Here is a 57,671-nt window from a genome sequence, read left to right as displayed (position 1 = left end):
CCTTTTCCACTGGCGAGCTTGTATCCGCATTGCTGGGACTTTCCTTGCATATTCCCCTGCATAGCCCCTTGTCCTTTTTGCCTTCCATTTGTCTTATCAGAAGCTAGACCCCGACAAAACGCCACCCGCTCAGGAAAGGCAATAGCAATACATAGCGCCAACGCCTCTTCTTCTAATCCGTGCATGTCCAATTCGTTCGCATTTAAACCAACATATTTTGCATATCTAGATGCTTGCTGATGAAGCTGCTTGCGCGTTTGACCATCCAGGTTCAACAGCGCATCGATAACATAGGTTTGCTCGAACTGCCCACCAAGGTTTTCTGCTAATGCCACCACAAAAGGCGCAGCACATTTGAGTTCGCGCTGCATAGCAGGCTCTAGTCCTTCGACCCCTTGCGCGCATCGTATTAATAGATTCGCCAAATTCGGATGGCAGGGTATACCAGAAAGTGTACGCCCATAAGGGGTTATTATTTGGTTTTTGCTAAGGCCTTCGTCGTTAAGAGCATTAATGGCGGTTAAGTTATTATTAGCCACCTTTAACTGCGCGCCGCTTGGCTGGGTTAACATGCCCAATGATGCGGGCGTAGCGCCCCATTGCAATGCATCTAGCAATAAGGACGACACATCTTCTCGTAATACTTGCGGGGCATTATGCTGCGCCATACGCTCAAAACTGCTTTGACTGCATAGCCGGTAGCAATCGCCCGCGCTAACTCGTCCCGCTCGCCCAGCCCGTTGAATAGCCGATGCTCGGGATATACGCTGTTGCATTAACTGGGTAAAACCACTGGAAGGGTTATATTGGGCTTGGTTCTCCCACATACTGTCTACCACCACCTTAACCCCTTCTATGGTTAAGCTGGTTTCGGCAATATTGGTGGCAAGAATAATTTTGCGCCGCCCTTGAGGATCAGGGTTGATAGCGGCTTGTTGGGCGTCTTTGCCCATCGCCCCAAAGAGTGAGTGCAATGCCACATCATATTTATTTACCAGCGTGGAGAGTCGTTGTGCCACGCCTCGAATGGCTCCGCTTCCTGGCAAGAAGACCAGTACATCACCTTGATGCTGAGAAAACGCTCGGGTAGTCACCTCTGCGGTGGCGCTAACCACCTCATGGGCGAGCACATCCTTGCTGTAATGCATATTAACGGGGAAGGTTCGTCCTTCTGCATTGAGGTTAATTGCAGGTACAGCGCCGTAATTATCCATTAATGCAGTAAGTGGCTCTACATCAAGCGTGGCAGACATAACCACTAGGCGGAGATCTTCTCGCAAGCCCGCTTGTACGTCGAGGGCTAGCGCTAAACCGAAGTCGCTATGAATGCTGCGCTCATGAAATTCATCAAATATAATGGCCGATACCCCAGTAAGCTCAGGGTCAGACTGAATCATTCTGGCGAGTATACCTTCGGTTATCAGTTCAAGGCGGGTAGTTTTTCCTACCTTACTCTCACCTTTAATTCGGTAACCTACTGTGTCGCCCACTTTTTCATTGAGGATGCCTGCCAGGTAATTCGCCAAATTCCTTACGACTACGCGGCGAGGCTGCATCAACAACACTTTACCCTGTGGTATCGCGCTTAATAGAGAAAGTGGTAGCACCGTGGACTTACCTGCACCCGGCGGTGCACCTATGATAAGGTTGTTTTCGCCAATCGCGTTGTTAACGGGTTCAATAAGCTGGGCGGCGGGTAAATGTAATAACGGCTGTAACATAAAGGTTTGCAATACCTAGATAAACTTCTCACACTATTGTACTTGAATTTACCTGTAGCAGAAGTTCTGCATTACGTTAAAACAAGCACGGCTAGAGTAAGCACAGCGAAATAGAGACACCTGACGATATGTCCATTAGGGTTTAATTCATTTTCTATTAACTAGGACGTGTTGACTTAATTACACGTAGATAGAGGAGTGGGTATGCGTTGTTTCATTGGTTTAGATTTACATTCAACAGAAAAGTTAGCCCTTGATAGTTGGCGGCAACAAGCCCTCCCAGAGGTGACAGCCCGCAACATGTTCAATCTTTCTGAAGGCCGAGCTAAAAAGGAAGGCAGAGGGAACAAAGGTAAAAGGCGCGACTCAGGCGCATCCCAACCTTATGCGGTTAACGCAGCCAATTACCATATGACCTTAAGTTTTCTCGGCCATATTACTCACCGTCAGCATGAAGCGTTAGTCGCTGAACTAGACGTGTTAGTACATACGCCGTTTTCCCTAACGTTAGACACTACGGGTATTTGGAACGGCCCTAAAATTCTTTTCGCCGCACCTCAGTCGCCGCCAGCAGAGCTAATGGCATTAGCGAAATCTACCCGCAAAGCTGCCAGAGCTGCGGCTATAGAGGTTGATAATAAAGGGTTTTCGCCACATGTTACCGTCATTCGAAAAGCGACGGCGGCGCTTCCTGTGCCCTTGTATACACCGCATGTTGAAATGCACGCATCGGCGTTTCACTTATTTGAATCTGTCTCTACCCCCCAAGGAGTTACGTACCCCATTAGGCAAAGTTGGAGTTTAAGGCACAGTATGTCGGTGCGTGAAAAGCTACGCAGAGGAATTAATGATGAGTAGTTCGTAAACGATCATTCATCGGGTGATATTATTTATAGCAAAATAGCCTATTTCAGTTAGGCTTTTTCACCCTAAAAGCCTTTACTTCACTGGCGTAGCTGGGTAAAAAGGGGGTCTTATTTAGTGAGACCTCAATTCCATGCAACAAACGTTTCGATTAGTAATAGATTGCCCTGACCAAATTGGCTTAGTTGCCAGTGTTTCTCAGTTCTTAGCTAGCCATGGTGCCACCATCGTTGAAGCTAACCATCACACGGATTTACAAACCGGTAGATTCTTTATGCGCCATGAAATTGGTGCCGATTCTATTGGGTTAGATTACGACAGCTTTTTAGCAGAATTTGCGCCCTTGGCTAACGAATTCCAAATGAATTGGAAACTCTCTGATTCAAGTAAAAAGCAGCGCGTTGCCTTACTAGGTAGCGTGGAGTCTCACTGTATGGTTGATTTACTGCATCGCTGGCACACCGGTGAGCTTGATTGCGATATTCCATGCATTATTGGCAACCACCCGCAAATGAAGCAATTTGCCGATTGGTATAAAGTGCCGTTTCACTGGGTGGACTTTAAAGCGCTGGGCAAAGAAACGGCATTTGCGCAAATCTCAACCTTGTTGGAAGAATATAAAATCGACCTGACGGTACTTGCCCGCTTTATGCAGATTTTGCCTGATACGCTATGCCAACAGCTTCAAGGTAAAGCAATTAACATTCACCATAGCTTCTTACCGAGCTTTGCAGGGGCTAAACCCTACCAACAGGCTTACGATCGCGGCGTTAAGTTAATTGGGGCAACGTGCCATTATGTTACTAAAGACCTAGACGAAGGCCCTATTATTGAGCAGAGCGTTAAGCGTATTAGCCACAGCGACAGCGCGGTTGATATGGTCAGAAAAGGGAAAGACTGCGAAGTAACCGCCCTTGCCCACGGCGTGCGTTATCATTTGGAAGATCGCGTGATCATTCATCGCAATAAAACCGTGGTATTTGCATAAGACACTGTTTTACAAATTTTGCAGTTAGATAAACAAAAAAAGCCAGACGAGTGAAGTGACTCCTCTGGCTTTTTTAATTCTGGCAGGCATGAACAAATTTACTTTATGACGCTGCAACCTGCGTACAGGCTCAATTTCAACTTTACCACTACCCCTCTTTTGTGGCGCTAATTTGGCGCTATACTGTCAGTGCGGCAACTTGTCTGCGCAACTTAACGTAGTACCACGTATTTGAAATGGCAAACAAGATCTCAGTGATAGCCAGTCCCCATGTTTGAGTGGCCACACCGTAAACCGTAAAGTTTAGCGAGCCAACTATCATACAAATGCGTAGTCCAGCCTCTTTACAATGTAGTTCACCAAATCGGTACACCATAAAAGTCATTACTGGCATAAGTTCTAATAGCCCTGTTTTTCCCGTAAGGGTATTAATACTTGCCACTAGCACGGTCATCAACGTCAGAATAATATAAGTAGCGTACGCGGGTAAAAGCTTCTGAGTTACAATACGGTATGTTGTACTTAAGCCTGCCACAGTAATAACAACAGCCCCACCCCACGCTTGCTCGAAAGCAAGTAAGCTGGCTAGCGCCACACACAACCCTAAATTCAAAAATAAAAGCTTGCGCTCTGTATTAGACCAAAACGACCCAATAGCAAACAATACAGGGATTGTATGAAGCAATAATTCAAACACGCCGATGCTCCTTCATAGATAACAAGTGAGGCAGAAATTCCATTATGTATTGGCGCGAAGTGTAGTGATTAGTCTAAAACTTTCAATGGTTTTTTTAGCCTTTTCGACGAGTGTCATTTAGGCGCTACTACTCGCATTCTCGTTAGCCTAGCGGCTTAATACGTTAAGAGACATTTACGTTATTTTTACAATGGCATAGTATTGAATGTGTGAGATTTTAATTAACGCTTCAATCGGTGAAATTGATCTGCTTTACTAGTGCGTGTAGACCTAACGATAATAAACAATAAAAGAAATCATAACCATAATAAGACAGGAAATAATAATGGGAAAATTTAAAACTTCACTTACTGCCATGGCGGTAGTGGTTGCACTGGGTGCCTGCTCAGAACAAAAAGCACCTCAGGCAACCTCAGCAGACACTACTGAAGTTGCTGCAGCACAAGAAACTCATCAGTTCGACAATGTGCTACTGCAAGAGTTTAAAGGCCCGTATGGTGGCGTGCCCGCTTTCGATAAAATGAAATTGGAAGACTTAAAACCCGCTCTTGAAAAAGCAATGGAACTAAACCTTAAAGAGATTGATGAGATTGCGAATAACCCTGAGCCCCCCACATTTGAAAATGTGATTGTGGCTATGGAACGTTCGGGTAGCGAGCTTAGTCGTGTTTTTCGTTACTACGGCATTTGGAGTGCGAATAAATCTAGCCCCGAGTTTCGCGCCATCCAAGTAGAAATGTCGCCTAAGTTGTCTGCATTTTCTACCAAAATCACACAAAACGAAAAGTTGTTCGAACGTGTTAAAGCGGTTTATGAGTCAGAAGAACGCTCGACTCTTACCGAAGAAGAACAGCGCATTGCTTGGATGACTTACAACGAATTCGCACGCAATGGTGCCACCTTAGACAGCGAAGCGAAAAAACGCTATGCCGCAATCAATGAAGAATTAGCAACCCTCTATACGTCGTTCTCAAATAACGTACTGGCGGATGAAGAGAACTACGTAACCTATATTACTGAAGACCAATTAGGTGGCTTGCCTGAATCTTTCGTAAAAGGCGCTAAATCTGCCGCCCAGAGCCGTGGTGAGCCGGATAAATATGCAATAACAAACACCCGTTCTTCCATGGATCCGTTCCTAACCTATTCTACTAACCGTGAATTACGCGAAAAAGTATGGAACACCTATTACAGCCGTGGCGACAACGCAGATGAATTTGATAATAACGAAACTATCAAACGCATTCTGACATTGCGTGATGAGCGAGTGGAATTACTCGGGTATGAAAACTATGCCCAGTGGCGCTTAGAAGACCGTATGGCAAAGAATCCTGAAAACGCCATGGATCTTATGATGAAGGTTTGGCCCGCTGCCATTGCACGTGTTGAACAAGAAGTGGCCGATATGCAAGCCATTGCTGACGCTGAAGGCGCTGATATCACTATTGCCCCTTGGGACTATCGTTTTTATGCCGAGAAAGTTCGCCAAGCCAAGTACGACCTAGACTCAAACGAAGTGAAGCAATACCTGCAGCTAGATAAACTGCGCGATGCTATGTTCTACGTTGCTGGTCGTTTGTTTAATTTCAACTTTACCCCAGTGGAAGAAGGCAAAGTGCCTGTATTCCACGAAGACGTTAAAGTATGGGAAGTGACCGATAAAGATTCCGGTGAACACATTGGTTTATGGTACTTAGATCCGTTTTCTCGCAAAGGTAAACGCTCTGGTGCATGGGCCACAACTTATCGCTCGTCAACAACCTTCGACGGCAAAAAGACGGTGTTGTCTTCTAACAACTCTAACTTCGTAAAAGGGGCTGAAGGCGAGCCAACACTCATTTCATTTGATGATGCAGAAACCTACTTCCACGAATTTGGTCATGCACTGCATTTCTTATCTGCTGATGTGAAATACCCCTCTTCGCACTCAGGCGTACGTGATTACACTGAGTTCCAGTCGCAACTTTTAGAGCGCTGGTTAACCACCGACGAAGTCATTAATCAATTCTTAGTACACTATGAAACGGGTGAACCTATTCCTGCTGAACTTGTTGCTAAGATTAAGAAGGCATCAACCTTTAATGAAGGCTTCAAAACCACTGAGTATATGGCTTCTGCCATTATGGATTTGAAGTACCATACCACTGATCCGGCTACTATTGAGCCCGATACCTTTGAACGTGAAGAGCTTACAAAACTCGGTATGCCTGAAGAGATTGTTATGCGTCACCGCACACCTCACTTTGGTCACGTGTTCTCTGGTGAAGGTTATGCCGCAGCCTATTACGGTTATATGTGGGCAGAAGTGCTGACAGCTGATGCATCAGAAGCCTTTATGGAAGCACCGGGTGGATTTTACGACGAAGAAGTGGGCAATCGCTTAGTGAAGTACCTCTTTTCGGTTCGTAATGCGATGGATCCAGCTGAAGCCTATCGCAAATTCCGTGGCCGCGATGCCAAAGTTGACGCATTAATGCGCGACAGAGGTTTCCCAATTCCTGAAGATAAAAGCGAAGATTAATCGTTAAACCTCCCTAAAAAAGCCGCGAAGTTGAGAAATTCACCTCATTTCGCGGCTTTTTCTTGACCTTTCGGTCAATTTAACTTCAAAATCATCTTATCGGCTTTTGTACGTCGAAAGTATAATAATTCGCGATCCTCAGCCGATATAAACACAATAATAAAAAAACTAGTGCGCACTACCTCTCCTCGTGTTTCATGAAGTGATTAATAACCTGCAACTAAGCAGTAAAGTAGACGCTAACAGTAATAACACAACGCCCAAGACGTGACTGTGCCTGCAGTGCAGCGTCGTTATTTCAGCAGTCAAAATATGGTCGGAAGTTATGACTTTGAGTATTAAACAAAAACTGATTCTTTCACTGATGGTGGCTGTGTTGGCAGCCTCAATATTGGTAGGCTCAATTAGCCAATGGATAGCCCGAGACTTAGTAAAAGAAAACATGGAACAGCTTCAACTTCCTTCACTGTTGAAGCAAATTGGCAATCAGGTCGACAGAGAAGCCAGCGTGATGCTTTCTGTTGCCCATGGCATTGCGTCCAATCCAGACATTTTAGCCTGGTCGGCCGCTGGCGCTGATAGTTCAGGTGAAAAGCGACTTATCGCTTATCTAAACGACATCGTGACTTTCAACGACTTAACCGTGGCCTCTTTCGTCGATAGAAAAACCACTAAGTATTGGAACCAAGACGGTTTTTTACGGGTGCTAAAGAATGACGAATTTGACGGATGGTTTTTTACTTACCGTGATAGTGGTACGCCAATTTCACTTAGCTTGTATAACGAACCGGGTCAAGGTTATAGGTTGTTCGCAAACTTCCAACAAACCGCAGGCCGAGGCATGTCTGGCGTCGCGAAGTCTGTAGACGAGCTTTTAGATATTATTAACGCGGTAAAAATTGCCCAAACTGGCTATGTGTATTTGGTTGATGGCGAAGGCACTATTATTGCCCACCCTGATACTAGCCTATTGGGAAAATCCAAACTGAGTGCCATTAGTGGCGCAGATGCGTCGCGGTCTTTACTGCAACAACGTGATTTTGCGATGGCAACCAGCGAAGTAAACGCCGATGACGTCCTTTTTGCCAGCACGTACGTTGAAAAGTCAGGTTGGTACGTGGTTGCACAAGTACCAGAGCAAGAGCTTTATGCCTCGTTAAATGCAGGCAGTCGGCAGATTATTTTGTGGTCTATTGCCATCGCGGGCTTGTTCGCACTGCTTGGTATTTGGCTGGCATCTTCACTCACTAAGCCTATCGAATCACTGGCTGATATTTTCCAGCAACTTGGAAAAGGGCAAGGCGATTTGCGTTCAAGAATTGACGTACCAGAACAAAGAGAAACCGCGCGACTGGTTGAAGGCTTCAATAGTTTTATCGACCACCTTCACCGCACTATTGTATCGGTAGCCAAAACTAGCCAAGCCCTTAAAACTTCGGCTCAAGAAGTGGCAAGCCAATCTCAGCAAAATGAACGCTCTACTCGCAGTCAGCGAGACCAAACCATGCAGGCAGCAACAGCGTTAACTGAAATGGGCAGTACGGTAACTGAAGTAGCCCAGTCAGCTACCTATGCGGCACAAAATGCCAATCGTGCGACGGAAAGCTCGCAAGAAGGCCGCCTATTTACCCAAAAAGCCGTGCACGCAATATCGAATCTTTCTACGCAAGTAGAAAGTGTGTCCGAGGTTATTCACTCCCTTGATGAACACACAGCGGCTATCGGCGGCATACTTGATACTATTCGCAGCATTTCAGAACAAACTAACTTGCTTGCGCTGAATGCAGCTATAGAAGCCGCTCGGGCTGGCGATCATGGCAGAGGCTTCTCTGTGGTTGCCGATGAGGTTCGTACCCTTGCTCAACGTGCGGCTGCCGCTACCGATGAGATTCAAATTAAAATCGATAAGTTCCAGCTAGACTCAAAAACGGCCGTTTCTCAAATGCAAGATAGCAAAGCACAAACCAAAGACGTGGTTGGCGCTACCGATGATATCGATAAACTTCTGCAGAAAATTGCCGAGGAAATTGTGCTGATTAATGATGTGAATACCCAAGTGGCCACCGCTACAGAGCAACAAGCGACCGTCGTTGAAGATATTAGCCGGAGTATTAATGAGATAAGTTCATCGAGTGATGAAACCCTTAATGCCACACATGTGTTGGTAGGGGTTAGCGAGAAGCTCGACGAACTAGCAAACGAACTGGCCCAAGAAGTGAGTCAGTTTAAACTATAAGACGCTAGATGCAGTTGGCGTTAAAACGCGATGACGTATTGAAGTTTTACCTGGTTGTCGTGGGCTTCGTTCCACGGCAACTGGATTGTTGCACTATCTGACTTCCACGACTCTCTAGAAGCCGCAACTGTCAGCGTGTGTTTGTCCTCCATGAGTGGAACTTCAAAATACACACTAGCCGTAGTACTTGTTGGGAGTTGAATCACTTCCGCAACGGGAATGGAAATTTCATGTTCAGGACGAATTTTGTGGCTTAACCCAACCCGGTAACTTCCTTTATCCCACCAACTCACCACCTCAAATTCATGGCTTTTAACCCGCTGAGCGAGTACCCCATAATCGAGTAAGCCTTTGTTATAGTGAACAATGGCTTCTACATTGAAGCGTTTAGTAAATTGCTGGTTTACCACCAACTGATACTGCTTTTGCTTACAGCCTTTAAATCTAATCTTATTTTTAGATAGCGCAATGGAAAAGGTATCATCAAAACTTACATATTCGCTCAACCATTGCTCAGCATCTTCGACCGCTGAGGCAGATGCAGACATCGATAACCATACACATTGAAGTGCGGTAAGCATCACAAGAAGCTGAGAAGATCGAAGCATTATTCGGTACCTAATGTGCAAAAGCAAAGTAGACCCCAATATAACCATGAAGCGAAAAGCGTGGGAATTAGCCATTATGCTAACTCCCCTCAAGTGTTTAAATTATAGACAAATTTATTTTTGGCTAATGGTAACTTTGGTAAGTGATGCCTTGCGATGCCCCGTCGCTTCTTCTGAAAACCAGTAATTGCCGTTGTCGTCAACACATACACCTTCTACTTGTTTATAGGCAGGTAACGGCCAAATGTTGATAGGAACAAACTGACTATTAACCTGCGCAATGAAAGTATCAAAGTTACCAAAGGGGTCAGATTTATAGCCTACGATGACGTATAGATTACGGGCAGCATCATAATCGGCTCCAGTAATAACACCTGGCAAACCTTCGATATGCGCAAACGCGGTTAGTGTCTGGGGCTCTGTAGATTCGTTAACTTCGTATACCTTTGCCACGCCAGTACGCCAGCTTTTCGAAAACAGTATTAACTTTCCATTGGCATACACCATGGCCTCTGAATCAAAATCATGAGCGTAAGGCATATTGCTACTTGGATTGTTGCCTTCATAGGCTACTGTCATTGTTACAAAATCGTTAAGGTCGTTTTTATTAACCTTATAAATGGTGAGACTCTCACGGCGGCCTTTGTTGTTGCCCACATCCGCAACATACCAATGGGTTGAACTTGCTGTAACGGCTTCCCAATCGATGTTGTCTAACGCCATTCTATCGGTTTTGACCACCTTGCCTTCATAAGATAGATGAAACAATTCCGGTTTGTTTCCAGAGTCGTTCAAACTAACGAGCGTTGACGCATTACAAAACAGCCCTGATGTTTCTTCCAATGCATCAGGAAGCACCGTTAGCTCACCTACTGAAATTTTTGTCTGAGCTTCTGGGTATGAAGCAGCACAACCAGTAAGTAACGAGAGTGAAAAAAACGTAGCAACTGCTACAGGTAAAAATGAGTGATTAAGCAACGTAGATAGTCCGTTGATAAGGCGCTCTTTGGCGCGTAATTAATGAAGCCTTAAAATACTATGCTTCCCCTTCCGCTACAACGTTGAATATAAGCGAATTGATCCCTCATAGGCTAAACTCTGTTTTAATCATATTGTGCTTATACGAAAGTCTCTGTCGGCATGAACATAAGTTGCTATATGATGGGGCCGCAAAACAGTATAAGTATAACTATATCCTTATAATTATATAAAGAAGGGAACACGCATTGTCAGATCCACTCATGTCTTTGGTTGCCGTTGGCTTATTGTCGATTAGCTGCCAATATCTCGCGTACAAAGTTCGTTTACCTGCCATCTTACCGCTTTTAATTGTAGGTATTGTGGTTGGCCCTGTATTTGGTGTGCTTGACGCAGACGCGCTTTTTGGCGACCTTTTGTTCCCGGTTGTATCGCTTTCCGTTGCTATTATTCTGTTCGAAGGTTCCCTTACCCTTAAGTTTGGTGATATTGCTGGTCATGGCAATATGGTTCGCAACCTATGTAGTGTGGGTGTATTAGTCACCTGGGTCATAGCCGCTGTTGCAGCGCATTACAGTCTAGACTTGTCGTGGCAACTCTCCTTTTTATTCGGTGCTATTGTGACGGTAACTGGCCCCACCGTGATAGTGCCCATGCTGCGAACTGTGCGGCCTAAATCTAACTTGGCAAGCATCCTACGATGGGAAGGCATTGTCATCGACCCCATTGGTGCCCTGCTGGCCGTACTCGTGTTTGAGTTTATCGTCGCCTCTCAAGGCAATGCTATTTCCCACACTTTTATCACCTTTGGAAAAACCATCGGAATTGGTTTCCTGCTTGGTTTTAGTTCAGGTTATTTGCTAGGGCTTTCTATCCGCAAAGATTGGATCCCGCATTACTTATTAAACACCGCGGTTTTAACCATTATTCTCGGCGTGTTTGCAGCGTCAAACTATGTTGCACATGAATCTGGACTATTGGCCGTTACCATTACCGGCATGGTATTAGCCAACATGAAGAACGTGGAAGTAGAAGACATTTTAGAGTTCAAAGAAACCTTGAGTGTGCTGCTCATCTCAGGCTTATTCATATTACTTGCTACCCGTCTTAGCCTTCAATCTATTGCGGATGTAGGTTGGGGAGCGCTTATTGTGCTTGGCGCAATCATGTTCATTGCTCGCCCATTATCGGTAGCAGCGTCCTCTATTGGCACAGGTCTTAAACTTAATGAGTTGGCCTTGCTGAGCTGGATTGCACCCCGCGGCATTGTGGCCGCAGCCGTATCTGCGTTGTTTTCTTTAAAGCTTGAAGAAATTGGCTACGAGGGTGCTGGCATTATCGTGCCCATGGTCTTTCTTGTGATTATTGCTACCGTCGTTGTTCAAAGCCTGACTTCTCGAAGTGTCGCCCAATTGCTGAAAGTAAGAGCCCCTGCCCCTACCGCTTACCTAGTGTTCGGTGGCAGTAAGTTTAACCGACTGCTTGCTGATGAAATGATTAAGCAAGAGCTGAGCGTTACCGTTGCAGATACCAACTGGGATGCCATTCGAGAAGCCCGAATGATGGATATTCCAGTGTATTTTGGTAACCCCATGTCAGATCACGCAGCTCGTCATCTCGATATCGCTAGCTTTGGTACGGTGTTAATTATGTCACCTTACAAACAACTTAATCCCCCCATTGCGTATCATTTCGAAAATACCATGGGCAAAGATAAGGTGTGGGCACTGACAAGCAACGAACAGTCTACCCGCCCAAGTCACCAAGTAAGTGAGCAATATGCAAAACGCCTCACCTTATTTGATGAAGGTGTGACTTATGGGTATTTGGCGTCAGCGATTGCTCGTAACGCCAGTATTAAAACCACACGGCTGTCTGATGAGTTCACATTCGCGCAATATAATGAAAAATATGGTGATAGAGCCACACCATTAATAGCCATAGATGTTGAAGGAAAAAGCTTCACATTCGTGAATGGGAACAGCATTCACCCTAAGGCAGGATGGCGAGTAATTAGTTTGATTTTACCTGAAGGTGAAGCAGTGTAAGAAGATGCTAGCGGGTTAAGATGGCACCCTGCCTAAGCAGGGTGCATCTCCCTGGAGAACGCGCAGTTCAGTGCTTCTTCATGAGAAGCATAATTGTTTATATTTTACCGTAACTACGCTGTCGGCGTTATAAAAGCAAAGAACAGACCACTTTGTTATTTCACAATATTTTCAATACCTTATGTATTTCTGCGTAAAATAACGGGCTGTTATAAAGGTGCAAAGAAAAACCTTGGTGCAATGTGCGCACAACTTTGGTGAGCTAAAATTAACCAATTGATATTTATAAGTAAGATTAACCTACATTACGTTTTATAACCGCTAGCGTTTTATCCAATGCACCACTGTTTTCCTCTAAAACTTTCCGGCCGGCTTTTCCAGCTTCCTCACGTTTCATCGGGGCGTTGATCCAAGCCTCACATTGCCGAGCAATTTCTTCTGCGTTAGTTATTTTTGTAAGCGCCCCACGCTCTGCCAAATACTCACAAATTACTGGGTTGTTATAGGTATGTGGCCCCATCATGATGGGAATAGAAAAGGCGGCAGGCTCTAACGCGTTATGCCCACCTCGATTTGTAATCGAGCCCCCTACAAATGCGAAACTAGCTACGCTATAAGCACTATTCAATTTCCCCATTTCATCAAGCAAAATAACTTTCGTCTCTGGAGATATAGCATCAATGTTACTTGTTCGAACGTATTCAAGCTCGTTTTGCTCTAATAGCTTAGCGACGGTATCAAACCGTTCAGGGTGACGAGGTACTAATAGCAAGCGAAGATTAACTGCGATTAACGATCCGAGTATCTTCAACGCATCAATCATGGCTTGCTCTTCAAGATCGTGGGTACTGCCAGCAACTAATATTGGGCCGTCTGTTAGTGAAAGGCCCATGAACCCTTTGCTTTGATGCGTTGTGGATGCAGCTTGGTCAAACTTAATATTATTAGTTTGGGTCATTCGTGTTTCAGGCATACCTAGTGCAAGGTAATTATCGTAATCACGCTGACCTTGAGTACATATATGAGAAAGTTTGTTTAACATGGGTTTAAACAGTTTACTTATCTTCATGTAGCGCTTAGCTGACCTATCCGTCATACGCGCATTAATCACCATTATCGGTATGTGGCGCTTCCAGCAAGCATGTACAAAATTAGGCCATAATTCGACTTCAGTAATAAGCACCGCTTTAGGTTTAATGCGCTTTATCATTGCAGCCATAGCCGTGTGCAAGTCATAGGGTAAGTAAAAATGGTGTACCGTATTACCAAAAATATCCCGCACCCTTGCCGAACCTGTGGGTGTAGTAGTGGTCACCGTAATCTGCGTATCTGGCTCAGCCTGAATGATGCGCTTTATTAAGCAAGATGCAGCCACCACTTCACCAACCGAAACACAGTGAAACAGATAACCGTTAGTTTTATGGGGCCTCGCAACAAAACCGAATCGCTCAAACCGACGTTGATTATATTCTTTATTTCTTGTCGCACCTCGGCGCATTAGTTGGATAAATGCGAAAGGGATAATGCAAAATAATACACAGGAGTAAAGCCAGCGACAGATATCTTCTAGTAATGTAGGTCTGTATTCGGCTTCTTTACCGCCTCTTATCATTAGTAATTCCTATTTTTATTCTTGGCTGCTCGACAGGCTCGTATCGCTGAAAATCAAATGCGTAACGCTCTGCTAGGTCGTCATCAAACTGACGCTATTATGTGGTTTACTCACCCATTATAACTCGTCTACATGTAAGTTTTATGTGCTCTACTGCAACCCAGCCAAACGTACTTTTAATCAGGCTTAGCGCTATTGGTGACATTGTAATGGCCTCAGGCCTTCCGTCCAGCATTAAAGCGGCTCTTCCAAATGCTCGAGTTACCTGGTTAGTTGAAAAGCCGTATGCAGGGCTAATACAACACCACCCTTTTGTTGATGACATTCTCGTGTGGCCCAAAAGCGAATGGAGAGAGTTTGGTAAAAAGCGCGCCTATTGGTCTTTGCTTAAATCGGTTTTGGCATTTCGCCGACAGCTTCACGAGAAAGGCTTTACCCTCGCCATTGATGCCCAAGGCTTACTTAAAAGTGCTTTTTTAGCCTATCTCAGTGGTGCAGGTGTCCGAATTGGTTTTAATAGTAAAGAGCAAAGCCAACGTTTCTTAACCGACACTATAGATAAACCAATATCAAACCAAATCAGTAGCGAGTATCGATATTTAGCAAAGCATATGGGAGCGCATTCTTACGAACTACATATTGAAATGGGGGAAGCTGCAACACAAAAGCTTCAGGGCACGCTAGGTGCACTGTCGGTAAATGGCGATTATATTGTACTTGCCCCTTTTACTACTCGCCCGCAAAAGCACTGGCCAATTAATCATTGGAAGCAACTTATCACGCTTATCCGTCAGCACAGTAATATGCCTATTGTCATTCTAGGCGGCCCTTCAGATAGCTGCGATGCTGAGTCATTAACCTTCATTGAAGGTGATGTTTATTCATTAGCGGGACACGTATCGTTAGCAGAATCAGCCGTGGCCGTTAAACAGTCTCAGGCCTTTATTGGCGTTGATACCGGCCTAACACACATGGCGGTTACTTTTCTTCGCCCTACAGTTGCGCTTTTTGGGTCTACCTGTCCGTATACATATACTGATAATGCCAACACTCATGTATTATATAAAAACCTAGTCTGTGCGCCATGTAAGCGTAAACCAACGTGCAATGGTACATTTGACTGTATGGCATTGATTCGCCCAGAAGAAGTTTTTACCATTGTGAAGGAATACTTGTGAGCTTAAAGATTTTGCATATAGAGTTGGGCAGAAACTTGTATGGCGGCGCTAAACAAGTTGTCTACTTGTTAGATTCATTGAACCATCATTTTGATTACGAAAACCACTTAATATGTCCAGAAGACAGTAAAATTGCATCGGTGCCTCTTGCGGGTTGCCAAACGCATACCATTGCCTATCGCGGAGAAACAGACTTATTTGCCGTAAAGCGCATGGTTAACATCGCCCGTAAAATTAACGCCGATGTCATCCATGTACATAGTCGCCGTGGAGCGGATGTTTTTGGCGCCATGGTAGCCAAGATAACAGGCATTCCCGCTATATGCACACGACGAGTAGATAACCCAGAATCACTGTTTGCCACTTATAAATACAGTCAGTTTGCTGCTGTAGCGAGTATTTCTGAGGGCGTGTTTAATGTGGTAAGTCATCACTGTGAAGCAGTCAAACACCAACCGGTTATTCACTCGTCAGTAGATTTTAGAGAGTTTTCGAAGCCTGGTGACAAAGCCTGGCTAAGTGAAACCTTCTCCATTCCTTCAGACCATACCGTTATTGCTAACTTTGCTCAGCTTATATCTCGTAAAGGCCAAGCTGATATTATTTTAGCCATGGAGAAAGTGGTTCAAAATAACCCTAAAGTGAGTTGCTTACTATTCGGCAAAGGGAATCTCAAAGAAAGCTACCAAGCGCTTATCGACCGACATTTGCTTACCGAACACGTAAAGCTGTGCGGCTTTACCGAGGAAGTTAGTAAAATTCTGCCCAGTGTTGATATAGTGGTTCACCCCGCTTATGCGGAGGGTTTAGGTGTTATTCTTCTTCAAGCCGGAGCGTGTAAGCGTGCAGTGGTATCTACGCCAGTAGGCGGTATTCCTGAAATTATTGAGCACGAAGAAACAGGGCTAATGGTAACGCCAGGGAATATCGATGAAATAGCCGACGCCTTAATTACGCTGGTGAATAACAAGCAAACCCGCGATACCTTGGGCAATCAGTTGTATCAACATGTAAAAGGGCATTTCAGTACTAACGAAATGGCTGCCAGTTATAGCGAGCTGTACTTGACCGTGACCCAGCCATCATAAGTATTGCATTGTTAAATTTTAAGCAATAAAAAAGCCGCTCAAGAGCGGCTTTTTCAATCGTAAGAAAAGTTAGCGATTAAACGCCAGCTTTTTCTACAACGCTAACCAATGTCCAATTTTTACTTTTAGACAATGGACGACATTCACTAATAGTGACTACGTCGCCTTGGTTACATACGTTTTCTTCATCGTGGGCGTGAAGTTTAGTAGAACGTTTGATGAACTTCCCGTAGATAGGGTGCTTTACAAAACGCTCAACAACAACAGTAATGGTTTTATCCATCTTGTTGCTAACCACACGACCTTGCACTGTACGAACTTTTTGTTCAGTCATTACGCATCAGCCTTTTGAGTCAGAATGGTTTTAACACGCGCGATGTTACGACGTACAGTTCTCAATTGGTCAGTCTTTTCAAGTTGACCAGTTGAGTGCTGCATGCGCAAGTTGAACTGTTCGCGTAGCAGGTTAATCAACTCTGCGTTCAGCTCTTCTACGCTTTTTTCTTTCAGTTCAGTCGCTTTCATTACATCACCGTCCGAGTTACAAAGGTTGTCTTAAATGGCAGTTTAGCCGCTGCCAATTCAAACGCTTCGCGTGCTAGAGACTCAGGAACACCTTCCATCTCATAAAGTACACGTCCAGGTTGAATTTGGCATACCCAGTACTCAACGTTACCTTTACCTTTACCTTGACGCACTTCAAGAGGCTTCTCAGTAATTGGCTTGTCAGGGAAAACTCGAATCCAAATTTTACCTTGACGCTTAACGTGACGAGTCATAGCACGACGCGCTGCTTCGATTTGGCGAGCGGTCATACGACCACGGCCAACTGCTTTCAGGCCATAAGTACCGAAGCTTACCTTGCTCCCCGCAATGGCAAGACCACGGTTACGACCTTTATGCATTTTACGAAATTTCGTACGCTTTGGTTGTAACATGATTTAGCCCTCACGCTTAGAGTTGCGGCCTTTCTTCTTAGGTTGAGCAGGCGGAGCTTGCTCTTGAGTTGTAGGCAAACCGCCCAGAACTTCACCTTTGAAGATCCATACCTTCACACCAATAATACCGTAGGTAGTTGCAGCTTCTGAAGTTGCGTAATCGATATCTGCACGGAAAGTGTGCAGAGGTACGCGACCTTCACGGTACCATTCAGAACGAGCAATTTCTGCTCCGCCCAAACGGCCGCTTACTTCAACTTTAATACCCTTAGCACCAAGACGCATTGCGTTTTGTACCGCGCGCTTCATAGCACGACGGAACATTACACGACGTTCTAGCTGGCTAGAGATACTGTCGGCAACCAGTTGTCCGTCAAGCTCAGGCTTGCGAACTTCTGCAATGTTAATCTGAGCTGGCACACCGGCTAGCTTAGAAACATAGGCGCGAAGCTTCTCTACATCTTCACCTTTTTTACCGATTACAACGCCTGGACGAGCAGTGTGAATAGTCACACGGATGCTCTTAGCAGGACGCTCGATCACGATTTTAGAAAGTGAAGCGCTTTTAAGCTGTTTAGTCAGATACTTACGTACCTGATGATCGTTATACAGGTTATCCGCATAGTCACCAGTATTAGCGTACCAGGTAGAAGTCCATGGTTTACTGATACCCAGGCGTATACCTGTAGGATGTACCTTCTGTCCCATTATCTACTCCTAGTTATCCGCTACAACCACAGTGATGTGACTGCTACGCTTAAAGATACGATCTGCACGGCCTTTGGCACGTGGCTTGATACGTTTCATAGTTGGACCTTCGTCAACGAAAACTTTGGCAACGACTAATTCGTCGATGTCAGCGCCTTCATTGTGTTCTGCATTTGCAATCGCAGATTCCAAAACTTTCTTAACCAGCGCTGCGCTTTTCTTCGGGCTGTACGTAAGTAGCTCAAGCGCTTTCTCAACGTGCATACCGCGAATTTGATCCGCTACCAAGCGTGCTTTTTGAGCAGACGAGCGGGCAAAACGGTGTTTAGCTAATGCTTCCATTTATCCTACCCCTTATCGTTTGCTTTTCTTATCCGCGACATGGCCGCGGTAAGTACGCGTTGGCGCAAATTCGCCCAACTTGTGGCCGACCATTTCATCGCTGATGATGACTGGAACGTGCTGGCGACCGTTATGGACCGCAATGGTCAACCCAATCATATCTGGGATGATCATAGAACGACGAGACCAAGTCTTAATTGGTTTACGTTCGTTCTTTTCCACTGCAGCCTCTACCTTCTTCAGCAAGTGAAGGTCAATAAATGGACCCTTCTTGAGAGAACGTGGCATGGTGAATCCTCGCTGTTACTTATTACGACGACGTACGATAAGTTTATCGGTACGCTTGTTACTTCGGGTTTTCTTACCTTTAGTAGGAACACCCCAAGGAGATACTGGATGACGACCACCCGACGTGCGTCCTTCACCACCACCGTGTGGGTGGTCTACTGGGTTCATGGCAACACCACGAACTGTAGGACGAACACCACGCCAGCGGGTTGCACCGGCTTTACCCAGTGAACGCAGCATGTGCTCTGCATTGCCTACTTCACCAATGGTGGCGCGGCAATCAGATAGTACTTTACGCATTTCGCCAGAACGTAGACGCAAGGTAACGTAGTTTCCGTCACGTGCTAGGATCTGAGCATAAGCACCGGCAGAACGTGCAATTTGTGCACCTTTACCAGGCTTCATTTCAATTGCGTGTACAACAGAACCTACTGGGATATTACGCATTGGCAATGTGTTACCAGACTTGATCGGAGCATCCGAACCAGACTGGATTGCATCACCCGCTTTCATACCCTTTGGAGCCAGAATGTAACGACGCTCACCATCTGCATACAATACTAGTGCAATGTTAGCAGAACGGTTAGGATCGTATTCTAAACGCTCAACAGCGGCTGGAATGCCGTCTTTGTTGCGTTTAAAGTCAATCAAACGGTAGTGTTGTTTATGACCACCACCAATATGACGAGTTGTAATACGACCATGGTTGTTACGACCGCCAGATTTGCTGTTCTTTTCAAGCAAAGGTGCGTAAGGCGCGCCTTTGTGAAGGTCAGGGTTAGTAACCTGAACAACGTGACGACGACCGGCAGAAGTTGGCTTAGCTTTCAATAATGGCATTTCTAATCCCCTTCTTACTCAGCGCCACCGACAAAGTCGATGTCCTGACCTTCTTTAAGAACCACGTAGGCCTTTTTCCAGTCACTGCGTTTACCGAAAGACTGACCGTGACGCTTGGTTTTACCCTTAACGTTTACAGTACGAACACCTTCAACCTCAACTTCAAACAGTTTTTCAACTGCAGCTTTGATTTCAGCTTTGTTCGAATCTTTCGCTACTTTAAATACAACCGTGTTGCTTGCTTCAGCAGCCATAGTAGACTTTTCTGAAACATGCGGTGCTAAAAGCACCTTCAGTAGACGTTCTTCTTTCATGCTAACGCCTCCTCAAGTTGTTTAACCGCATCAGCTGTAATTAGCACTTTTTCAAATGCAATCAAACTTACTGGGTCGATGCCTGCAACATCACGTACGTCAACTTTGTACAAGTTGCGTGCCGCTAGGAACAAGTTCTCATCAACATCAGCAGTAACGATAAGAACATCATTTAGTTCATAGTCGTTAAGCTTAGCAATAAGTTCTTTTGTCTTAGGTGCTTCCACACCAAACTTCTCTACCACAACCAAACGGTCTTGACGGATTAGTTCAGACAAGATGCTTTTGATAGCACCACGATACATTTTCTTGTTAACTTTTTGATCAAAGTCACGAGGCTTGGCTGCGAATGCACGACCACCACCAACCCAAATTGGGCTGCGGATAGTACCAGCACGAGCACGACCTGTGCCTTTTTGACGCCATGGCTTCTTACCACCACCACGTACTTCAGCGCGAGTCTTCTGCGCCTTTGTACCCTGACGAGCACCTGCACCGTAAGCTACAACGACTTGGTGTACCAAGGCTTCGTTGAATTCACGTCCAAAGGTCGCTTCGGATACTTCAAGAGCGCTTTGCGCATCTTTCAATGTTAATTCCATCAGTTCACTCCCCAGACGTTACGCTTTAACAGCTGGCTTAACGATTACATCGCCGCCAGTTGCGCCAGGTACGGCACCTTTAACAAGGATTAGGCTGTTTTCTACGTCTACACGTACCACTTCCAAAGATTGGGTAGTCACTTGCTTGTTACCAAGCTGACCAGCCATTTTCTTACCTTTGAAAACTTTACCAGGTGATTGGTTTTGGCCAATCGAACCAGGTGCACGGTGAGACAAAGAGTTACCGTGAGTCATACGCTGTGAACTAAAGTTCCAACGTTTGATCGCGCCAGCAAAACCTTTACCTTTTGATGTACCAGTGACATCAATCTTTTTAGTGTCGTTAAAGATTTCAACAGTGATTTCACTGCCTACTTCAATATCGCCACCTTCGTTATCTTCCAGGCGGAATTCTACTAGAGCACGACCTGCTTCAACACCAGCTTTAGCAAAATGACCTGCTTCAGCTTTGTTAACGCGGTTCGTTTTCTTGCTTCCAGTAGTAACCTGAAGAGCGCGATAACCGTCAAGTTCTTCAGTACGTAACTGAGTAACACGGTTTGGGGTCGCTTCAATAACAGTCACAGGGATAGACGTACCATCTTCAGTGAAGATGCGAGTCATACCCACTTTACGACCGACTAGACCAATCGCCATTGTTATTACCCTCTCTTGTTAGCCCAGGCTGATTTGAACATCAACACCGGCAGCCAAGTCCAAACGCATCAATGCGTCAACTGTTTTATCAGTTGGCTCAATGATGTCTACTAAACGCTTGTGAGTACGAATCTCATATTGATCACGTGCATCTTTATTTACGTGAGGAGATGTCAATACTGTATAGCGTTCTTTGCGAGTAGGCAGAGGAATAGGACCGCTGACCTGAGCACCAGTACGTTTCGCCGTTTCAACGATTTCAGCCGTAGACTGATCGATCAACTTGTGATCAAACGCTTTCAAACGAATACGAATTCTTTGATTTGGCATCGATTAAGCTCCAATCGAAAGAACAAAAAAATTCACCTTTTCTCTTCCACTTTATTCTGGAAAGAAAAGATGTGCGTAAACCGATGGTTCCCAATTGGAACCCTGTTCTTTTTCCTAACACGCCTGTAGCAGTCTTATCTTATCGATTTCGCTTGCTACGCTGGCAACCACCCTAAAAGCAGTGAGGTCGCGGTTAGAAACATTGCCCTATTTGGGCAGTGGGCGCGAATTATACAGAAGGCAGGATACATTGCAACCGCTAGATCGCTTTTTGTACACATTAATTGCAAATCTATGACTTAAGTACAGCTGCTTCTTTTTAACAGGTAATGTAAAGTTACGCTATTGTTGAGCTACCTTGAGGTAAGTAGTATTGCCGTTAAAGCGCTATACCTATAAGGTGGTAAAACGAATGCCACAATGTTTAATCAAATTTGGATATAGCAGCGTTACGCTGTGCTAAGAACACTATGGAAGTAGAAGACAGTCAGCATATTTTCACTCATGTTAAACGCATTCTGAATAACCACTCGTCTTTATTAGATGCTTACAGTTTGCTAGAGCCCATCATCCTTAACATGTTTGGTGCTACCCGTATGAGCATCTTTCAGCGCCGCCGACAACACCAAGACTTGGTCGCTCGCTTTAAAACGGGTAAAGAAACCCTAGAGATTAAGGTGCCTATTAGCCCCATGTCTATTGCGGGCTATGTCGCTATCTCACAACTGCCTTTACTCATAGCTGACCCTTATAACACTGCAGAGCTTAAAGCTATTCACCCGCGTTTACGGTTTGCTGATAAGTTTGATAAAGATAACGACTTTAAAACCACTAACATTTTATGTGTGCCTATTCTTAATGCCGGCGTGTTAATGGGCGTGATGCAAATTATCAATAAACAACACGGCAGTTTTGATGATAATGATTTAACCCGTGCAAATGATTTAGCATTAGTATTAGGGGCTAAATTTCGCTATGAACTTGGTGGTACAAACAATCCGTTTGATTCTCTACTCCATAAAGGCTTAATAAACGAACCTGCGTTAAAAGCACTGCTATCTACCTCTAATGACACCCGCACTATTGTACAGGGGTTGATGTCTGAGCATCGCGTACCTGAGCATGAAATTGGGCATTCACTTTCTATTCATTATCAGGTTCCCTTTATTGGCTATTTACCTGATAAATATCATCGTTATGAAGGTGAAAGTAAACTAAACCTCTCTTATCTTAAACGTAATCATGTTGCGGTTATTTCTGATGTGGAAGACAACCCTATTGTGTTAATGGCAGAGCCTAACAATGCCGCGCTGTTGATGGAAACAGAAAGCGCATTGGGTATTGAAAGCTATGAAATTGCGGTTGGCTTGCCTCATCAAATACTCCAGTATTTAGGTGAAGGTGGCGGCGGTAGCGCCCCAGGTGACATGAATGAAATTCTTGATGAAATTGGTTTATCAAGCGAGGAAAACGACGAACATGTCGATGAGCTTTCCGACGATGCGCCTGCGGTAGTACGTTTGGTTAGCCGTGTATTACACGATGCAAAACGCCTTGGCGCGTCTGATATTCATATCGATCCAGAGAAGAATGCCCCTACTCGTGTAAGAATGCGCGTTGACGGTGTATGCCGCGACATGAACAAGGTGCCTAACTCCCACCACAATGCGGTTATTGCCCGTATTAAAATTATGTCTAACCTAAACATTGCAGAGAAGCGTGTACCTCAAGACGGTAAACTTGCTTTCAAAATGAATGGGCAACTGGTAGAAGTACGTGTGGCGACTATCCCTACTGTCGCCGGCGAAGGCGTGGTAATGCGTTTGCTCGCGTCTGGTGGTGCCATGCCTATCGAGAAAATGAACTTAGCGCCTACCAATTTGAAGCGCTTAGAAGACATGATTAAAAAGCCACATGGCATCTTATTAGTGGTGGGCCCAACTGGTTCCGGTAAAACCACTACCTTGCATGCTATTTTGGGTTACCTAAACACCCCAGAAAAGAAAATATGGACAGCAGAAGACCCCGTAGAGATTACTCAACCCGGTTTACAACAGGTGCAGGTAAGCCCCAAAATAGGCTTCACTTTTGCTAACGCCCTACGGGCATTTTTGCGTGCCGACCCCGATATTATTCTTATTGGTGAGATGCGTGACAAAGAAACAGCTCATGCTGGCATTGAAGCTTCTCTTACTGGTCACTTGGTGTTATCTACCCTGCATACCAACTCTGCCCCAGAGACCATTACACGTCTATTGGATTTAGGGTTAGATCCTGTTAACTTCTCAGATGCCTGTGTAGGTATATTAGCCCAGCGTCTTATTCGAACCCTTTGTGGTAAGTGTAAGGAAGAGTATGTAGCCAGTGATACTGACATGGCCTTCATTAAACGGCAGTACGGCGCGCAGATGCTAGATGAATTAGCGTTGCCTTCTCCACTCAAACTCTACAGGGCAAAAGGCTGCGAAGAGTGTGGTAACACGGGCTACAAAGGCAGAACAGGGGTTCATGAGCTACTAGGAATGACACCTGAGCTACGCTCTTTGGTTTACAAAGAAGCCAGTGTTGCAGAAATGAAAAAACAAGCTACCCAAGATGGTATGCGAACCTTAGTACAAGATGCTATTTGTAAAGTTATTAAGGGCGACACCGATATTCCACAGGTACAAATCGTGGGCGGCGACTAACCATGAAATATTTACTAACACTCTAATTTTGAAGATTTAGCTGTAACAGTATAAATAATACTAATACGTTTATCACTAAAGGAAAGGAAACCAATATGAAAGCAATAGTTTTTGCGTTGTTATGCACTAGCACACTAATATCAACGGCGGCAGAAGCCCAATCGAGCACCAAAGACAAAATGTGGAAGAGTGAATATCTTTCGATTGTTGAAGGTGGTTTGTATGCGCTGAAAGCTGAAAAATATGATGAAGCCTATACTAAATTATTAGAAGGCGCGAAATTAGGTAATAAATCATCTCAGTATTACTTAGCTCAAATGTATTTTCAGGGGTGGGGTATCGAGCCTAATTATGAAGAAGGTTGGTTATGGTTAAAAGTCGCTATGGAACAAAAAACAGCTGAGTGGAATCGTTCTTTTCGTTCTATTCGTGACGCTTTGCCAGAAGATTTTAAGACCTCGATGCAACCCTATGTAGATGAACACATTGCATTGTATGGCGCGAAAGCGCAAGACTTACGCTGCGAAAAACGTGCGGCAATTGGCTCTAACATTAAAGAGATAATCTGCTCTAAGCGATTCTATTAATTTATCCGTTACGCTACATAAAAGCCCGATATTTCATCGGGCTTTTTACTTTGGTTCGCCAGCATACTAAAACGCTTAACGCCGCTTTTTATCCAATCACTATTTCTTCAAGTATTGGCGAATAACATAGTGCAAAATACCGCCGTTTTCGAAATAAGTGAATTCGTTCGATGTATCGATTCGAATATCCATCGAGAACGTTTGCGACTCGCCTGCATCAGACGTTACGGTTACATCCACTTCTTTTTGATCTCGGCTTACCGGCCCAATTGAAAAGGTTTCGTTGCCATTTATACCCAAACTACTCGCACTGTCGCCGGGTTTAAACTGCAACGGTAATATGCCCATACCAATTAGGTTAGAACGATGAATACGTTCATAGCTTTCCACCATAACGGCTTTCACGCCCATCAATGAAGGCCCTTTTGCTGCCCAATCTCGGCTAGAACCAGTGCCATATTCTTTCCCGCCGACGACAACAGCGCCAACTCCTTCTTCTTTATAACGCATAGCAGCATGGTAGATAGACATTGCATCACCGCTTGGGTAGTGGGTAGTTGCACTGCCCTTCGTACCCGGCGCTAATTGATTCTGCAAACGAACATTAGCAAAGGTACCTCGCATCATCACTTCGTGGTTACCTCGTCTAGAACCATAAGAATTAAAGTCTTTGGTATTTACCCCTTCTGCTTGCAAGTATTCACCTGCAGGACTGTCTGGCGCTATCGCGCCTGCCGGAGAAATATGGTCTGTGGTGATTGAATCGCCCACTTTTACCAAGCATCGCGCGTTCTCGATAGCACTCAGTGCTTCGGGTTCTTCGCCCATTGTTTGGAAAAATGGCGGATGTTTAATATAGGTAGAATCAGGCCAGTCGTATACCGATGTTGAACTTACCGTTAGGTCATTCCACACACCACTGCCTTTAAATACGTCGGCGTATTTTGCTTTGAAGATATCACTAGTGACATGTTCCGCAATATGGCTTTGAATTTCATCTTCACTAGGCCAGATATCTTTTAAATACACCGGCTCGCCATTGCTGCCTAACCCTAATGGCTCTTTAGTAATATCAATATTCATATTACCGGCTAAGGCATAGGCCACGACCAACGGCGGGGATGCTAAATAATTAGCCGCAACGTCTGAATGAATACGACCTTCGAAGTTACGGTTCCCTGACAATACAGAGGTAACAGTAAGCTTGGCCTTTTTAATGGCATCGCTGATCGCATCAGGCAAGGGGCCTGAGTTACCAATACAGGTGGTGCAACCATAACCCACAAGGTTGAAACCGAGTGCTTCTAGTGGGTCCATCAGGTTTGCATCTTCAAGGTACTGAGTCACCACCTGCGACCCAGGGGCTAAAGAGGTTTTTACCCAAGGCTTCCGGGTTAAGCCTTTTTCCGCCGCTTTTTTCGCTAGTAACCCTGCTCCAATAAGCACCGAGGGGTTTGATGTGTTGGTACAACTGGTAATAGCCGCAATAACAATGGCGCCATCTTCTAAGTTAAATTTATTTCCACGAAATTCTACATAGGAGTCGTGCTCTTCATTCACTTCTGGTACTGCGCCGCCTTCAGCGACAAACTCTGTTTCCTCGTCTAACACTTTCACATCAATTTGTGAGCGATGCCATTCATTGAATGCTTTAGCCGCATTATCTAATGCAATCCTATCTTGGGGGCGTTTTGGCCCAGCAATAGAAGGGACAACATCATTTAAGTCTAGTTCTAGCGTCTCGTGATATTCCGCATCTTTAGTGAAATCATCGTGCCATAGGGAACTTTCTTTCGCGTAGGCTTCAACAAGTTCAATCTGGGATTCGTCACGCCCGGTTAAGCGCAAATAATCTAGCGCGACTGCATCAATGGGAAATATGCCACAGGTTGCGCCATATTCCGGTGCCATATTGGCAATAGTGGCGCGATCGGCAGTGGTTAAATGCTTCAAGCCTGGGCCATAGAATTCTACGAACTTACCCACAACGCCATGTGCACGAAGTTGCTGGGTGATTGTTAACACCATATCCGTCGCGGTCACACCGGTAGGTAGCTCACCGTCTAAACGAAACCCCACAACTTTTGGAAGTAGCATGGTAACGGGTTGGCCCAACATAGCCGCTTCAGCTTCAATACCGCCTACCCCCCAGCCTAATACGCCAAGGCCATTAATCATAGTGGTGTGCGAATCGGTACCTACTAGCGTATCGGGATACACTAAGGTATCGTCACCCTCTTGTTTCGTGAAGGCAACACGGGCAAGGTATTCAAGGTTAACTTGGTGAACAATGCCTCGACCTGGAGGGACTACTTTGAAATTATCGAAGCTAGATTGCCCCCACTTTAAAAATTGGTAACGCTCTTTATTTCGCTCAATTTCAACGTCAGTGTTTTTTTCTAACGCATTTTCTTCTGCGAAGAAATCAACCATTACTGAATGGTCAATCACTAACTCTACGGGGTTTAACGGATTAATGGATTTTGCATCGCCGCCAAGCTTGTTAACCGCATCGCGCATGGCAGCCAAATCAACAATAGCTGGCACACCAGTGAAGTCTTGCAAGATAACCCTAGCTGGAACGAAAGAGACTTCATGTTCAACATGATTTTCCGTATTCCACGTAGCGACTTGTTCAATGTCGTCACTGGTTACAAACTCTTCGTTTTCGTGACGAAGTAAGTTTTCAAGAAGGATTTTAATACAGTAGGGTAATCGGTCGAGCGCAAAGTTCTCATTTACTTTGTCAAAGCTAATTGCCTTGAAGGAATTGCCATCGACATCGATATTGGAAAAAGATTGATATTTCACGCGCTCACCATCCTTATTTGCCTGTCATAAATATAGTTTTAGGAGCAACTCAGGAAGCGCTATCAATAGATGAATTGCAGTGCTATTTCGCACTTCTATTCCACACTGGAATGAATTAGCGCTCCTACCCACTCTCACTTATAGCTGTATACGGTAACAAAGTGAAAAAAAGTTCATGTTGATTTCATACCGTTAGCCTAGCAGTTAGGTTGTATCTAAAGGGGGCTGCTGTGCTACTTGGCTAGTCTTACCTGTTAAACTTGGCTTTTCGAAACTGGATTTTTCGTTGCCGATCAACGATGATAGCGTTCATCTTTTTTCGTATCCGTCTGACGCACCATTTCATTGGCATTCGTTGGACATTTTCACTTTAACGCCGCAGGTAACCTTACTATGTATAAACTGGTACTTATTCGTCATGGAGAAAGTCAGTGGAACCTTGAAAATCGTTTCACTGGTTGGCACGACGTCGACTTAACTGACACAGGTGTAGCACAAGCTAAAACCGCTGGTCAGTTGATGAAAGAAGCAGGTTTTGAATTCGATCAGGCTTACACGTCTGTATTGCTTCGTGCTATCAAAACGTTGAATATCTCTTTGGAAGAAATGGGTCAACATTACCTACCTGTTGAACGTCACTGGCGTTTGAACGAGCGTCACTACGGTGCGCTTACAGGGTTAGACAAAGCTGAAACGGCTGCTAAGCATGGTGAAGAGCAAGTTAAAGTTTGGCGTCGTAGTTTCGATATTCCACCACCAGCAGTCGATACTGACAGCGAACACTTCCCAGGGGTTGATCGTCGTTACAATAACGTTGATGCCGAGATTCTTCCTCGCGGTGAAAGCTTGAAGATGACCATCGAGCGTGTACTTCCTTACTGGCACGATGTTATTCGCCCTGATATTCAAGCTGGCAAGCGCGTTATTATCGCGGCTCACGGCAATAGCCTTCGTGCATTAGTTAAATACTTAGATGGTATGTCTGATGAAGACGTACTAAGCCTAAATATTCCAACCGGCGTACCTTTGGTTTATGAGCTAGACGAAAACTTGAAGCCTATCTCTAAAGAATACCTAGGCGATCCAGAAGCGATTAAAGCGATGATGGATGCCGTTGCTAAGCAAGGCAAAGCTAAATAATCAAAAGCCAAGTAAACGCATTTTACTTGCTGTATATAATGTTAAAAGCCGCGGATAATATCTGCGGCTTTTTTGTACCTTTCCCTCACTAAATAAACCTCAATGCCAGAAAAATATATAACTGGCGTAATTTTCGGTTTCTTCAAAATCGGTAAACAGCATCCTTCCCTCGCCGCTATATGTTATGTTATAACATAATTAAAACGTCATTAGACTTCGATGAAAAGATTCTAATCAACTCATTTTCCTAAATTTAAATTATGCAAAAACAGATAATTAAAAACGCCAAAGTAATAAACGAAGGTAATATTTTCGACGCTGATTTATCGATTGAAAATAGGCTTATCAGTAAAATTGAAAACAATATTACAGTTCAGCGCGGTGACCTAGTTCATGAAGCAGAGGGTTTGTTATTGCTCCCTGGTATGATTGACGATCAGGTGCATTTTCGTGAACCGGGCTTGGTAAATAAAGGTACCATCGCAACTGAATCGTGCGCGGCGGTAGCTGGCGGCATTACCAGCTATATGGAAATGCCCAATGTAAAACCTTCAACAACCACCCTTGAAGCGCTTAAGGCAAAACACGATATTGCTAAACAATCTTCTTTAGCAAACTATTCGTTTTACTTAGGTGCAACGCCAGACAATATTGAGCAGATAAAGCGTATCGACCCTAGCTGGGTATGTGGCATAAAGGTATTCATGGGGGCATCTACAGGCGATTTATTGGTTGAACACCCAAATGCACTTGAAAGGATTTTTAGAGATTGCCCTACCCTTATTGTGGCGCATTGTGAGAAAGGGGATGTTATAAACCAAAACCTTGCCAGAATCAGCCACCAAAAAACAACCTTAACGGCCGCCGATCACCCCTTAATACGTGATGCCGAAGCATGCTATCAGTCTTCCTCATATGCCGTAAACTTGGCAAAAAAATTTAATAGTGATCTTCATGTACTTCACCTCACCACCGAGAAGGAAATGTCGCTATTTCAACCCGGCCCCATTGAAGACAAAAAAATTACCGCTGAAGCCTGTGTGCATCATTTATGGTTTAACCAAACCGACTACGACCGATTGGGGAATCTCATTAAGTGTAATCCAGCCATTAAGGCCGAATCAGACCGCCTAGCTTTGATTAAGTCTATAAACGAAGATCGCATCGATATCATTGCCACCGATCATGCGCCACATACTTTTAAAGAGAAAAACCAAGAATTTATGGCGGCTCCGGCAGGCCTGCCTTTAGTACAGCATGCATTACTTAGTTTACTAGAACTCGCTAAAGGCGGATCTTTCAGCCTTACAACGCTAGTAGAAAAAGTATCGCATAGTCCAGCGAAGCGCTATCACATCAACAAACGGGGTTTTATTCGCGAAGGGTATTTCGCCGATTTCGTTTTAGTTGCTCCTAACCAAAGCACTGAAGTGCGTCACGATAACTGTCACTATTTATGTGGATGGACCCCCTTTAACGGTCAAACCTTCAACCACAGCATTGCCGCAACCTTCGTCAACGGTACCAAAGTATTTGATGGCAACCGTTTCAATGAATCGTCTGTTGCACTTCCTCTTTCATTTAATCGTCCGTAGTAAAAATTTATGTATCAACCCGAAACGCTTCCAGATATCACTACTCATTCGATTGACCATCCAATTGAAAACCTCAATTGGGTAGGAATGGAAAAAGTGGGTCTTCCGGTCAAGCTCAAATTATCAAGCGGAGACGTTATTGCCGCTTCTGCGTCGGTAGACATATTTGTGAGTTTAGATACCAATGTTAAAGGTATTCATATGTCTAGGCTTTACCTTCAACTTAATGAACAACTGGCGAACCAGATCATCACCGTTGAACGCTTAGCACAACTTATCGCATCAATGCTAGAGTCTCATCAAGGCATTAGCCATTCCGCCAAGGTGAAGCTATCTTTTGAAGCCCCATTAAATAAAAAAGCGCTTCTTAGTCAAAACGCTGGATATCAGGTTTACCCGATTGCCATCACCTATCAACGTATTGCCGAGCAGTCTAAACACTGGCTAGATTTAACCATTCCATACTCAAGTACCTGTCCCTGTTCTGCGGCTCTTGCCACTCAACTGATTGCCGACTCAATTGCTAATCGATTTCCAGATGAAAACATGAAAAAGGCGGAGCTGTTGCAATGGCTATCTTGCGCTAAGCCTTCGTTAGCCACGCCGCACAATCAACGTTCCTACGCCTATATCAAAATGTGTATGTCGCAAAGTCAGCTGAAAAGCCAAATTGAAAATCTAGACAAGCTCATTTTTCAGTTTGAAGACGTTATTGGAACGCCTGTGCAAACCGCCGTTAAGCGTGAGGATGAACAAGAATTTGCTCGGTTAAATGGCAGAAATTTAATGTTCTGCGAAGATGCCGCAAGACGTGTTAAAGGCTACTTAGAGTCGCTGGAGTCTATTACCGACTATTGGTTCAAGGTTGAACACCAAGAAAGTCTGCATGCTCACAATGCTGTGGTGACTGATCAAAAGAACATAAAGTAAAAGTTTCAATCAAGAGAAAAATGTTAATTAGAAAAACGACAGGAGACTATTAGTATGTGCATAATAAATAAAAAACTTGAAAAGTCGTTGCTGGCATTTTCATTGGTCGTAGCACTAGGTTCTTGCTCTAAACAAATTGAAATAGAGCAAGGTACTTCAATGGAAACGGAAAGCGAGCAAGTAGACCCAAACACCATTGTCGCCGCTGACAACCCTTTCTTTAAAGCCTATACCACTCCTTTCCAAGTGCCACCTTTTAGTAAGATAAAAGATGAGCATTACATGCCAGCATTTGAAAAAGGCATGGAGGAACATCTGACGGATATTAATAATATTGTAAACAACCCCGCATCGCCCACTTTTAAAAATACCATTGAAGAATTAGAGCGTTCTGGAAAGCTACTGTCGAAAGTGCAGCGTGTTTTTTACAACCTTGCGGGCTCTAATACGAACCCTAAAATGCAAGAGTTACAAAGAGAGCTTAGCCCTCTTATATCGGCACACTATGACAAAATCAGCCTTAACAAAGCGTTATTTGAGCGTGTTGAAAGGCTTTATCAAACACGCGATTCACTAGCGCTAACAGCTGAACAGCTGAAGCTATTGGAAGATACTCGCAAGGGGTTTGTCAGAAGTGGGGCGCTGTTATCAGAACACCAAAAAGCTGAAATTACCAATCTAAATTCTCAACTATCTCAATTAACCACCGAGTACGGTCAGAACCTGTTGGCAGAAACGAATGGCTTTGAACTCATTCTCGACGAATCAGATTTAGCAGGGTTATCTAACGGCGTTATTCAGGCGGCCTCAACCGCGGCTAAGCAAAAACTGGAATCCGCTGAAACTGATGAAGAGAAGGCCAAGTACCAAGAAAAATATGTATTTACCCCACATCGTTCCAGCATGTATCCCTTTTTAACTGAATCTTCGCGCCGCGATTTACGCGAAACCTTGTACAAAGCTTATATCGATAGAGGCAATAACGATAATGCCAACGACAACAAAACAGTAGCAGCTAAAATTGCGCAGCTAAGAGCACAACACGCTCACGTCATGGGGTATGAAACTCATGCTCATTTCGTACTTGAGGAACGTATGGTGAAGACACCGGAAGACGTGTATAACCTGCTAATGCAACTTTGGCAACCTGCGTTGGCACGGGCTAAGCAGGAAGTCGCCGACATGCAAGAAGTGGTTGATGCAGAAGGGCATGACTTTAACATAGCCGCTTGGGACTGGTGGCAATATTCAGAAAAAGTACGTAAAGCAAAATACGAAATAGACGAAGCCAGTTTAAAACCCTACTTATCTTTGGATAATGTACTGAAAGGTGTTTTCGATACGTCTAATAAACTATGGGGATTAACGTTTACTGAGTTACACGATATCGACGTATATCACCCCGATGCAAGAGTGTGGGAAGTAAAAGATAAAGACGGCAGCCATTTGGGTATCTTTATTGGTGATTACTTTACCCGTTCAAACAAACGGGGCGGCGCTTGGATGAGTAGCTTCAAGGGACAGTCTAACCTTGATGGCGTTGAGCGTCCCGTAGTCGTGAACGTGTGTAATTTCCCTGGCCCAGTGGGAGATGATCCTGCATTACTGAGTTTTGAAGACGTGACGACTTTGTTTCATGAGTTTGGACACGCATTGCATGGCTTGTTAACCAACACCACTTATCAAAGCATGTCTGGCACGTCGGGGCCTCGTGATTTTACCGAGTTCCCAGCGCAAATTTTAGAACATTGGGCAAAAGAGCCAGCCATTCTTAAGACATTCGCCACCCATTATATAACTGGTGACGTTATCCCTGATGAGCTAATCAGCAAACTGCTAAAAGCATCAAAATTCAATCAAGGTTTTTCAAACACCGAATACCTTGCTGCATCGCTACTTGATATGGATTGGCACACACTAAAAGCCGACGATGAATTGCAAGATACCGCCCAATTTGAAAAATCATCTATGGAAAAAATTGGGTTAATTGACGAAATCGCACCGCGCTATCGATCTACCTATTTCTCGCATATCTTCGCCAGTGGTTATGCTGCTGGATATTATAGTTATGTGCATTCAGCCGTATTAGATTCTGACGGTTTTGCGGCATTTAAAGAAACGGGAGATGTATTTAACCCAGAATTAGCAGAAAAACTTCGGGCTCATATTTATGAGAAAGGGTCCACGGAAGACGCGATGACGTTGTACAAAAAATTTAGAGGTCGTGAGCCTCAAATAGAGGCGCTGTTAAAAATACGTGGTTTAGACGGAAGTGTTGAATAATTCATGTTAATAGTTAATAGGCTCGATGCTGGGCCTTTTTCTGTACTTAAATCGCCTTCATGGTCTGCATGCGGTCTATTGTTTATGCTTTTGTGGTTACCGCCGTTGACCACTAACGCACATCCACAAGATGAAGATATTATTCTCGATATCGAAATGGGAGAGCTACAACTTCAATCAACATTAATCGATAAGGAATATGAAGCTGCGCTGAAACGAAAGAAAATGCGTAAATTAGTCTCAATGTCATGGCAGCAGAAATTCAGTCTGTATGTTAAGGCCGGTTTTCTGCATATTGTTCCTAAAGGGCTCGATCATATCGTGTTTGTTTTAGGACTGTTTTTCTCAAGCCTATTGCTAGCCTCTCTATTATGGCAAGTGACCGCCTTCACGCTCGCGCATTCTATTACCTTGGGTGTGGCATCACTAGGCATAATAGCGGTACCGGGCTATATAGTTGAACCTTTGATCGCCTTATCGATTGTATGGATTGCAGTAGAAAACACTATTTACAAGCACACATCAAAATGGCGTTCATTGGTAGTGTTTGGATTTGGCTTACTTCACGGGCTTGGCTTTGCTGCCGTATTGAATGAGTACGGTTTGCCCAAAGGTGCTCTTATATCATCTCTACTGGCTTTTAATATTGGTGTTGAGATAGGGCAAATCAGTGTGATTTTACTGGCTTTCGCAATGACTTTTTTCGTGCGCGAGAAAACCTGGTATCGAAGTAGAGTGCAGATCCCAGTATCTATTATGATGGGTACTGTTGGCGCTTTTTGGTTTATTGAAAGAACACTACTTTAGTCATTTTGCGCTTAGGGTAGATTCGCAGTTGTGACAAATACAGGCCGTTTCTAAATGAGGGCTGACCATTGAAAACCCTGATGCATTAACCCGCTGAGTAAGCACATCTAATGCTGTATTTGAAATGGCTACTTCCTCCACTAGCCCGCACTCGGTACAAATCATAAACTGCGACACACCATGCTCTTGGCAACAGCGAATATGAGTGCAGACAACATATTTATTAATGAGGTTTAGCTTGTGGGGATTGGTTGTTCTCAGCAGATTGGCCGTTACTTGATTTCTAAATCATTGGGCGCATCATCACGTTTACTAATTTGTAAACACATACTATTCCCACTACATTGGCATCAGGCTCAGTTTTTTCAGCAGGTGTACTATGCAGGTGTCAGTCTTCAAATCAGCCAATAAACTCATTACAGGTGAAGGTGCGTTAGCGAGCCTTGCCAATGAACTTACAAGATTAAATATAAAAGCGCCAGCCATTATTACCGACAAAGGCGTCAGCCAATCTGGTGCACTTAGCCATGTAAACAATGTACTGAATTGCGAATGCCCTATTGTGATAGACGACATTCCTCCTGAACCTGAAATAAGCATTATTGAGCAAAGGCTTGCTCGACTAAAACAACATAAGGTAGACGGGATTATTGCCGTTGGCGGAGGTAGCGCAATCGATAGCGCCAAAGTGCTTGCGGCTACATTTGATTACACTGGCAATATTGCAGACTTGTTTGGCGAGAACTTGGTTGCAGGCCGGGCATTACCGCTTATTGCCATTCCTACCACGGCGGGCACGGGTTCAGAAGTGACCAATATTGCCATATTGGCCGACCCAATCGCGCACGTTAAGAAAGGTATTGTGAGCGACTACCTATTGCCCGATGTGGCCATTGTGACGCCTGAAATGACATTAAGCTGCCCCAAACACATTACTGCCGCCAGTGGGGTAGATGCATTTGTGCATGCGCTTGAGGCCTACTTGTCCGTGAATGCCAGCCCTATTACTGATGCACTGGCTAGCAAGGCCATGACACTTATCTTTCACTCACTTCCTTTGGCGTATGCAAACGGCCACGATGTTAAAGCACGTGAAGATATGGCAACCGGAAGCTTAATGGCAGGCTTGGCGTTTGGTAACGCAGGCGTGGGAGCGGTGCATGCGCTTGCTTATCCGCTTGGCGGTCGCTTTCATTTGTCCCACGGTATGAGCAATGCAGTTATGTTGCCACATGTTATGCGCTGGAATATAGGGGCATGCCAGCAGCGCTTTGTTGATGTGGCGGGCTTTTTACATTTACCCGTTGCCAATAAAAGTCAGTTAGACGTTGCTATTCAGGTAGTGGATGCCATTGAGGCGCTGTGCAGAAAAGTAGAGATCCCCGCCACACTGCGTGATTTTGATATTAGCGAAGATGCCATTCCCTTGTTGGCAGAAGAAGCGAGCAAAGTCACCCGTTTACTACGCAACAATCCAAGAGTACTAAGCAAACAAGATATCGCGCAGATATACAAAGAGGCGTTTTAAACGCCTCATCAATCTTACTTAAATACCTATTTAGGTATTAGCTATTTAGATGGCTTACTATAGCTTCTGCAACAGCATGAGCACTTGCTGGATTTTGACCCGTGATAACGCGCTCATCTTCTATAACATGTACATTCCACGGCTGAACTTTGCTGAATTTAGCAGCTTTACGAGCTAATGCTTCTTCAAGTAAAAACGGAATATCGTTAATGGTGCCGTAATCCACTTCTTCTTCGCGGGTAAAGCCAGTAATTGCTTTGCTCGCAATTAAATCTTCGCCATTGCTTAGCTTAATAGGTAATAGAGCCGCCGGGCCGTGGCATACCGCGCCAACAATGCCGCCACTTTCATAATGGGCAGCAGACAACTTGGCAAAGTCTTCGTTGCTTGCCAAGTCTGACAATAAACCGAAGCCCCCTGGATAGAACACCGCATCATATTCGTTAATGTTTACGTTTGACACGCGCATGCTGTTGCTGGTGCGCTGTTTGAAGTCTTCATTGTTTAACACGGCGGCATTAACATCGTCGTCTTCGATATCGGTACCGTAAATAGGGATAGCACCACCATTGATAGACGCGATATCGTAATCTATGCCGTGCTTGTTAAAAACATCGATTGCATGGGTGATCTCCGGCGAATAAGTACCGTTCGCTTGGTCAGTAGTGCCTAGTGTGGCGTGGTTTGTTACTGGGATAAGTATCTTTTTCATGGGTTCTTCCTATGCGTAAGGCACATTAGCTGCGCCGTAGTAATCATGTGCATACACTATAGAATATCCCTGATAACTTGATAATATGCGAAATAGTTAAATCACTATTGCTATATAGCAACAATTATTCAATAAAAGCATAATCCGAATTTACATCACCACGCGTTGAATTAATGGAAAGTTTCGATGGAAAGCTTTGAAGGCATTATAGAGTTTGTAGCGGTAGCCGAGCGCAAAGGCTTTTCAGCTGCGGCCAAGCAACTAGGTTGCAGTACCAGCCACATCAGCAGGCAAGTTGCGCGTCTTGAAGAGCGAGTTGGCTGTGTTTTATTGGCTCGCTCTACCCGCCAAGTGAATTTAACCGAAAACGGCGCACTTTATTACCAGCACGCTAAAGACTTGCTTATTGGCCTTCAACAAGCCAATGAGCAGGTGAGCCTTCAACAGGTAACACTCGATGGTGTTCTTCGAGTAAGCGCCGCAGGCGGATTTGCCGAACACGCCGTGGCACCCGCATTAATGCAGTTTGCGTTAGCGCACCCAGAGCTGACTGTGGATATGGATTTTAATAGTCGTATGGTTAACTTTGTGGAAGACGATGTAGACTTTGTTATTCGCTATGGAGAACTGGCCGACTCAAATTTAATAGCACGTAAACTGATTGAACGACCCATGATGGCCGTTGCCACCCAGGATTACTTATCGCAATGTGGCGAACCCTCCCACCCCAGTGAATTGAAAAAACATAGCTGCGTTATTTCTAACAACGATGTATGGAAGTTTTCAAACAATGGTGTGCAGGAAAATATAAAAGTAAAAGGCCGCTGGCGCAGTAATAACGCGAATGCAGTACTTGATGCGTGTGAACGAGGTTTGGGTATTGGCTATATGCCTAAAAGCACGTTTAGTGCGTCGGTTGAGGCGGGAAGACTACAGCCTATATTGCAGCCTTACTGGGGCGACGGGGCAAGCAGTTGGATTGTATATCAGAACAAACGCTTTATGCCGCTTAGGGTACGAATGGCCATTGATTACTTGGTGCAGTACTTCGCAGATTGGGAAGACAAGGCGCTTTGAATATTTTCATAACGTAAAGCGCAACCCCTTGCGCTTGGCATAAATACATTTAGAAATAAAAAACCCAATAAAGGATGCTAATAAAAAACTGCCAGCAGGTATTGCATTAAAATATCTGCTGGCAGTATGTATTGATTGGTTATATTTAGTGCTTCGCTGTTTATCAGCTAAACCTTACGCTCTTTACTTACAGCTCTCGCACCCACATGTTTCTAAAGCTGACTAAGTTACCATGATCTTGAAGCTGAATAGGCTCACAACCATGAGCTTTATATTTAGGTGCACCAATCCATTCGGTAGTGCCCTGAATCTCAACATGGTTTTGTACCAGCACACCGTTGTGAATAACGGTTACGTACCCTGGTGATTCAAGTGCGTCGCCATCGAATACCGGCGCTTTATATATAATATCGTATTCTTGCCATTCACCAGGCGCGCGCATAGCGTTTACCAGTGGAATAGTTTGCTTATACACACTGCCCGCCTGCCCATTTGGGTAAGTGGCATTATTGTAAGAATCTAGCACCTGGATTTCATAGCGTTGCTGAAAGAAAATCCCGCTATTATTTCGCTGCTGCCCTTCCATACCAGGCTCTGGCTGCGGTACTTTCCACTCTACGTGAAGTTGCACATCACAAAAACCTTGTTTGGTTTTAATATCGCCTGTGCCCGGTTTTACCGTTAGTTCACCGTTTGCGAAATCCCAATTGGCGTTACCGCCTTTTACCGACGCCCACGCCGACATATCGCTTGCTAATAAAGGGATAGCGTCAGAAGGAACTTCGTTCTTTTTAGCACTGACCACGGCGGGTACTGGCTCCCACACTTCTGTTTTGGCCGCTTGCTTGCTGCGCTCAAGTCGCTCTGCATCATCAGCGAAAGCTAACGGTGTCAATGATGCCGCTAATAAAGCAGCTAATGTAATTTGAGCGCCCGCATTTAAAGAAAAGCCGGTGTTAGACGCCGCCACTTTGGGCGCCAATCCAGGAACCGCGTTTTTGTATAATGTCATGTATTTTCCCTGCACAATTTATCTATTATCCAACTGATATATAGCCGCTAAACTTGACCGGCTGCCCAGTGACTTGCCGTTCGCGCCCTATAAGGGTTTATTTCGCTTATCACCATCACTAACAAACGGCGTGATTCGTGAAAGCCTTAAGTCGCCCACGATTTGTCGCCTTTTTCGTAAGGCAGCTCACCATTGTAGTAACCGGGAATGGCCACATAGCGTAGCACCTTGGTGGCCCCTACCTGCGAAGTGAAAAAAGTATACAAAGTAAGTTGTTTTAGTAACGTGAAATAGTGCGGGATCGGGCCTTCACTGCCCGGCTCCCATTGGCTCGGCTTTGCTGTTGGAATACCATTGCTAATACCTTCAGCTACATTAGCGGCTTTCGCTTCTGTATCTAATGTTGTAAACAAGGTTTCGCGCTGCGTACTACTCAATAACAGGAAGTCTTTTTTAAATGCTTCATTACTACGAGCATTAATTGTCTTCATGCCCTCTTTAAACGCTTTTTGTAACTTCGGGGTATAACAATCGGCAACAATCACCGGAATAACCAAGCCAACATTGGCCGCTTTTGCTCCTGGTGTATCGGTTTGCGGAATAATAACTTCCGCCATTTCGTTAATCAGAGCCACATCTTCCTTCGAAAACCCGGTTTCAGACAAAGGCACAGGGGCAACAATGTCATAAGCAAGCGCTTTACCACCCACAAGGGCAGTACCTGTGGCGGTAGCAATGAGTTTTAATAGGTCTCTACGTTCCATTACAAGTTCCTCCGCTTTAACTCTTCTACGGCAAAGCTAGCCGCGCGAGCGGTAAGTGCCATATAGGTAAGTGATGGGTTTACACAACTTGCCGATGTCATACATGCACCGTCAGTCACAAAAACATTAGGCGCGTCCCATACTTGATTGTGACCGTTTAGCACTGAGGTTTTAGCATCTCGGCCCATACGTGCAGTACCCATTTCATGTATACCCATGCCTGGTGCGTAGTCTGCATCCCAGCCATTCACGTTTTTAAGGCCAGCGGCCTCAAACATATCTACGGCATCTTGCTGCATGTCTTTACGCATTTTCAGTTCGTTTTCTTTTATCTCAACATCCATAGCGAGTACGGGCAAACCCCACTTGTCTTTTACTTTTTTGTTCAGATAAATGCGATTTGAATGGTCAGGCAACATTTCACCGAATGCCGTCATGCCTATTGTCCAACCACCGGGTTCTGACATAGCCTCTTTTAAGCTTGCACCAACACCTAACTCAGCCACATCTTGTCGCCAGCCTGAACGGCCAGCGCCACCTTGATAGCCAAATCCACGTAAGTAGTCTCGTTTGTCATCGCCCCAGTTTCTAAAGCGCGGAACATAGAAGCCACTTGGGCGGCGACCGTAGGTATACTTGTCGTCGTAGCCTTCAACTTGTGCTGACGCACCCACTCGGAAATGGTGATCCATCACGTTATGACCTAATTCACCGCTGCTGCTACCTAAACCGCCATCCCATACATCGGTGGCAGAGTTCATTAACAACCACGATGAATTAAATGCAGAGGCATTAACAAACACGATCTTGCTTTTGAAAACGTATGTTTCGTTGGTTTCAGCATCAATAATTTCAACGCCAGTCGCGCGCTTCTTGTCTTTATCAAACAAGATTTCTTTCACAATAGAGAAAGGGCGAAGCGTTAAGTTACCGGTTTTCATTGCTGCAGGAAGCGTTGAAGACTGAGTACTGAAATAGCCACCAAATGGACAGCCCAACCAGCACTTATTACGGTACTGGCAATTTGCACGTCCGTGTTCTGGCTTCGGCTCTGTCATGTTTGAGGTGCGACCGGGAATAATATGGCGAGCACCGCTATAGGCTTTTTGTACTCGTGCAGCCACGTCTTTTTCAACGCAGTTTAGCGCCATAGCAGGCTGGTAGATGCCGTCGGGTAACACGTCTAAACCATCACGGTTTCCGCTAATCCCAGCAAACTTTTCTACGTAGTCATACCAAGGGGCTAAATCTTCGTAACGAATAGGCCAATCTACCGCTACGCCTTCTTTACCATTCGCTTCAAAGTCGGCTTTGTTTAATCGGTAACTTTGGCGCCCCCACGTTAGTGAGCGACCACCTACGTGATAACCTCGAAACCAATCAAAACGCTTATCTTCTGTGTAGGGGTTTTCTACCTCGTTAGCCCACATGCCTTTAGTAGACTCATTTAGCGGGTAATCTCGCTTAAGTACAGGGTAATCAACTTTCATCGCCTGTGTTGGCAAGTCACGATGTGGATAGTCCCACGCTTCTTTGTGTGCGTTTTTGTAGTCTTTAATGTGCTCGATGTTTTTACCGCGCTCAAGCATGAGCACTTTTAGGCCTTTCTCGGTGAGCTCTTTGGCTGCCCAGCCTCCGCTAATACCTGAACCTACTACGATTGCGTCGTACTCGTTCGTCGCCATGTTATGTCCTCTTAAACACGTACTTCATGTATGGTGTTTTCTTGTAAAGTCATACGTCGCAGATACTGATCGCTTCTTTAAGCGACTCAATTCTGCCTGCTTTTGTATCTGGTGTTGGAATAAACTCTTGCGCTAAATACCCATCGAAACCTGTTTCTAAAATGGCCTTAGCGATGGCTGGATAATACAGCTCTTGAGTACTATCAATTTCATTACGGCCTGGCACACCGGCAGTGTGGTAATGACCAAAATAGGGATGAAAATCGCGAATGGTGCGAATAATATCGCCTTCGTTAATTTGCATATGGTAAATGTCGTACAGCAATGAAAAGTGATTACTGCCAAGACGTTTACATAGCTGAACACCCCATTTTGAACTATCGGCCATGTAATCAGGGTGATCTATTTTGCTATTAAATAGCTCCATAAAGATCACCACGCCACGCTTCTGTGCATGAGGTAAAATGCGTTTTAAACCCGCCACCGCATTATCTAGCCCTTCCTCTTTGCTCATTCCGCGTGCATTGCCACTAAAACAAATTAGGTTGGTGTAACCAGCATCTGCCACTAGGTCGATATGCTTTAAGTATCGCGCTTCTAATTCGTCGTGCAGTTCACTGTGAATGAAGCCATCTTCAAGGCTAATTTCAGCGCCATTGCACATAGAAGAATCAATACCGTACTGTTTCAGTACAGGCCAATCTTCCGGCCCCACCAAATCAATAGCCGCGAAGTTAAGTTGCTTCACGGATTTACATAACTCTTCAATGGAGAGGTCGCCGTAAGTCCAGCGACTAACAGAATGATTAATATTGCCTTTTAGCGATGATTGTTTCATGCCGTGCTCTGTAGTATTGGCTGCTGTATTCCCTGCTGCATTGGCTGCATGAGCGCTGTTAAACGCAGAAGGTGCCAATACACCAGCGCCCGTTAGCGCCATTGCTTTCATTAAGCTACGTCTGCGTTCGTTATGCATCAGTACTCACCTTTTCAGATTTAAACAGTACTAAGAAAATAACCAAAACAATCGCCGCAAAGCCTGCAGGGAACAACCAGATATCCTGCCAACTGTGAGATGTGACAGTGGTGTACTCATCGGTAATTTTTCCTGCTACCGCAAAACCAATCAGCATACCTACCCCGTAAGTGGCCAAGGTTATCAGCCCTTGAGCTGCGCTTTTGATGCGGTCGCCAGCTTTGGCATCGGTATAAATTTGCCCTGACACAAAGAAAAAGTCGTAGCAAATACCATGTAAGGCGATACCCACAATCAGCATAAACAGCCCTTCGTCTGCATTACCAAAGGCGAATAAGGCATACCGTATTACCCATGCCGCCATGCCTATTAATAAGGTGGCCTTAATGCCAAACTTGTTAAGAAAAACAGGTAGAGCCAGCATGAATAACACTTCAGAAACCTGACCTAGCGTCATTTTTCCCGTGGCATTTTCAACACCAATTTCCGTTAAGAACGGATTGGCGTTTTGGTAGTAAAACGCAAGAGGAATACAAATAAGTACAGAGGATAAAAAGAAGATAAAGAAGTTCTTATCTTTAAGTAACGCTAGCGCATCTAACCCCAACACATCGCGCAAGCCAGTCTTTTGGCCTGCCGCTTTTGGCGGTGTTGCAGGTAAGGTAAAGCTGAATATACCTAGGGCTAACGACGCTATTGCACATAGCATAAAGGTGTTTCTAAGCATGCCATCAGCAATAGCAGAAGTGGAATCCCAAGAAAACACGTAGCTAATAAGTAAGCCCGCAACAATCCAACCTACGGTGCCCCACACACGAATTTTGCCGAACTCTTTTGAAGGGTTTGTCATTTGGCCAAAAGCCACTGAATTCACCAATGCAAGCGTTGGCATATACGCAATCATGTAGCCTAGTACGTACGGATAAAAAGTGGTGAAATCACCCGCCTGATACATCATGTACATGAGCACCGCGCCACACAAGTGCAGCACACCCAAAATACGTTCAGCGTTAAAGAACCGGTCGGCTATTAACCCTACGATAAAAGGCGCAATGATCGCGCCCCAACTTTGGGTAGAGAATGCCATTCCCATTTGACTACCACTGGCCGATAAGGTGCTAGCTAAGTACGTTCCCAAGGTGACAAACCAGCCCCCCCAAATAAAGAACTGTAAAAACATCATGGTGCTAAGACGTAGGGTTATCATGATTCTTATTATCCTGTGTCAGCGGGGCAGCGTTATTCGCTTATGCCCAAAATGCGGTTGTTTTTCGTTTCACTAACCTCGCCACCGGCGAAATCATCGAATGCGTAGCGGGTTGGCTGAATAATATGCTCAGCAATAAAAGGCGCTCCCTCAGCGGCGCCTTGCGCTGAATCTTTTAAACAGCATTCCCATTCAAGCACGGCCCATCCGCTAAATCCGTATTGAGTCAGTTTGCTGAAAATGCCTTTGAAATCGACTTGCCCGTCGCCAAGAGAACGAAAACGTCCTGGGCGGTCTTGCCAATCTTGATAGCCGCCATAAACGCCACTTCTGCCGTTAGGGTTGAACTCGGCATCTTTCACATGGAACATTTTTATGCGGCTGTGGTATCTGTCGATGAAATCGAGATAATCGAGCTGCTGCAGTACAAAGTGACTGGGATCGAACAAAATATTGGCACGAGGATGGTTATCTACCGCAGCCAAAAACATTTCGAAGGTAGCGCCATCATGCAAATCTTCACCTGGGTGAATTTCGTAACATACATCTACCCCAGCCTCATCGAAGGCATCTAAAATAGGTAACCAACGCTTGGCTAGCTCGGCAAACCCTTGCTCAACTAAACCAGCAGGACGCTGCGGCCATGGGTACACCAAATGCCACATTAATGCACCTGAGAACGTAGCGTGCGCGTTTAGTCCTAAGCGTTTGCTGGCAATAGCTGCGCACTTAAGCTGGTTCACTGCCCATTCAGTACGTGCTTTTGGGTTGCCGTGTAAATGTGCAGGCGCGAAGTTATCAAATAGCTCATCGTACGCAGGATGTACCGCTACCAACTGCCCCTGCAAGTGCGTTGATAACTCGGTAATTTCTACGCCCGCTGCCCTACAGGTAGCGGCAACTTCGTCACAGTATTCTTGGCTTTCTGCTGCTTTTTCTAAATCGAACAGTGCCGGATCGGTAGGCACTTGAATGCCTTTATACCCCAATGAGGCGGCCCACTTGGCCATGTTTTCAAGTGTATCGAAGGGGGCTTCTTTACCCATAAATTGGGCTAAAAAGACGGCAGGGCCTTTAATTGGTTTTGCTTCGTTTGCTTGTTGTTCTTTTGCTTGTTGTTCCATTGCCACATGCTCCACTTATTCTGTACCAACTGGGCTGACGGTTTCCCATTTAGTATCACTTTCACTACTGGCCAGCATGGCATCAATAAACGCCATTCCTCGAAGACCGGAATTAATGCCAGGCACACCACTTGCCTTACTGTTTGTGCTGCCAGTTTGGCAATGCACCGCAGCAGCAAAGTCGTTATATAAATTCGCCATGGCTTCTAGGTAACCTTCGGGGTGCCCACCTGGAATACGACAACGATTAACTGCTTCATCACACAAGCCGGGTTGCCCTAACCCTGCCCGGAATACCTGATAGGGTTGGCCAATGGGGCGATACACCACAGAGTTCGGCTCCATTTGATGCCACTCTAATCCGCCTTTATCGCCATATACTTTTATCTTTAAGGCGTTTTCTTCACCTGCGCACACTTGGCTGGCAATCAACACACCAGTAGCACCCTTCTTGGTTTTAATCAGTGCTGCGCCATCGTCATCTAACTGTCTGTCCTCGATGTGCGTGTATAGCTGACCACACAAAGCGGTGATAGCATCATCTAAAACAAATTCAGCGAGCCCAAAAGCGTGAGTACCAATGTCGCCCATGCAGCCGCTACCGCCCGCTAAACTTGGGTCGGTACGCCATTTGGCTTGTTTGTTGTGGGTTTCTTCATTTGCCGATAGCCACCCCTGTGGGTACTCAACAAACACTTTACGAATGTTACCTAGCATGCCGCTTTGAACCATGTGGCGCGCTTGCCACACCATGGGATAACCTAAATAGGTGTGCGCTAAACCGTATAATCTGTCGGTACTATGGAGTAAGTCTTGTAAGTCTTTTACTTCGCCTAAGCCAACGCCAGCGGGCTTTTCGCAGAACACGTGAAAACCCGCATTTATTGCGGCCACTGAAATAGGTACGTGTAAATGATTCGGCGTAACAATAGACACCACTTGCATGCGTTGCTGCTCTGGAAGCGCAGCCTCTTTGTCTAGCATGTCTTCCCACGAGGCATAGGTACGACTATGTTCAACGCCTAAACTATCTGCCGTGCTTTCATTGTTGTTGGGGTCGCGACTAAAGGCTCCACATACTAAATCGTACTGGCCATCTAACCCGAATGCGTTGCGATGAACCGCACCAATAAATGCGCCTTCACCACCACCAATCATTCCTAATCTTATTTTTTGCATTTTCGCCATGCTGCGTAGCTCCTGTTGTGGTGCAGTGCTTAACCGGAAAACCATACCAGTATCAAGCTTGCTCATTGCAAACTTGTTGCATTATTGTAACTATATTTAAAATGTAACGGATTACATTTTTACCTGTCAATGTATTTGAGCGTTTTTTGTTAAACTTAAGTTTAAGAAGATAAGCTAAATAGCCCTTAAACGAACGTATTTTGCTTTAGAACATCGAATGAGCGGGTTAAGATGCCAAAAGTATTTACAAAAAGTATACACTTAGTACTGGATTTTCTAAGAAAGATCCGTATTCTAAATTGAAAATGATATCGGTTACATCAATCTAACCTGTTCGCAAATGCGCGAATAAAAATAAGACACGAGTAAATGGCAAATATTAGAGACGTTGCTGATAGCGCTGGCGTTTCGGTAGCAACAGTGTCTCGGGCACTTCAACAACCCGAACGCGTTTCTCCGAAAACCCGCACCAAAGTAATGACGGCAGTAGACCTTGTGGGCTACAAGCCCAACTTAATGGCGGTAAAGTTTCGTTCGGGAAAAACCCACAACTTGGTTGTGTTGGTTCCTACTGTCGCGAATGTATTTTTTGCGCGCGTGATTAGCGGCATGCAAGAAACGGCCGCCGAATTGGGCTACTCTATTTTACTGGCAAATACCTTGGGTAACCCTGACATTGAAAGCCATTACGCAAAAATGGTTAGCACCTCGCAGGCCGATGGACTTATTCAGTTACGCGCGTTAAACCCATTCGACAACAGCATGATTAACGACAACGGCCTTTTACCCATGGTAAATGCCTGCGAAGTGATTGATGAGGGTAATTACCCTACTGTGTCGCTTGATAACCGTGCCGCGGCAAAAGCCATGACCGAACACCTGTTAGGCTTGGGTCATACTCGTATTGCTATGATAAAAGGCCCTCACTCTAGCCCGCTCACACAAGACCGATTATTAGGCTATAAAGATGCGCTAAACGACGCCAATATTGCCTTCGACGACAGCCTGCTATTTCCTGGCGACTTCACGCTTCAAGCAGGCTATAACGCCGGCGTAACCATTGCTCAGCAAGCAGACAGGCCCACTGCCGTTTTTTGTGAAAACGATGAAACGGCAATAGGTGCTATGCAAGCATTAAAACAAGCTGGCCTGCGTATACCTGAAGATATTTCAGTCGCGGGATTTGATGACATTGCCTTTTCGGCATTTTGCGACCCACCATTAACCACAATTGCCCAGCCAGCCGAAGAGTTCGGCCAAACGGCAGTTAGCTTATTGATAGATGTAATTAACGGCAAAATTCGTAAAGCACCAAAAGTTATTATGCCGTTTGAACTCATTGCTAGGGGCAGTACTGGCCCAGCCCGAATTGTGTAACAGCGCATAATGGCGCGTTAAGGAGAATGCTATGATTACCACTTCCACCTTCACCCGCAGGCAGTTTATTCGAGCCGCGGCAATAGGTGCAGGTTGCGCCGCCATACCCAGCGTACTTGCACATTCACACACGGCTAAGTCTTTAAATGGTATGGCGAGCAACAGTATTGGACTGCAGCTTTATACCCTGCGCGACATTATGAAAGTTAGCGTGCCTGCCACATTAAAATTAGTGGGCGCGGTAGGCTACAACGAGGTTGAGTTTGCGGGTTACTTTGGCCATAGCGCCAAAGAAATTAGTACTATATTAGAAGGCGAAGGGTTAACGGCTCCATCTGCCCACATCCAGCTAAATGACTTTGATAAAAACTTAGAGCAAGTGCTAGAAGACGCTCAAACCGTAGGCCATAAATACCTTGTGCTGCCTTGGCTTAGCGAAGCGCAGCGTGGCGTGGGCATTGCGCCCTACAAAGCACTTGCTGAGAAGCTTAACACCATTGGCGAAGCGTGTAGCAAAGCCAATATTACCCTTGCGTACCACAATCATGACTTCGAATTTGAAGTGCGTGATGATGAGATTCCACTGGATGTACTTATTACTGAAACCGACCCGAATTTAGTGTCTATGGAGCTAGATTTATATTGGGCAGTAAAGGCCGGAAAAGACCCAGTAGATTATTTTAAACAGTACCCTGGGCGCTTTAAATTATGGCACGTAAAAGACATGGCAACAGACGGTAGTTTTGCCGATGTGGGCACAGGCGTTATCGACTTTGAAACGATTTTTGCGAATGGAAAACTGGCTGGAATTGAGCATAAATTTGTGGAACGGGATCAAACCGGCGACCGCATTGCCACCATCGAGCAAGGCTATAAAGCGGTGAGTATGCTAAACAGTACTTTGTAGCAAAGCATTTTGTAGCAAAAAGCTTTAGCAAAACCACATATATCGTTATGATAACGTCACCTTTATGATGTAGGTGTCGTTATCGTGAGTAAAGTAGTATGAACGAACTGTTCAGTGCCCTATCCCGCACGTTAAGCCCTTATTACGCTGAAATGAGTATCATGCTGATGGCCACCATTTTAGTGGTGTATGGTGATATAATTAATAGCCATATAAAGCGTATTTTAGCCCCTTATCATTTCATACTACGGGTTAGTCTTTTTGTAGTGCTATGTGCCTTTGGTTATGGCGCATTAACCCTTTATGGCGCGCCTTTTCTGCACCACATTATCGCCTACTTACCTTGGCAGTACCAAGGCGCAGGTTTTGTACTTGCGTTTATGTTTATTGGCTTCCTAGCAGAACGCAGAAAGTATATTTAACAAAAAGGCGAAGCCGAAAGCTTCGCCTGATAATGTTTACATTTTTACGGCCAGCTATTAGTCTTCGTTTCTTATATAGCCAATATTAGAGAACGTTAGCAAGCTTTCAGTGATACCTTCACTTGCGTAGAATGCAGCCCAATCGCTAGAGTCTTCAACATCTTCTCCGGTTTCCGGATCTTGTGCTTGCAAGTAGTTCCCAAATTTCAAATAAGACTCAGTGCTATCTTCAATTGTACGCGAGAAAGACTCACCAAACGCCCATACTGTAACGTAACCATGATCGTTAACCACCCTAAAATCGAAATCTTGGCCACTTATCATGGTGCCCAGCAATTGCTTGTCTTCGCCCGAACCATCTTCCCTTGCTAGCCTGACGAACACATCGAAAATACCGTTACTAGCAACACTGTCACTTTCGACACCGGCCGATGTTGGAGTGAAGCCGCTCTCACTGGTATCAGAAACGTACAACTTCATGATAGTGCCGGTATCGCTAGCATGGTGCTGGGCAACAATGGCTTTTGAACCATCCGACATTTCTACTTTTATATTGGCTTGAAAGTCCTCATAAACTGCAGTCATTGCCACACGTTTTTCTTCTTTGATTTTAAGCTCGTGACGCCAGCCATTACCATTGGGCGTAACATGCTGTTCACGAAGGGCATCAAATTCCATCGTGTCGCCAACACGTGGGTCGGCACCTTCCATATCCCAATCACTCATGTCGAAGTCGGTTGGAGTAGTTGTTGGATCAGTGGTGTCATCAATATCACCGCCGCAGCCATAAATGTTGGTTTCGACAATGCTATTCCAGGTATTCGCAGAATTCTCTAAACCGGTAATACGAACATAACGCGCATCGGAATCCGTCACGTCATGCGTTTCATAACCGGAACTTGAACCGTTTGACGCACCTGAAAGTAACACCGCGTTCCAGTTGCTGTTGTTAGTTGAAGTATGCACATTGAAAAACGAGCTACGTGTATTCCCTTTAAACCACTTTACCTGTAGTTCTTTTACCGTAGCCACTTCACCTAAATCGTAAGTAATAGTTTTGCCAGTGCCATTAGAAGACCAACGAGACTCATCAGTTAAGTCATTATCGATGGTGTTTAACGGCCCATGCCCATCGTTAGTGCCATTGTCGGTCGCGGTACTAATACTTAAGTTGTTATTTCCTGAACATGTTCCGTTATCAGTAGGCGTTGTTGAACCCGAACTTTCCAGAGTGAAATTATCAAACCGCCCTTCCCCGCCATAATAATTCGCATAGATTTTTACAGAGGTTGCAGAGCCTGAGTTAAAGCTTACCGATACTGGTTCAAAATCACTGCCGCCGCCGGTTCTATTAAACCGTGTACCGTTTACGTCGGCACCAATTTTACCCACACCTTTCACGTAGGCGCTTAGGGTGTAATCGGTGTTGGGCGTAACATCAACGTATTGTTCAACTTTACCGTTAGTACCAGAAATTTTAGCTGAACTGCTTCCTGCGTAGGCATTCCCGGAGACAGCGGAAGGATCGGTATCGGCCCAGCCATCGAACCCACTTTCAAACCCTGGGTTATCGATGGCGACTGAAGCCCCATATACAAACGAGGTGCTTGCTAAGGTAAGCGCGGTGCCCACTACAAAAGAGAGCGATGTTTTACGTGTGCTGATGTTCATGCAATTTGTCCTGTAATTAACGGTTTTAGTAAACCAATTAAAATAAGCCCAGCGAGATTTGCTGCGACTAAAAACGAAATTCAATTTTCGATATAGCCTAGAAATAAAGATTACCAAATTGGTAATACCAAAGATCCAAACCATGTGTAAAATGATTAACCAAAAAAGCAATAAGATCAACACAAGTTATTAACAATAAAGCTTACCAATAGGTAAGCCAACAAGTTTACAATAAGCTCAAAGTAAAAAGATAAAAATAAAATTGATATATTTCAGTGATATGGAAAGTTGTTAGAATTACAAAATCGAAAAACAAAAATGAGAATTATTTCTGAAATTGTTAACAGGTAAGCTACCTTTGCAAAGATCATAGCTTGAATAATAGATAAAAAGGCAGAACAACAACAACCAAATACATTACCAATAGGTGCAATATTGGTTAATGAAATTAATGTATGCGGTTTAAGCTGACTTTTTATGGGAGGGATTACTGGTAGTTAAACCTGCTGTTCGGAACTGCGCGGTTCAACTAAAGTGCTGGAATACTGTTTAGGTGGTATACCCATAATACGTTTGAATGTGGTTGAGAAATAGGATGGCCCTGCAAAGGCGACGCTTATAGCGGCCGAAATGACTGAAGCACCATCGGCTAAGCCCAAACAAATTTGGAACGCCCTACTTTGCTTGTAAACTCAAAAAAAATGTCGTTGCTGAAAAGGCAAAAGAGACAAAGGAAGTAAAATAAAATACTTTTTCATCAAATTGATTTCGTTTTGTATTTTGAATAACTAAATTTTGTATGCTTGAAGATGTTGCAACGAGAATGAAGAAAATTGAATAAACGAACGAAAGTACGATAACTATAAAATGGTTCAATTTCATCCAAAAAATAATGACATCAGCTTGACTAAGTAGAACCGATATTCCGAAGAACGCGCTCCACAAGACCATTAGTGAGAATAACACCGACCTTTTCAAACTTAAAATCGATTCTTTTATTAGCACACATTACCCCTAGCCATTATTACTTGTTGATTGAAATCTATGTTTAGTCCTTTTTGGATATATAAAAAGAAGCATAGATAAAGGTCACAACCGTTGCTAATACAATCAATGTTGTTCTAAGCCAGTCTATTGGTATAAGTTTAACGATGGAAACTACCAATACCCATAGTACCATAGCCCCTAAAGCTTTAGGGTAATGTCTATATGCGTTTTTTCGATTCATGATGAGCCTTAAACTTATATAAATTAGAGAAAATGGGGCGTTATAAATTGGGGAGTCGTTTTCACCCAATGGTATACCTGCCTTAAAAGAACTATTCAATGAGTCTATTTCTAACGACAGTGACTTTCCAGCAAAAACCATTTAAGAAAGAAAGACATAAAAAACCAAATGCATTATCAATTAATGCAAAATTGGTTAAATAAATTAATGTATGCGCTTCAATTTCACTTTTCCTAGGAGGAATTGCTGGTAGTTAAACCTGCTGTTCGGAACTGCGCGGTTCAACTAAAGTGCTGGAATACTGTTTGGGTGGTATGCCTACAATGCGTTTGAATGTGGTTGAGAAGTAGGACGGCCCAGCAAAGCCTACGCTTATAGCTACCGAAATAACTGAAGCGCCATCGGCTAGCAGGGCTTTGGACTTATCTATCCTAAATCGCGAGAGAAACTCACTGAAGTTGTAATCGAACAGCTCTGAAAGTTTTCGGTTTAAACTTCTGGGGCTTATTAATAATAAATCAGCAGCTTTATCTCTAGTAAAATATTCATCTTGATAATTTTTTTCTAAAACAGAAATAAAATTCAGGTAAAAAGCCATGTCTTTTTCTGACGAAAGTTCTGGCAATAAAATACAGCTTTCTTCACTATCAGTCATGTCTGACGACGAAAGGTTGTTTGATGGGGTACGTTTTAATGCTACAAGATGCCTTACTCTAAGTATTAATTCTTCATCAGCGATAGGCTTAGTAAGCAAACAGTCAACATTCGCCTGCAATGCCCTTTCTTTCGATTCATCATCTACTTTTGCCGTTAAAACGATAATAGGTAAATATTTTAAATCACCGGTATCACGTAATTTTTCTACAAAGTTCAGCCCCCCCATAATTGGCATCATAAGGTCGGTTATGACGAGGTTAACGTGGTGACTTTGAAGAATATCTAAAGCCTGTTTACCGTCTCTAGCGACAAGGCATTTGTAAGTAGGAGAGAATAACTTAAATAAGTAATTGCGAAGTTGACGGCTATCATCAACCAACAAGATAGCTGGCTTATCTTCCCAATTACTATCAGTACTTTCATCTAAGTTTTGACTATTTAAAAGTTGTATATCATCTAAGGGGAAAGTAGCTATAAACTTGGTACCTTTGCCCAGCACGCTGTCGACAGATATTTGGCCCTGATTAATAGCCACCAACTCTTTAACTAAAGACAAACCAATTCCTTCGCCTGCAGCTTCGGGAGATGGATCTATTCTTGTGTAACGCTTGAAAATTTCTTGATGGTTAGACTCATCAATACCTTTTCCATTATCCCTAACGCTAAGTGTTAGGTTTTCTTCATCAAAAACGGCAGAGAATTTAATTACCCCATTGTTTTCGGTAAATTTAACCGCGTTAGTGATGAGGTTGCCAATGATCGACTCTAAGCTTCCTTTTAAGAGTGATATAGTGCCAGTCCCTCGCATATTCACATCGAGTACTTGGCGCTTTGTTTTCACTAATGAGTCTAAGCTTGCTGCTATAATTTTGATATCATCAGCAGAGTACAACCTAAAATTTTCGAGCGTTGAAGTACCCAGTTTGTCTACCGTGTTCACTTGATCTAATAAGTTTTCCATTCTTTGGACGTTGTGAACTAACGCGGTAATATTAAGCTTCTCACCCACTAAATCACGTTTCTTTGAATTACCTAACTCGCTCATAATGAGTTGCAGTGGCGTGCGAAGTTCGTGCGAAACATTGCTGAAAAGTCGAATTTTGTTTTGCGCTAATGCCTCTACTTTGTTCTTATGCTCTGTGCCGTATTTTCCTAACATCTTCTGAACTAATGAGGTATTTATAACCGCTAAAGCCAATAGTTTTAGGTAGCCTTTTCTGTACAAATATAAACAGAGAAGCGTAAGGATGGCATACAGAACATAGGCATAGCGACTTAAATAGAATGGCGGATTTATTTTGAAATGTAGAGAATTGATAGGGTATTCGACGCTGCTATGGGGCGGCTGTACTCGCGCTTGTAATTCAAAATTACCATAGCCAATATCAGAAATAGCCAAATTCATACTTGATGCATTGTGAGTTTGCCAATCTTCAATATACCCGAGTATTCTAAACTCTAGTTTATGTTTGTAACTTTCAACGTAGCTATTAGATGCAACGCTGAAACTTAACGTTCCATATTCACTTTCTAATTCAATTGGCACATCTAAATAATGCGGATTTACGGATTTAACATCACCTCCACTGTTCTTCCACTCTATTCTGTAGATACTTGTGCTAGATAGCATATCTTCGCTTTGACGAAGACTCTGTAGCAAAAGACTCTCATCAAAGTTGTATACTAATTTATCCCCCACAACGATAACTTTTCCACCAGTCCCATAAATTTTTCTATAGCCGAAATCTAGATCAAAGACTCCTGCCCTGCTATCTAATTCATATAGCACGTTGAGCTCAGTATCGTAGACAAAAAGTCCCATATTAGTGGCTAACCATAGAATATTTTCTTGACTAAGATGCCCCCCCCTTATAAACCTAATATCAATATCTCCAAAAATTGATGACTTTGAAACCTCTCCTGTAGAACTATTTATCTGCCTCAAACCGCTTCCAGACGTGCAAATCAAATATGAATCACCTAACTCTATGGCACATGTTATACCTTGCAACTTCGTGGTATTTACACTGAGAACCTTCCATTTATATTTTGATAACTGAAAATGTAAGGTGCTATGAATGTCATAAGCTAGGATTTCCCCACTACTCAATACTATGGACTCTCTTACAAATGCAGGGGCGTCAAAGCTGTCTAATATTTTAGTCTTATCAAATAAGAAATATTTCCAGCCATCAGGTGTTTTAAGATATGCGTAGAATGTCTTGCTGTCGGCTTTGAGTACATGGTTATGGCTGCTTTGACAAAAGTCTAACTCCTCAAAGGAGTTATTATAAAGTGACTCAAACAATACTTCATATTTGTCGGAGCATCCGCTTGGCCTGTTGTCGGTAAACGTAGTTAAAGTGCTGTTGTCTCTCGAAATGTTATATGAGTTTTCTGAATCCTTTACAAAAAGTCTCCCCGATGAATCCTGCCCGAAATCTTCAATATTTTTTTCATAAATCGATCCTTTGAAATTGAGGTAGTTGACAGACCTTTGAGAGCCCGTCAGTGCAATTATTCCCAATTGAGAGGACGACAGTAGTATTTCTCCATTCTTGGTTTCATTAACAGATATAATTGAATAGATAGCATCCGAGTCCAACATCGGCTTCATCCAATTCAAAGCATTAATTCTACTTTCTGAAATTTTGTAAATTCCACCAGCGGCAACCCATACTTCATTTTTAGACGATACAAAAATACTATTTACAGGGTTCTTCACAGCTAAAGAGTTATCAAATGGGATATATGAGATTTTCTGAAGAGCTGCACTCATGGAGTAGACACCTTCAGGACCTCCTACATAGATAGTATCCTCACGGGAGGCTAACGCAGTGATCTCTGATAGTTTGTTAAAATGTTCTTTTACAGATATGAGAGAAACTTGCTCGCCTCTGCTATCAATATCTATTAAATGATCTTTCGATTGACCTAGAACTCTTGTTTGCGATTGGAGTGCTAACGAATAAACTTTGGATAATTTCCCAGGAGAGATACTGTCTGCCCAGTCAACAAGCTCTTCACTCGCACGGTCTAAAATTAATATGCCATTGATGGTAGAGAAAGTTAAAAAATCATCAGAAATTATTATCTTCCAGACTTTATCAAGTTTTGTAGTTTGTAATAGATATTCCTCAGAACTACCCGAATTCAAATTGTATCTAAAAATCCCTACTCCATATTCAACAATCCATAGATAACCGTCAGCATCAAATGATACGTCCGAAATAATTCCTGTTTTGCTATTAGATTGATTAAAAGGAATTCTCTCCGCATGTGAGCCTATGACCTTGAACACTCCATTTTCCGCAGCAAGAAAAATCACATCTCCTGCGATTTCGATATCTCTTATCAGTCCGGTTGGAGTTCCCGCAAAAATCCCTCTCCCGTACGAACTTATCCCATTCGCTGATGCTTGACTTAAATGTGAAGTCAGTAAGAAAATCTGCAAAATTAAGCCAAAAACACCCAAAAATCGCTTAATTACACGATATGTCCCTATATTCATATTTATTGCTCATAATTATTTTTATTCTCCAAATGCTTTCGGAGCAAAATGAAAATAATTAAATCCAAGAAAGGAAATACTATGAATATCGAACAAAAATCAAACATTCAAGAGTTAAAGGAGCAAGATTATACTAATGTCTATGGTGGAACGTTTACTTCATACTTTATTACTGAAAATTATGAGTTTATTCTTCCGGTCGGTCCAGAAGATCCTATCCCCCCAGGCATAGGTCTAGACTCACTACACCAACAAGCACCGCATACCGGCATTTTCGGCGGCTAATTGGTCGTAAATAAAGTCACCCACATACAGGCAGTCTTCGGGTTGTAGCTGCCAGTGTTGGGCTATGTGTAATAATGCTGTGGGGTCGGGCTTGGCGGGTGCATCTTCTCGGGTAAGTACAAACTCAATGGGTATGCGGTTGTTGGCTATTTTAATGGCCGTGGCTTCTCGGCAGTTGCGTGTAACAATAGCTATGGGCAAGTTATTCTCTAAAACCTTATCTACCATTTGCTTACCAAGGGGTAGCCATTTCGCGTTTTGTGCGTCGGTTAGTTCGTGTTGCAATATGGCGTGGTTGGCGTTCTGCTTTTCTTGTTCACACACCATATTGTCTATAAATGTAAGAATGTCTTCATCTTGCGGGCAACCTATATCGGTTCTCATTTGCGAAAAGTTAAGGCTAGACTCAACCAAAGTGCCATCTAAATCGAAAATAACACCTTTAATACCGCTTAAATCCATTCTTTATACTCTTTAATTACGTTTAAGGTAGGTAAGGCTATTTGCCCTTGTGCTATAACATTGCCACAAACTTGGCTGTGTTTCCGTTAACTTTTAGTTAGTTAACTTATTTTCTGTACTCGGAATCTTTAATATCTACTAACATACGCATTCACTTTCATTTAGCATAGCCGCTCTTTTTTCTAAGCTTCATATTTTATAGGTTACTAATGGGTGTATTCGCAGCACTAGGTACGGCACTTTGTTGGGCAATAGCCGCACGTTTATTTAGGGGCACAGGTAACGCGTTCTCCCCCCTTACCATGAATTTTTGGAAGGGCCTTATCTCTATTGCTATTTTGGCTGCGGTTATTGCGGTAGTGCAGCCAAGTGCTTATGAAACCAACGCTGTACTTTGGCTGCTACTTAGCGGCTTTATTGGCATTGGTATTGGCGACACCTGCTTTTTTAAAGCGTTGAAATCTATTGGCGATAGCCAAGCGGTACTAGTGGCCGAAACCTTAGCGCCTTTATTTACTGCCCTTTTTGCCATGGCGTTTATTGGTGAATGGATAACCTGGCAGCAGTGGGTAGGTATTGCAGTAGTGTTATTGTCGGTAGACATGGTGATAAAAGCCCGCAAGCGAAATACCACGCACGTATTCGCAACCTCAGGCTATATGTATGGCGTGGGGGCAGCATTGTGCCAAGCTATAGGCGCTGTGGTTAGCCGCGACATTCTAGGTAGTGGTGATATAGACGCCGCCAGTGCAGCTTTCTTGCGCTTGGTAGGCGGTATGGTTTTTGTCGTACCCTTTATTGTGATTACCCGCACTAAATGGATGCCAGTATTAGCAACCAACCAACGGGTTTGGCCTGCGTTTGTACTTGCCACCTTATTAGGCACTACCGCCGCTATTTACCTTCAAATGTTTGCCTTTGCTTATGCTAAAGCTGCCGTGGTGCAAACCTTAATCGCCACCAGCGCGTTAATGTCGCTAGGCGTTGCTTGGGTTATGGGCGAAAAAGCCACGAAGGCTACGCTGATATGGTCGGTAATTGCGTTGGTGGGTGTGGGTATTTTGGTTAGCTTCGGTACACCCTTGTAGTACAAGAAGACGTTTTCGCATTCAGTGTATAGCTAATGCTTTTTGGAGCTAGCGCCGCTAACACTGCTTCATAACTCAAAGGTAAAGGTTTGGGCGCTAGCGGCTTCTCATTCACCTTGCATGGTTTTAAAGCGTGTATAAACGCCGTTCGTCCAACCAAACCCTAGCTGAACTTCGTACTCCCCGCCACTTGCCGTTTTGTCAGGCTCGCACACGTTGTACTTTTCTAGCATTACGCCGGTTCGCGCAAAATGATCGTCAATGGTTTGCGTAAAGCGATTAATAATGTCGCTCGCTTCATCACTAAAACCATAATTTAGTAGCCCTTTCACCGCAAACCATTGCAGAGGCGCCCACCCATTGGGTGAATCCCATTGTTGAGTAGTGGTATT

General features: G+C 44.2%; 51 protein-coding genes (2 of these 51 cut by a window edge). 21 read left to right on the top strand and 30 right to left on the bottom strand.

All coding sequences use genetic code 11. From position 1 onward, the window contains the following. A protein-coding gene (hrpB, locus tag KYS23_RS04930) for an ATP-dependent helicase HrpB (RefSeq protein ID WP_218418168.1) crosses the window boundary here: on the bottom strand, positions 1 to 1,721 show its 5' portion. 913 nt of this gene lie to the left of the window's left edge; only the first 1,721 of its 2,634 coding nucleotides appear in the window; its start codon is at positions 1,719 to 1,721; its stop codon lies off the left edge, out of view. 204 nt (positions 1,722 to 1,925) lie between these two features. On the opposite strand from hrpB, the gene thpR reads away from it, so the two are divergent. Both thpR and purU read left to right on the top strand, forming a co-directional pair. Continuing rightward, on the top strand, positions 1,926 to 2,579 hold the full coding sequence (gene thpR, locus KYS23_RS04925; protein WP_218418167.1) for an RNA 2',3'-cyclic phosphodiesterase: 654 nt from the start codon (positions 1,926 to 1,928) through the stop codon (positions 2,577 to 2,579). Positions 2,580 to 2,718: 139 nt separating this feature from the next. Then, positions 2,719 to 3,573: a formyltetrahydrofolate deformylase gene (gene purU, locus KYS23_RS04920; RefSeq protein ID WP_218418166.1), complete on the top strand. Its 855-nt coding sequence runs from the start codon at positions 2,719 to 2,721 to the stop codon at positions 3,571 to 3,573. A 178-nt stretch (positions 3,574 to 3,751) separates the two neighbouring features. Here purU and KYS23_RS04915 read toward each other — a convergent pair whose 3' ends face one another. Beyond that, the gene (locus KYS23_RS04915; RefSeq protein WP_159528231.1) at positions 3,752 to 4,270 is read right to left on the bottom strand and encodes a YgjV family protein; all 519 of its coding nucleotides are present in this window, start codon (positions 4,268 to 4,270) and stop codon (positions 3,752 to 3,754) included. A gap of 325 nt (positions 4,271 to 4,595) precedes the next feature. Between KYS23_RS04915 and KYS23_RS04910 the strand changes: the two genes are divergently transcribed. Together KYS23_RS04910 and KYS23_RS04905 are read left to right on the top strand one after the other, a co-directional pair. After that, entirely contained in the window at positions 4,596 to 6,791 is a 2,196-nt protein-coding gene (locus tag KYS23_RS04910) for a M3 family metallopeptidase (protein WP_218395661.1), read from the top strand. A 325-nt stretch (positions 6,792 to 7,116) separates the two neighbouring features. Beyond that, positions 7,117 to 9,027: a methyl-accepting chemotaxis protein gene (locus KYS23_RS04905; protein ID WP_218418165.1), complete on the top strand. Its 1,911-nt coding sequence runs from the start codon at positions 7,117 to 7,119 to the stop codon at positions 9,025 to 9,027. A gap of 20 nt (positions 9,028 to 9,047) precedes the next feature. Here KYS23_RS04905 and KYS23_RS04900 read toward each other — a convergent pair whose 3' ends face one another. Together KYS23_RS04900 and KYS23_RS04895 are read right to left on the bottom strand one after the other, a co-directional pair. Continuing rightward, the gene (locus KYS23_RS04900; protein WP_218418164.1) at positions 9,048 to 9,635 is read right to left on the bottom strand and encodes a hypothetical protein; all 588 of its coding nucleotides are present in this window, start codon (positions 9,633 to 9,635) and stop codon (positions 9,048 to 9,050) included. A 114-nt stretch (positions 9,636 to 9,749) separates the two neighbouring features. Then, the gene (locus KYS23_RS04895) at positions 9,750 to 10,613 is read right to left on the bottom strand and encodes a hypothetical protein (RefSeq protein WP_218418163.1); all 864 of its coding nucleotides are present in this window, start codon (positions 10,611 to 10,613) and stop codon (positions 9,750 to 9,752) included. A 248-nt stretch (positions 10,614 to 10,861) separates the two neighbouring features. Between KYS23_RS04895 and KYS23_RS04890 the strand changes: the two genes are divergently transcribed. Next, entirely contained in the window at positions 10,862 to 12,661 is a 1,800-nt protein-coding gene (locus KYS23_RS04890; RefSeq protein WP_218418162.1) for a cation:proton antiporter, read from the top strand. A gap of 295 nt (positions 12,662 to 12,956) precedes the next feature. On the opposite strand, the gene KYS23_RS04885 is transcribed toward KYS23_RS04890, so the two are convergent. After that, positions 12,957 to 14,273 carry a 3-deoxy-D-manno-octulosonic acid transferase gene (locus tag KYS23_RS04885; protein WP_218418161.1) on the bottom strand — a complete coding sequence of 439 codons (1,317 nt, stop codon included), beginning with the start codon at positions 14,271 to 14,273 and terminating at the stop codon, positions 12,957 to 12,959. 143 nt (positions 14,274 to 14,416) lie between these two features. Between KYS23_RS04885 and KYS23_RS04880 the strand changes: the two genes are divergently transcribed. Together KYS23_RS04880 and KYS23_RS04875 are read left to right on the top strand one after the other, a co-directional pair. Further along, entirely contained in the window at positions 14,417 to 15,451 is a 1,035-nt protein-coding gene (locus KYS23_RS04880) for a glycosyltransferase family 9 protein (protein WP_159528217.1), read from the top strand. Then, complete coding sequence (locus KYS23_RS04875; protein WP_159528215.1) at positions 15,448 to 16,539, top strand: glycosyltransferase family 4 protein; 1,092 nt, start codon at positions 15,448 to 15,450, stop codon at positions 16,537 to 16,539. The genes KYS23_RS04880 and KYS23_RS04875 overlap by 4 nt, the downstream gene beginning before the upstream one ends. Positions 16,540 to 16,615: 76 nt before the next feature. Here the strand turns inward: KYS23_RS04875 and rpsQ are convergent, their stop codons facing one another. From rpsQ to rpsJ, 11 genes are read right to left on the bottom strand one after another with little or no spacing between them, the layout of a single operon-like run. After that, positions 16,616 to 16,873 carry a 30S ribosomal protein S17 gene (gene rpsQ, locus KYS23_RS04870; RefSeq protein ID WP_013785726.1) on the bottom strand — a complete coding sequence of 86 codons (258 nt, stop codon included), beginning with the start codon at positions 16,871 to 16,873 and terminating at the stop codon, positions 16,616 to 16,618. Next, a complete protein-coding gene (rpmC, locus tag KYS23_RS04865) occupies positions 16,873 to 17,064 on the bottom strand; it encodes a 50S ribosomal protein L29 (protein WP_013785727.1) in 192 nt (63 codons plus the stop codon). Before rpmC ends, rpsQ begins: the two co-directional genes overlap by 1 nt. Next, positions 17,064 to 17,477 carry a 50S ribosomal protein L16 gene (rplP, locus tag KYS23_RS04860; protein WP_013785728.1) on the bottom strand — a complete coding sequence of 138 codons (414 nt, stop codon included), beginning with the start codon at positions 17,475 to 17,477 and terminating at the stop codon, positions 17,064 to 17,066. The genes rpmC and rplP overlap by 1 nt, the downstream gene beginning before the upstream one ends. A gap of 3 nt (positions 17,478 to 17,480) precedes the next feature. After that, complete coding sequence (gene rpsC / locus KYS23_RS04855) at positions 17,481 to 18,185, bottom strand: 30S ribosomal protein S3 (protein ID WP_013785729.1); 705 nt, start codon at positions 18,183 to 18,185, stop codon at positions 17,481 to 17,483. 9 nt (positions 18,186 to 18,194) lie between these two features. Then, complete coding sequence (gene rplV / locus KYS23_RS04850) at positions 18,195 to 18,527, bottom strand: 50S ribosomal protein L22 (RefSeq protein WP_013785730.1); 333 nt, start codon at positions 18,525 to 18,527, stop codon at positions 18,195 to 18,197. 12 nt (positions 18,528 to 18,539) lie between these two features. Next, positions 18,540 to 18,815 carry a 30S ribosomal protein S19 gene (gene rpsS / locus KYS23_RS04845; RefSeq protein WP_013785731.1) on the bottom strand — a complete coding sequence of 92 codons (276 nt, stop codon included), beginning with the start codon at positions 18,813 to 18,815 and terminating at the stop codon, positions 18,540 to 18,542. A 15-nt stretch (positions 18,816 to 18,830) separates the two neighbouring features. Continuing rightward, entirely contained in the window at positions 18,831 to 19,655 is an 825-nt protein-coding gene (gene rplB / locus KYS23_RS04840) for a 50S ribosomal protein L2 (protein WP_013785732.1), read from the bottom strand. A gap of 14 nt (positions 19,656 to 19,669) precedes the next feature. After that, the gene (rplW, locus tag KYS23_RS04835; RefSeq protein ID WP_013785733.1) at positions 19,670 to 19,969 is read right to left on the bottom strand and encodes a 50S ribosomal protein L23; all 300 of its coding nucleotides are present in this window, start codon (positions 19,967 to 19,969) and stop codon (positions 19,670 to 19,672) included. Beyond that, on the bottom strand, positions 19,966 to 20,571 hold the full coding sequence (gene rplD / locus KYS23_RS04830; RefSeq protein WP_013785734.1) for a 50S ribosomal protein L4: 606 nt from the start codon (positions 20,569 to 20,571) through the stop codon (positions 19,966 to 19,968). Before rplD ends, rplW begins: the two co-directional genes overlap by 4 nt. Before the next feature lie 18 nt (positions 20,572 to 20,589). Then, positions 20,590 to 21,228, bottom strand: a complete 639-nt coding sequence (gene rplC / locus KYS23_RS04825) for a 50S ribosomal protein L3 (RefSeq protein ID WP_013785735.1) — start codon at positions 21,226 to 21,228, stop codon at positions 20,590 to 20,592. Between the two features lie 18 nt (positions 21,229 to 21,246). After that, on the bottom strand, positions 21,247 to 21,558 hold the full coding sequence (rpsJ, locus tag KYS23_RS04820; RefSeq protein ID WP_006012796.1) for a 30S ribosomal protein S10: 312 nt from the start codon (positions 21,556 to 21,558) through the stop codon (positions 21,247 to 21,249). Between the two features lie 470 nt (positions 21,559 to 22,028). Between rpsJ and KYS23_RS04815 the strand changes: the two genes are divergently transcribed. Both KYS23_RS04815 and KYS23_RS04810 read left to right on the top strand, forming a co-directional pair. Next, on the top strand, positions 22,029 to 24,245 hold the full coding sequence (locus KYS23_RS04815) for a GspE/PulE family protein (RefSeq protein ID WP_218395670.1): 2,217 nt from the start codon (positions 22,029 to 22,031) through the stop codon (positions 24,243 to 24,245). 95 nt (positions 24,246 to 24,340) lie between these two features. After that, on the top strand, positions 24,341 to 24,832 hold the full coding sequence (locus KYS23_RS04810) for an SEL1-like repeat protein (protein WP_159528211.1): 492 nt from the start codon (positions 24,341 to 24,343) through the stop codon (positions 24,830 to 24,832). A gap of 99 nt (positions 24,833 to 24,931) precedes the next feature. Here the strand turns inward: KYS23_RS04810 and acnA are convergent, their stop codons facing one another. Beyond that, positions 24,932 to 27,643 (bottom strand): aconitate hydratase AcnA, encoded by a 2,712-nt coding sequence (gene acnA, locus KYS23_RS04805; RefSeq protein WP_159528209.1) that lies wholly within the window; start codon positions 27,641 to 27,643, stop codon positions 24,932 to 24,934. Between the two features lie 393 nt (positions 27,644 to 28,036). Here acnA and gpmA point away from each other — a divergent pair, with 393 nt between their 5' ends. From gpmA to KYS23_RS04780, 5 genes are all read left to right on the top strand, one after another. Then, positions 28,037 to 28,783 (top strand): 2,3-diphosphoglycerate-dependent phosphoglycerate mutase, encoded by a 747-nt coding sequence (gene gpmA / locus KYS23_RS04800; RefSeq protein WP_159528207.1) that lies wholly within the window; start codon positions 28,037 to 28,039, stop codon positions 28,781 to 28,783. 260 nt (positions 28,784 to 29,043) lie between these two features. Continuing rightward, positions 29,044 to 30,378 carry a dihydroorotase gene (locus KYS23_RS04795; protein ID WP_159528205.1) on the top strand — a complete coding sequence of 445 codons (1,335 nt, stop codon included), beginning with the start codon at positions 29,044 to 29,046 and terminating at the stop codon, positions 30,376 to 30,378. A 9-nt stretch (positions 30,379 to 30,387) separates the two neighbouring features. Continuing rightward, entirely contained in the window at positions 30,388 to 31,308 is a 921-nt protein-coding gene (gene folE2 / locus KYS23_RS04790) for a GTP cyclohydrolase FolE2 (RefSeq protein WP_159528203.1), read from the top strand. Positions 31,309 to 31,362: 54 nt separating this feature from the next. Beyond that, on the top strand, positions 31,363 to 33,591 hold the full coding sequence (locus KYS23_RS04785; protein ID WP_218418160.1) for a M3 family metallopeptidase: 2,229 nt from the start codon (positions 31,363 to 31,365) through the stop codon (positions 33,589 to 33,591). Positions 33,592 to 33,594: 3 nt separating this feature from the next. Next, a complete protein-coding gene (locus tag KYS23_RS04780) occupies positions 33,595 to 34,398 on the top strand; it encodes a HupE/UreJ family protein (RefSeq protein ID WP_159528199.1) in 804 nt (267 codons plus the stop codon). Here the strand turns inward: KYS23_RS04780 and KYS23_RS04775 are convergent, their stop codons facing one another. Continuing rightward, the gene (locus KYS23_RS04775) at positions 34,399 to 34,575 is read right to left on the bottom strand and encodes a hypothetical protein (protein WP_159528197.1); all 177 of its coding nucleotides are present in this window, start codon (positions 34,573 to 34,575) and stop codon (positions 34,399 to 34,401) included. Positions 34,576 to 34,777: 202 nt separating this feature from the next. Between KYS23_RS04775 and KYS23_RS04770 the strand changes: the two genes are divergently transcribed. Further along, complete coding sequence (locus KYS23_RS04770; RefSeq protein ID WP_159528195.1) at positions 34,778 to 35,926, top strand: iron-containing alcohol dehydrogenase; 1,149 nt, start codon at positions 34,778 to 34,780, stop codon at positions 35,924 to 35,926. A 37-nt stretch (positions 35,927 to 35,963) separates the two neighbouring features. On the opposite strand, the gene KYS23_RS04765 is transcribed toward KYS23_RS04770, so the two are convergent. Next, positions 35,964 to 36,638 (bottom strand): type 1 glutamine amidotransferase domain-containing protein, encoded by a 675-nt coding sequence (locus tag KYS23_RS04765; protein WP_218418159.1) that lies wholly within the window; start codon positions 36,636 to 36,638, stop codon positions 35,964 to 35,966. Between the two features lie 186 nt (positions 36,639 to 36,824). On the opposite strand from KYS23_RS04765, the gene KYS23_RS04760 reads away from it, so the two are divergent. Further along, a complete protein-coding gene (locus KYS23_RS04760; RefSeq protein WP_218418158.1) occupies positions 36,825 to 37,715 on the top strand; it encodes a LysR family transcriptional regulator in 891 nt (296 codons plus the stop codon). 187 nt (positions 37,716 to 37,902) lie between these two features. Here the strand turns inward: KYS23_RS04760 and KYS23_RS04755 are convergent, their stop codons facing one another. The 7 genes from KYS23_RS04755 to KYS23_RS04725 form a co-directional block, all read right to left on the bottom strand. Then, complete coding sequence (locus KYS23_RS04755) at positions 37,903 to 38,727, bottom strand: 3-keto-disaccharide hydrolase (RefSeq protein ID WP_232370554.1); 825 nt, start codon at positions 38,725 to 38,727, stop codon at positions 37,903 to 37,905. A 146-nt stretch (positions 38,728 to 38,873) separates the two neighbouring features. After that, complete coding sequence (locus tag KYS23_RS04750; RefSeq protein ID WP_159528190.1) at positions 38,874 to 39,491, bottom strand: gluconate 2-dehydrogenase subunit 3 family protein; 618 nt, start codon at positions 39,489 to 39,491, stop codon at positions 38,874 to 38,876. Continuing rightward, positions 39,491 to 41,176, bottom strand: coding sequence for a GMC oxidoreductase (locus tag KYS23_RS04745; protein WP_159528188.1), 1,686 nt, complete (start codon positions 41,174 to 41,176; stop codon positions 39,491 to 39,493). The genes KYS23_RS04750 and KYS23_RS04745 overlap by 1 nt, the downstream gene beginning before the upstream one ends. Before the next feature lie 49 nt (positions 41,177 to 41,225). Beyond that, on the bottom strand, positions 41,226 to 42,152 hold the full coding sequence (locus tag KYS23_RS04740; RefSeq protein WP_159528186.1) for a hydroxypyruvate isomerase family protein: 927 nt from the start codon (positions 42,150 to 42,152) through the stop codon (positions 41,226 to 41,228). Then, positions 42,145 to 43,359: a nucleoside permease gene (locus KYS23_RS04735; RefSeq protein WP_218395682.1), complete on the bottom strand. Its 1,215-nt coding sequence runs from the start codon at positions 43,357 to 43,359 to the stop codon at positions 42,145 to 42,147. Before KYS23_RS04735 ends, KYS23_RS04740 begins: the two co-directional genes overlap by 8 nt. Before the next feature lie 32 nt (positions 43,360 to 43,391). Next, positions 43,392 to 44,483 carry a sugar phosphate isomerase/epimerase family protein gene (locus KYS23_RS04730; protein WP_218418157.1) on the bottom strand — a complete coding sequence of 364 codons (1,092 nt, stop codon included), beginning with the start codon at positions 44,481 to 44,483 and terminating at the stop codon, positions 43,392 to 43,394. Positions 44,484 to 44,498: 15 nt separating this feature from the next. Then, the gene (locus tag KYS23_RS04725) at positions 44,499 to 45,662 is read right to left on the bottom strand and encodes a Gfo/Idh/MocA family protein (protein WP_218418185.1); all 1,164 of its coding nucleotides are present in this window, start codon (positions 45,660 to 45,662) and stop codon (positions 44,499 to 44,501) included. 378 nt (positions 45,663 to 46,040) lie between these two features. Here KYS23_RS04725 and KYS23_RS04720 point away from each other — a divergent pair, with 378 nt between their 5' ends. The 3 genes from KYS23_RS04720 to KYS23_RS04710 all read left to right on the top strand — a co-directional run bounded on the left by KYS23_RS04720 (position 46,041) and on the right by KYS23_RS04710 (position 48,377). Then, the gene (locus KYS23_RS04720; protein ID WP_013785753.1) at positions 46,041 to 47,048 is read left to right on the top strand and encodes a LacI family DNA-binding transcriptional regulator; all 1,008 of its coding nucleotides are present in this window, start codon (positions 46,041 to 46,043) and stop codon (positions 47,046 to 47,048) included. Between the two features lie 31 nt (positions 47,049 to 47,079). Continuing rightward, the gene (locus KYS23_RS04715; protein WP_159528179.1) at positions 47,080 to 47,955 is read left to right on the top strand and encodes a sugar phosphate isomerase/epimerase family protein; all 876 of its coding nucleotides are present in this window, start codon (positions 47,080 to 47,082) and stop codon (positions 47,953 to 47,955) included. A 98-nt stretch (positions 47,956 to 48,053) separates the two neighbouring features. Beyond that, a complete protein-coding gene (locus KYS23_RS04710) occupies positions 48,054 to 48,377 on the top strand; it encodes a DUF3392 family protein (RefSeq protein WP_013785755.1) in 324 nt (107 codons plus the stop codon). Between the two features lie 57 nt (positions 48,378 to 48,434). On the opposite strand, the gene KYS23_RS04705 is transcribed toward KYS23_RS04710, so the two are convergent. Both KYS23_RS04705 and KYS23_RS04700 read right to left on the bottom strand, forming a co-directional pair. Next, positions 48,435 to 50,048, bottom strand: a complete 1,614-nt coding sequence (locus KYS23_RS04705) for a polysaccharide lyase family 7 protein (protein ID WP_159528177.1) — start codon at positions 50,046 to 50,048, stop codon at positions 48,435 to 48,437. Between the two features lie 1,481 nt (positions 50,049 to 51,529). Then, entirely contained in the window at positions 51,530 to 55,444 is a 3,915-nt protein-coding gene (locus tag KYS23_RS04700) for a hybrid sensor histidine kinase/response regulator transcription factor (RefSeq protein WP_218418156.1), read from the bottom strand. Positions 55,445 to 55,525: 81 nt separating this feature from the next. Here KYS23_RS04700 and KYS23_RS04695 point away from each other — a divergent pair, with 81 nt between their 5' ends. After that, positions 55,526 to 55,729, top strand: a complete 204-nt coding sequence (locus tag KYS23_RS04695; protein WP_218418155.1) for a hypothetical protein — start codon at positions 55,526 to 55,528, stop codon at positions 55,727 to 55,729. Here KYS23_RS04695 and KYS23_RS04690 read toward each other — a convergent pair. Then, entirely contained in the window at positions 55,688 to 56,191 is a 504-nt protein-coding gene (locus KYS23_RS04690; RefSeq protein ID WP_218418154.1) for an HAD family hydrolase, read from the bottom strand. The two genes, KYS23_RS04695 and KYS23_RS04690, sit on opposite strands and share 42 nt — an antisense overlap. Before the next feature lie 209 nt (positions 56,192 to 56,400). Between KYS23_RS04690 and KYS23_RS04685 the strand changes: the two genes are divergently transcribed. Continuing rightward, entirely contained in the window at positions 56,401 to 57,279 is an 879-nt protein-coding gene (locus KYS23_RS04685; RefSeq protein WP_218418153.1) for a DMT family transporter, read from the top strand. A gap of 107 nt (positions 57,280 to 57,386) precedes the next feature. Here KYS23_RS04685 and treF read toward each other — a convergent pair whose 3' ends face one another. Continuing rightward, a protein-coding gene (treF, locus tag KYS23_RS04680; RefSeq protein ID WP_218418152.1) for an alpha,alpha-trehalase TreF crosses the window boundary here: on the bottom strand, positions 57,387 to 57,671 show its final stretch. 1,224 nt of this gene lie beyond the right edge of the window; 285 of the gene's 1,509 nt are visible here — the last part of the coding sequence; its start codon lies beyond the right edge, outside the window; it ends in the stop codon at positions 57,387 to 57,389.

Origin of the sequence: Alteromonas lipotrueae (assembly GCF_019249255.1) — a bacterium.
In the GTDB taxonomy this organism is placed as follows: Bacteria; Pseudomonadota; Gammaproteobacteria; order Enterobacterales; family Alteromonadaceae; genus Alteromonas; species Alteromonas lipotrueae.
The sequence above is the reverse complement of the archived record's forward strand: the minus strand, read 5'-3'. Positions and strand labels throughout refer to the sequence as shown.

Excerpts from the sequence above, each read along its gene's own strand:
- rpsC (WP_013785729.1), bottom strand. The coding sequence starts at position 18,185 with ATGGGACAGAAGGTACATCCTACAGGTATACGCCTGGGTATCAGTAAA.
- gpmA (WP_159528207.1), top strand. The coding sequence starts at position 28,037 with ATGTATAAACTGGTACTTATTCGTCATGGAGAAAGTCAGTGGAACCTT.
- rplD (WP_013785734.1), bottom strand. The coding sequence starts at position 20,571 with ATGGAATTAACATTGAAAGATGCGCAAAGCGCTCTTGAAGTATCCGAA.
- KYS23_RS04745 (WP_159528188.1), bottom strand. The coding sequence starts at position 41,176 with ATGGCGACGAACGAGTACGACGCAATCGTAGTAGGTTCAGGTATTAGC.
- KYS23_RS04740 (WP_159528186.1), bottom strand. The coding sequence starts at position 42,152 with ATGCATAACGAACGCAGACGTAGCTTAATGAAAGCAATGGCGCTAACG.
- KYS23_RS04720 (WP_013785753.1), top strand. The coding sequence starts at position 46,041 with ATGGCAAATATTAGAGACGTTGCTGATAGCGCTGGCGTTTCGGTAGCA.
- KYS23_RS04795 (WP_159528205.1), top strand. The coding sequence starts at position 29,044 with ATGCAAAAACAGATAATTAAAAACGCCAAAGTAATAAACGAAGGTAAT.
- KYS23_RS04690 (WP_218418154.1), bottom strand. The coding sequence starts at position 56,191 with ATGGATTTAAGCGGTATTAAAGGTGTTATTTTCGATTTAGATGGCACT.
- KYS23_RS04700 (WP_218418156.1), bottom strand. The coding sequence starts at position 55,444 with ATGAATATAGGGACATATCGTGTAATTAAGCGATTTTTGGGTGTTTTT.
- rplV (WP_013785730.1), bottom strand. The coding sequence starts at position 18,527 with ATGGAAGCATTAGCTAAACACCGTTTTGCCCGCTCGTCTGCTCAAAAA.
- rpsS (WP_013785731.1), bottom strand. The coding sequence starts at position 18,815 with ATGCCACGTTCTCTCAAGAAGGGTCCATTTATTGACCTTCACTTGCTG.
- KYS23_RS04725 (WP_218418185.1), bottom strand. The coding sequence starts at position 45,662 with ATGCAAAAAATAAGATTAGGAATGATTGGTGGTGGTGAAGGCGCATTT.
- rpmC (WP_013785727.1), bottom strand. The coding sequence starts at position 17,064 with ATGAAAGCGACTGAACTGAAAGAAAAAAGCGTAGAAGAGCTGAACGCA.
- KYS23_RS04715 (WP_159528179.1), top strand. The coding sequence starts at position 47,080 with ATGATTACCACTTCCACCTTCACCCGCAGGCAGTTTATTCGAGCCGCG.
- KYS23_RS04705 (WP_159528177.1), bottom strand. The coding sequence starts at position 50,048 with ATGAACATCAGCACACGTAAAACATCGCTCTCTTTTGTAGTGGGCACC.
- KYS23_RS04755 (WP_232370554.1), bottom strand. The coding sequence starts at position 38,727 with ATGACATTATACAAAAACGCGGTTCCTGGATTGGCGCCCAAAGTGGCG.
- KYS23_RS04885 (WP_218418161.1), bottom strand. The coding sequence starts at position 14,273 with ATGATAAGAGGCGGTAAAGAAGCCGAATACAGACCTACATTACTAGAA.
- KYS23_RS04785 (WP_218418160.1), top strand. The coding sequence starts at position 31,363 with ATGTGCATAATAAATAAAAAACTTGAAAAGTCGTTGCTGGCATTTTCA.
- KYS23_RS04910 (WP_218395661.1), top strand. The coding sequence starts at position 4,596 with ATGGGAAAATTTAAAACTTCACTTACTGCCATGGCGGTAGTGGTTGCA.
- rpsQ (WP_013785726.1), bottom strand. The coding sequence starts at position 16,873 with ATGACTGAACAAAAAGTTCGTACAGTGCAAGGTCGTGTGGTTAGCAAC.
- rplP (WP_013785728.1), bottom strand. The coding sequence starts at position 17,477 with ATGTTACAACCAAAGCGTACGAAATTTCGTAAAATGCATAAAGGTCGT.
- KYS23_RS04730 (WP_218418157.1), bottom strand. The coding sequence starts at position 44,483 with ATGGAACAACAAGCAAAAGAACAACAAGCAAACGAAGCAAAACCAATT.
- KYS23_RS04695 (WP_218418155.1), top strand. The coding sequence starts at position 55,526 with ATGAATATCGAACAAAAATCAAACATTCAAGAGTTAAAGGAGCAAGAT.
- KYS23_RS04685 (WP_218418153.1), top strand. The coding sequence starts at position 56,401 with ATGGGTGTATTCGCAGCACTAGGTACGGCACTTTGTTGGGCAATAGCC.
- KYS23_RS04780 (WP_159528199.1), top strand. The coding sequence starts at position 33,595 with ATGTTAATAGTTAATAGGCTCGATGCTGGGCCTTTTTCTGTACTTAAA.
- KYS23_RS04710 (WP_013785755.1), top strand. The coding sequence starts at position 48,054 with ATGAACGAACTGTTCAGTGCCCTATCCCGCACGTTAAGCCCTTATTAC.
- KYS23_RS04765 (WP_218418159.1), bottom strand. The coding sequence starts at position 36,638 with ATGAAAAAGATACTTATCCCAGTAACAAACCACGCCACACTAGGCACT.
- folE2 (WP_159528203.1), top strand. The coding sequence starts at position 30,388 with ATGTATCAACCCGAAACGCTTCCAGATATCACTACTCATTCGATTGAC.
- KYS23_RS04810 (WP_159528211.1), top strand. The coding sequence starts at position 24,341 with ATGAAAGCAATAGTTTTTGCGTTGTTATGCACTAGCACACTAATATCA.
- KYS23_RS04770 (WP_159528195.1), top strand. The coding sequence starts at position 34,778 with ATGCAGGTGTCAGTCTTCAAATCAGCCAATAAACTCATTACAGGTGAA.
- rpsJ (WP_006012796.1), bottom strand. The coding sequence starts at position 21,558 with ATGCCAAATCAAAGAATTCGTATTCGTTTGAAAGCGTTTGATCACAAG.
- KYS23_RS04880 (WP_159528217.1), top strand. The coding sequence starts at position 14,417 with ATGTGCTCTACTGCAACCCAGCCAAACGTACTTTTAATCAGGCTTAGC.
- KYS23_RS04815 (WP_218395670.1), top strand. The coding sequence starts at position 22,029 with ATGGAAGTAGAAGACAGTCAGCATATTTTCACTCATGTTAAACGCATT.
- purU (WP_218418166.1), top strand. The coding sequence starts at position 2,719 with ATGCAACAAACGTTTCGATTAGTAATAGATTGCCCTGACCAAATTGGC.
- KYS23_RS04750 (WP_159528190.1), bottom strand. The coding sequence starts at position 39,491 with ATGGAACGTAGAGACCTATTAAAACTCATTGCTACCGCCACAGGTACT.
- KYS23_RS04760 (WP_218418158.1), top strand. The coding sequence starts at position 36,825 with ATGGAAAGCTTTGAAGGCATTATAGAGTTTGTAGCGGTAGCCGAGCGC.
- thpR (WP_218418167.1), top strand. The coding sequence starts at position 1,926 with ATGCGTTGTTTCATTGGTTTAGATTTACATTCAACAGAAAAGTTAGCC.
- KYS23_RS04735 (WP_218395682.1), bottom strand. The coding sequence starts at position 43,359 with ATGATAACCCTACGTCTTAGCACCATGATGTTTTTACAGTTCTTTATT.
- KYS23_RS04900 (WP_218418164.1), bottom strand. The coding sequence starts at position 9,635 with ATGCTTCGATCTTCTCAGCTTCTTGTGATGCTTACCGCACTTCAATGT.
- rplW (WP_013785733.1), bottom strand. The coding sequence starts at position 19,969 with ATGAAAGAAGAACGTCTACTGAAGGTGCTTTTAGCACCGCATGTTTCA.
- rplC (WP_013785735.1), bottom strand. The coding sequence starts at position 21,228 with ATGGCGATTGGTCTAGTCGGTCGTAAAGTGGGTATGACTCGCATCTTC.
- rplB (WP_013785732.1), bottom strand. The coding sequence starts at position 19,655 with ATGCCATTATTGAAAGCTAAGCCAACTTCTGCCGGTCGTCGTCACGTT.
- KYS23_RS04905 (WP_218418165.1), top strand. The coding sequence starts at position 7,117 with ATGACTTTGAGTATTAAACAAAAACTGATTCTTTCACTGATGGTGGCT.